At 46.3% G+C, this 57,671-nt stretch carries 42 protein-coding genes, 3 pseudogenes and 1 other annotated feature (1 of these 46 running past the window's edge); of the genes and pseudogenes, 7 read left to right on the top strand and 38 right to left on the bottom strand.

What is annotated here, in order from left to right; genetic code table 11:
- From C6P11_RS02325 to C6P11_RS02295, 7 genes are all read right to left on the bottom strand, one after another.
- Positions 1–318 carry the 5' portion of a CAP domain-containing protein gene (locus C6P11_RS02325; RefSeq protein ID WP_167849510.1) on the bottom strand. 489 nt of this gene lie to the left of the window's left edge, so the window shows 318 of its 807 coding nt (coding positions 1–318); its start codon is at positions 316–318; its stop codon lies beyond the left edge, outside the window.
- 156 nt (positions 319–474) lie between these two features.
- Positions 475–1,317: a KxYKxGKxW signal peptide domain-containing protein gene (locus C6P11_RS02320; protein WP_135518271.1), complete on the bottom strand. Its 843-nt coding sequence runs from the start codon at positions 1,315–1,317 to the stop codon at positions 475–477.
- A gap of 981 nt (positions 1,318–2,298) precedes the next feature.
- On the bottom strand, positions 2,299–3,276 hold the full coding sequence (locus tag C6P11_RS02315) for an ROK family glucokinase (protein WP_003609264.1): 978 nt from the start codon (positions 3,274–3,276) through the stop codon (positions 2,299–2,301).
- 121 nt (positions 3,277–3,397) lie between these two features.
- Positions 3,398–3,607: a YqgQ family protein gene (locus tag C6P11_RS02310; RefSeq protein ID WP_003609265.1), complete on the bottom strand. Its 210-nt coding sequence runs from the start codon at positions 3,605–3,607 to the stop codon at positions 3,398–3,400.
- 9 nt (positions 3,608–3,616) lie between these two features.
- Positions 3,617–4,318, bottom strand: coding sequence for a rhomboid family intramembrane serine protease (locus C6P11_RS02305; protein ID WP_135518270.1), 702 nt, complete (start codon positions 4,316–4,318; stop codon positions 3,617–3,619).
- Positions 4,319–4,329: 11 nt separating this feature from the next.
- A complete protein-coding gene (locus tag C6P11_RS02300; protein ID WP_245299735.1) occupies positions 4,330–4,881 on the bottom strand; it encodes a 5-formyltetrahydrofolate cyclo-ligase in 552 nt (183 codons plus the stop codon).
- A 61-nt stretch (positions 4,882–4,942) separates the two neighbouring features.
- The gene (locus C6P11_RS02295) at positions 4,943–6,991 is read right to left on the bottom strand and encodes a peptidoglycan D,D-transpeptidase FtsI family protein (protein ID WP_135518269.1); all 2,049 of its coding nucleotides are present in this window, start codon (positions 6,989–6,991) and stop codon (positions 4,943–4,945) included.
- A 158-nt stretch (positions 6,992–7,149) separates the two neighbouring features.
- Here C6P11_RS02295 and C6P11_RS02290 point away from each other — a divergent pair, with 158 nt between their 5' ends.
- Entirely contained in the window at positions 7,150–9,795 is a 2,646-nt protein-coding gene (locus tag C6P11_RS02290) for a YfhO family protein (protein ID WP_135518268.1), read from the top strand.
- Positions 9,796–9,912: 117 nt separating this feature from the next.
- The gene (gene greA, locus C6P11_RS02285; RefSeq protein WP_056973122.1) at positions 9,913–10,398 is read left to right on the top strand and encodes a transcription elongation factor GreA; all 486 of its coding nucleotides are present in this window, start codon (positions 9,913–9,915) and stop codon (positions 10,396–10,398) included.
- A gap of 64 nt (positions 10,399–10,462) precedes the next feature.
- On the opposite strand, the gene recQ is transcribed toward greA, so the two are convergent.
- The 6 genes and pseudogenes from recQ to C6P11_RS02255 all read right to left on the bottom strand — a co-directional run bounded on the left by recQ (position 10,463) and on the right by C6P11_RS02255 (position 26,226).
- The gene (gene recQ / locus C6P11_RS02280) at positions 10,463–12,283 is read right to left on the bottom strand and encodes a DNA helicase RecQ (protein ID WP_135518267.1); all 1,821 of its coding nucleotides are present in this window, start codon (positions 12,281–12,283) and stop codon (positions 10,463–10,465) included.
- Positions 12,284–12,428: 145 nt separating this feature from the next.
- Positions 12,429–20,495, bottom strand: a pseudogene (locus C6P11_RS02275) (KxYKxGKxW signal peptide domain-containing protein); the annotation flags it as partial.
- Between the two features lie 274 nt (positions 20,496–20,769).
- Complete coding sequence (mltG, locus tag C6P11_RS02270) at positions 20,770–21,960, bottom strand: endolytic transglycosylase MltG (RefSeq protein WP_135518265.1); 1,191 nt, start codon at positions 21,958–21,960, stop codon at positions 20,770–20,772.
- A gap of 99 nt (positions 21,961–22,059) precedes the next feature.
- Positions 22,060–24,483, bottom strand: a complete 2,424-nt coding sequence (pheT, locus tag C6P11_RS02265) for a phenylalanine--tRNA ligase subunit beta (RefSeq protein ID WP_135518264.1) — start codon at positions 24,481–24,483, stop codon at positions 22,060–22,062.
- Positions 24,484–24,492: 9 nt separating this feature from the next.
- Entirely contained in the window at positions 24,493–25,533 is a 1,041-nt protein-coding gene (pheS, locus tag C6P11_RS02260; RefSeq protein ID WP_135518263.1) for a phenylalanine--tRNA ligase subunit alpha, read from the bottom strand.
- A 58-nt stretch (positions 25,534–25,591) separates the two neighbouring features.
- Positions 25,592–25,797 (bottom strand) — a binding site (T-box leader).
- Positions 25,798–25,893: 96 nt separating this feature from the next.
- Positions 25,894–26,226 (bottom strand): winged helix-turn-helix transcriptional regulator, encoded by a 333-nt coding sequence (locus C6P11_RS02255; protein WP_135518262.1) that lies wholly within the window; start codon positions 26,224–26,226, stop codon positions 25,894–25,896.
- A 374-nt stretch (positions 26,227–26,600) separates the two neighbouring features.
- On the opposite strand from C6P11_RS02255, the gene C6P11_RS02250 reads away from it, so the two are divergent.
- Positions 26,601–27,797, top strand: a complete 1,197-nt coding sequence (locus C6P11_RS02250; RefSeq protein WP_280950180.1) for an MFS transporter — start codon at positions 26,601–26,603, stop codon at positions 27,795–27,797.
- A gap of 39 nt (positions 27,798–27,836) precedes the next feature.
- Here C6P11_RS02250 and C6P11_RS02245 read toward each other — a convergent pair whose 3' ends face one another.
- Both C6P11_RS02245 and C6P11_RS02240 read right to left on the bottom strand, forming a co-directional pair.
- Positions 27,837–28,316 (bottom strand): HD domain-containing protein, encoded by a 480-nt coding sequence (locus C6P11_RS02245; RefSeq protein ID WP_003609299.1) that lies wholly within the window; start codon positions 28,314–28,316, stop codon positions 27,837–27,839.
- A 55-nt stretch (positions 28,317–28,371) separates the two neighbouring features.
- Complete coding sequence (locus C6P11_RS02240) at positions 28,372–29,142, bottom strand: TrmH family RNA methyltransferase (RefSeq protein ID WP_135518261.1); 771 nt, start codon at positions 29,140–29,142, stop codon at positions 28,372–28,374.
- A gap of 95 nt (positions 29,143–29,237) precedes the next feature.
- Here C6P11_RS02240 and femX point away from each other — a divergent pair, with 95 nt between their 5' ends.
- Entirely contained in the window at positions 29,238–30,254 is a 1,017-nt protein-coding gene (gene femX, locus C6P11_RS02235) for a UDP-N-acetylmuramoylpentapeptide-lysine N(6)-alanyltransferase (RefSeq protein WP_135518260.1), read from the top strand.
- Positions 30,255–30,297: 43 nt separating this feature from the next.
- Here the strand turns inward: femX and C6P11_RS02230 are convergent, their stop codons facing one another.
- The 20 genes and pseudogenes from C6P11_RS02230 to C6P11_RS02135 all read right to left on the bottom strand — a co-directional run bounded on the left by C6P11_RS02230 (position 30,298) and on the right by C6P11_RS02135 (position 52,978).
- Positions 30,298–32,019, bottom strand: coding sequence for a hypothetical protein (locus tag C6P11_RS02230; RefSeq protein WP_135518259.1), 1,722 nt, complete (start codon positions 32,017–32,019; stop codon positions 30,298–30,300).
- Positions 32,020–32,197: 178 nt separating this feature from the next.
- On the bottom strand, positions 32,198–32,713 hold the full coding sequence (locus C6P11_RS02225) for a DoxX family membrane protein (protein ID WP_135518256.1): 516 nt from the start codon (positions 32,711–32,713) through the stop codon (positions 32,198–32,200).
- Between the two features lie 253 nt (positions 32,714–32,966).
- Positions 32,967–33,561: pseudogene (locus C6P11_RS02220) on the bottom strand (5' nucleotidase, NT5C type).
- Positions 33,562–33,584: 23 nt separating this feature from the next.
- Positions 33,585–34,474 (bottom strand): annotated as a pseudogene (gene fba, locus C6P11_RS02215) (class II fructose-1,6-bisphosphate aldolase).
- A gap of 251 nt (positions 34,475–34,725) precedes the next feature.
- On the bottom strand, positions 34,726–35,841 hold the full coding sequence (prfB, locus tag C6P11_RS02210; protein WP_003608644.1) for a peptide chain release factor 2: 1,116 nt from the start codon (positions 35,839–35,841) through the stop codon (positions 34,726–34,728).
- Between the two features lie 75 nt (positions 35,842–35,916).
- Positions 35,917–38,283, bottom strand: a complete 2,367-nt coding sequence (gene secA, locus C6P11_RS02205; protein ID WP_135518254.1) for a preprotein translocase subunit SecA — start codon at positions 38,281–38,283, stop codon at positions 35,917–35,919.
- Positions 38,284–38,473: 190 nt separating this feature from the next.
- Positions 38,474–39,970, bottom strand: coding sequence for a glutamate--tRNA ligase (gene gltX, locus C6P11_RS02200; protein ID WP_135518252.1), 1,497 nt, complete (start codon positions 39,968–39,970; stop codon positions 38,474–38,476).
- A gap of 79 nt (positions 39,971–40,049) precedes the next feature.
- Positions 40,050–41,153 (bottom strand): PIN/TRAM domain-containing protein, encoded by a 1,104-nt coding sequence (locus tag C6P11_RS02195; RefSeq protein ID WP_135518250.1) that lies wholly within the window; start codon positions 41,151–41,153, stop codon positions 40,050–40,052.
- A gap of 11 nt (positions 41,154–41,164) precedes the next feature.
- The gene (gene radA / locus C6P11_RS02190; protein WP_039968258.1) at positions 41,165–42,538 is read right to left on the bottom strand and encodes a DNA repair protein RadA; all 1,374 of its coding nucleotides are present in this window, start codon (positions 42,536–42,538) and stop codon (positions 41,165–41,167) included.
- 13 nt (positions 42,539–42,551) lie between these two features.
- Complete coding sequence (locus tag C6P11_RS02185; RefSeq protein ID WP_135518248.1) at positions 42,552–43,094, bottom strand: dUTP diphosphatase; 543 nt, start codon at positions 43,092–43,094, stop codon at positions 42,552–42,554.
- 100 nt (positions 43,095–43,194) lie between these two features.
- A complete protein-coding gene (locus C6P11_RS02180; protein WP_056973134.1) occupies positions 43,195–43,473 on the bottom strand; it encodes a GNAT family N-acetyltransferase in 279 nt (92 codons plus the stop codon).
- Between the two features lie 14 nt (positions 43,474–43,487).
- On the bottom strand, positions 43,488–44,030 hold the full coding sequence (locus C6P11_RS02175) for an NlpC/P60 family protein (RefSeq protein WP_135518246.1): 543 nt from the start codon (positions 44,028–44,030) through the stop codon (positions 43,488–43,490).
- Positions 44,031–44,084: 54 nt separating this feature from the next.
- Positions 44,085–45,161, bottom strand: a complete 1,077-nt coding sequence (locus C6P11_RS02170; protein ID WP_135518245.1) for a LysM peptidoglycan-binding domain-containing protein — start codon at positions 45,159–45,161, stop codon at positions 44,085–44,087.
- A gap of 352 nt (positions 45,162–45,513) precedes the next feature.
- Positions 45,514–46,542, bottom strand: coding sequence for a zinc-binding alcohol dehydrogenase family protein (locus tag C6P11_RS02165; protein ID WP_245299731.1), 1,029 nt, complete (start codon positions 46,540–46,542; stop codon positions 45,514–45,516).
- Positions 46,543–46,641: 99 nt separating this feature from the next.
- Positions 46,642–47,358 carry an acetolactate decarboxylase gene (gene budA, locus C6P11_RS02160; RefSeq protein ID WP_135518243.1) on the bottom strand — a complete coding sequence of 239 codons (717 nt, stop codon included), beginning with the start codon at positions 47,356–47,358 and terminating at the stop codon, positions 46,642–46,644.
- A 53-nt stretch (positions 47,359–47,411) separates the two neighbouring features.
- Positions 47,412–49,100 carry an acetolactate synthase AlsS gene (gene alsS, locus C6P11_RS02155; RefSeq protein WP_135518241.1) on the bottom strand — a complete coding sequence of 563 codons (1,689 nt, stop codon included), beginning with the start codon at positions 49,098–49,100 and terminating at the stop codon, positions 47,412–47,414.
- Between the two features lie 228 nt (positions 49,101–49,328).
- Positions 49,329–50,282 carry an L-lactate dehydrogenase gene (locus C6P11_RS02150; protein ID WP_210114213.1) on the bottom strand — a complete coding sequence of 318 codons (954 nt, stop codon included), beginning with the start codon at positions 50,280–50,282 and terminating at the stop codon, positions 49,329–49,331.
- A gap of 199 nt (positions 50,283–50,481) precedes the next feature.
- Positions 50,482–51,003 (bottom strand): hypothetical protein, encoded by a 522-nt coding sequence (locus C6P11_RS02145; RefSeq protein ID WP_135518237.1) that lies wholly within the window; start codon positions 51,001–51,003, stop codon positions 50,482–50,484.
- Positions 50,997–51,662 (bottom strand): hypothetical protein, encoded by a 666-nt coding sequence (locus C6P11_RS02140; RefSeq protein WP_135518235.1) that lies wholly within the window; start codon positions 51,660–51,662, stop codon positions 50,997–50,999. The genes C6P11_RS02145 and C6P11_RS02140 overlap by 7 nt, the downstream gene beginning before the upstream one ends.
- The gene (locus C6P11_RS02135; protein WP_167849509.1) at positions 51,662–52,978 is read right to left on the bottom strand and encodes a glycosyltransferase family 2 protein; all 1,317 of its coding nucleotides are present in this window, start codon (positions 52,976–52,978) and stop codon (positions 51,662–51,664) included. Before C6P11_RS02135 ends, C6P11_RS02140 begins: the two co-directional genes overlap by 1 nt.
- A 192-nt stretch (positions 52,979–53,170) precedes the next feature.
- Between C6P11_RS02135 and C6P11_RS02130 the strand changes: the two genes are divergently transcribed.
- Positions 53,171–53,656, top strand: coding sequence for a VIT1/CCC1 transporter family protein (locus tag C6P11_RS02130; RefSeq protein ID WP_135518231.1), 486 nt, complete (start codon positions 53,171–53,173; stop codon positions 53,654–53,656).
- A 384-nt stretch (positions 53,657–54,040) separates the two neighbouring features.
- Here C6P11_RS02130 and C6P11_RS02125 read toward each other — a convergent pair whose 3' ends face one another.
- A complete protein-coding gene (locus C6P11_RS02125; protein WP_135518229.1) occupies positions 54,041–54,451 on the bottom strand; it encodes an ArpU family phage packaging/lysis transcriptional regulator in 411 nt (136 codons plus the stop codon).
- A 219-nt stretch (positions 54,452–54,670) separates the two neighbouring features.
- Complete coding sequence (locus C6P11_RS02120) at positions 54,671–55,024, bottom strand: primase-like DNA-binding domain-containing protein (protein WP_280950178.1); 354 nt, start codon at positions 55,022–55,024, stop codon at positions 54,671–54,673.
- A gap of 420 nt (positions 55,025–55,444) precedes the next feature.
- Between C6P11_RS02120 and C6P11_RS02115 the strand changes: the two genes are divergently transcribed.
- Both C6P11_RS02115 and C6P11_RS02110 read left to right on the top strand, forming a co-directional pair.
- The gene (locus C6P11_RS02115) at positions 55,445–55,867 is read left to right on the top strand and encodes a YybH family protein (RefSeq protein ID WP_135518225.1); all 423 of its coding nucleotides are present in this window, start codon (positions 55,445–55,447) and stop codon (positions 55,865–55,867) included.
- Between the two features lie 779 nt (positions 55,868–56,646).
- Positions 56,647–57,156: a transposase gene (locus C6P11_RS02110; protein ID WP_135518223.1), complete on the top strand. Its 510-nt coding sequence runs from the start codon at positions 56,647–56,649 to the stop codon at positions 57,154–57,156.
- 213 nt (positions 57,157–57,369) lie between these two features.
- Here C6P11_RS02110 and C6P11_RS02105 read toward each other — a convergent pair.
- On the bottom strand, positions 57,370–57,671 hold a 302-nt coding region (locus C6P11_RS02105), incomplete at its 5' end, for an integrase core domain-containing protein (RefSeq protein WP_161690895.1).

Raw genomic sequence — 57,671 nt, 5'->3', positions numbered from 1 at the left:
TTCACCAACGATGATCAAGTTAGGGTTCGTGATGTTGTTCATCTTTACGATGTCATCAACCTTCAAGCCAGTTGCTTGTGCGATTGTGTCAATCGTATCACCTTCTTGAATCTTGTAAGTCGTACCAGCAGTCTTAACGGCTTCCTTAACGTCGTCAACCGTCTTTGCACGCCATGAAGCAGCGTCCGTAGCTGGCTTTGCGTTATCGTCGGCTGATACAGCAGTGTTTGAGTTCGTCATTGGCAAAATCGCAGCAGCGGCAACCAAAGCGGCAGCTCCCATTCCCTTAGCCATAGCATTCATCTTAGAGTTAATCATATTGTTTATATTCCCTTTTTGTACGTTTTTGGCCAGTCCAACGACTGAGCCTCGTATGCTTTCTATAATAGCAAGTACGTATATCAAGTAAGTTACATCACGATAACAAAAAAACGGGACATTGATGACAATGTCCCGTATGCAATACATTTCAAATTAGTGGATGAACAAAACACCTGCTGCAGGGATAGTACGTGATGAAACCACGAATTCACCCTTAGCGTTCATTTCTGAGATTGTGATCATGTCACCGTTAACACCCGTAACAACAGCCACGTGTCCGTATGATGAAGCGTAAGCGACACCTGGCATCATAACAGCAACCGTACCAACAGCTGGGTTCGTGTCAACTACACGGCCAGCGTAAGTTGCGTTGTTAGCCCATTCTGCGGCGTTACCCCAGAAGTTACCAACCCATGGCAATTGGTTCTTAACGTACCACGTGCATTGTCCAGCGTAGTATGAGTTACCTGGTACAGCAGTGTAGTCAGCGTTGTATGAAGGCGCTGCTGGTTGTGCTTCTTGGGCAACTGGTGCCTCTTCAACGGCAACTTCTTCAGTAGCAACAGGTGCTGCTTCTTCAACAACTGGCGCTACTTCAACTGCAGCTTCTTCGGCAACTGGTGCTTCTGAAGCAACAACTTCTTCAGCAACTTCCTTCGTCAAGTTGATTTCTTGACCGATAACAATGAAGTTAGCGTCGTTGATGTTGTTTGCTGCAGCGATTTCTTCTGCAGTCAATTCAGTAGCTGAAGCAATCATTGACAACGTATCACCAGCTTGAACCGTGTACTTTTGACCTGCGGCTTGAACGGCTTCAACCACTTGATCAACCGTCTTTGCACGCCATGATGAAGTCGTTTGTGCCACTTCTTCGTTAGCGTATGCTGATTCAGTTGAAATCATTGGTACGATGGCAGCAGCTGCAGCAACAACCGTTGCGGCTACCCAGTTCTTACCTGACTTGTACATCTTCTTGCGTGAATTTACGTTTTGCATGATTAACTCCCCAATTATCTGTCGCTCATATAAGCGTTTGTTTCTTTGTTTTAATAAGATTTAATTTGTATTAGTTATGCGTTGCCCTAGCAACATGATTAATAATACCGACGGGGCGTAACAGTTATATAACAGCGACTAAACAACGTGTAACGCACAAATTGGTCATATTTGATTTGCATATAAACAGCGTCATTTCGGCACAACTGTTCCGGTGTTCACATTTACTTCAAAAACAGTCCCCACTCTGAAAATAACTTTTTTCGTGTTTTCATTACTTTTCAGGCTGTTTGTTACAACTATTACATCGTTTTCTGGGAAGTTTGTTACAGATCAGCTTAGTTTGTGGTTAGTGTCCGTCCTGACGGCCGGAGTGCTTGGCCCCTTCTAGGGCACGCTAACACGTCCAGACCATGACCTGCAGGGAGCGGAGTCCACGCCGTTGGCGCGTGCTCCTTTACCTCCCGTTGCTCTAAGCGGAAACCCGCTAAGAACCCACACCTGCGGGTCAAGGTCTGCACGTGTCTATACGCGTGGCGGGGCCAAGCACAGCAGCCAAGTAATACTCTGATTGTTTGAGTTACATCCACCACTTTACCGCAGGTTGAACTGTTCGCCCATTTGGTTTCTGGTGCATGATTATCTTAGACAGGATAGAACATCTTAGCTGCTGGCATGGGATTTGGTTGGGGTGGTGGTGCGGAGCTCCTGCGATATTAGCCGGTGACCAAGCGAGGACAGGAGCACCAATTATCACTTAGCAGCAGTGGATTTCGAGCCGACAGGCGCGGAAATACGCTGAGGCTTAGTGAGAATGGGACTCCGTCGCCACCAGCTTATATTGCAGGACGGAGCACCGCCACCCCAACCAAATCCCATGCCTCGGCGCAACGCGTCGACACACACACGGCCACTCCAAAACCACGACAAAAAAAGACGAGAACCATCGCTGATTCTCGTCTATATTTTTGCTCTATTTAATTAGGCAATAACGCGGTCTGAGTTACGGGCCAATGAAGCAGCACCGTAAGCACCAGCATCGTTACCCAACTCAGCCAACTTAACTTCAGTCACGTCACGCGTTGACTTGAAGGCAAATTGCTTAAAGTTCTTCTCAACACGATCCAACAAGAACTTTCCTGCGGCTGAAACACCACCACCGATAACAACAGAAGATGGGTTCAAGATGTTTGAGATGTTAGCTGAAGCCAATCCAAGGTAGTAAGCAACCTTGTCTACAACTTCGTTTGCCAAGTAGTCACCTTCCTTGGCCAAGTCAAAGACAATCTTTGACGTTACTTCTTCACCGTTGTCGACCATAGCCTTCAACTTTGAGTTACCAACGTAGGCTTCTGCAAAGTCTTGAGCCAAGTGAACAACACCAGTAGCTGAAGCGTATTGCTCCAAGCAACCATAGTTACCGCATGTGCACAAGTATCCACCTGGCTCGACGATCATGTGACCGACCTCACCACCGGCTCCAGCAACACCGTGGATCAACTTACCATCGTTAATCAATCCACCACCAACACCAGTTCCCAACGTAATGAAGGCAACGTCTGGTTGGTTGTTTCCGGCACCACGCCATTGCTCACCCAATGCGGCAGCGTTGGCGTCGTTGTCCATCGTCAATGGCAAACCAGTTCCAGCTTCGATTTGCTCACGAACGTTTTGTGTTTCCTTCCAGTTCAAGTTGAAGGCACCCTTAACAGTACCGTTCTCAAGATCAACCGTTCCTGGTGTACCCATTCCGATACCAATGATGCGATCCTTGTCCAATTGGTACAAGTCCAAGTGGTGGTTAATTGAATCAATGATATCAGGTACGATGTGTGACCCTTCATCCAAAATGTTTGTACGGATTGACCACTTTTGTTGGATTTCTCCTTCAGCAGTCAAAATGGCGAACTTGATAGTCGTACCACCAAGGTCAACACCAATTAGCTTATCTTTAGCCATGATTTTTCCTCGTCATTCTCACAAAAATATTTTGTAATCGCTTTCTTATCTTTCAACATTATTTATTATAACGAATTTCTGAATTAAAACAAGTGTTTTATTGAAAACGTTTTCAATACTATTATAGCAGTCTTTCTTGCTTCTCTTCTAACTCGTGCTCATGCCTTAATACCAACTTGATTTGCGCATATTCCTTCGCATCAAGTAGGCCAGCTTTATACATATTGTCGATTTCAATTGCTGCTAACTCAATATCCCATAGGCGTTTTCCAACGTGAATGTAGATATCATATTTCTTCAACAAGTTTAGGACGTCTAAAAATGTTTGCATATCTATCCCCTACTTTCGTAACAGTGCAATACCGACCAATACGGCAATCAACACCAAGTACACCAACAATGCTAGTGCTCGTCGGCCACCACCGATCTTGAACAGGCCTGAATAGTGAAAACCTGAAATAAGTACCGGCACAATTAAGAATCCACCAACTAGTCCGCCGATGTGGGCTGCCAGATCAATCCCTGGCGTAAATAGCGCTGAGATGACTGACAACAACACAAAGGTGGTCATCAGTTTCGCCTGACTACGCCAATAGGCTCGTCGTTTGTCCATCAAGCCCAGTCTAACAATGGCGCCAAATAAGCCAAACACACCACCAGATGCACCAGCTGAAATAACATTCATCGCACCAAACGCTAAGCTCATCAAGTTTCCACTAATGACCGTTGCGAGGAAAAGAATTAGAAAACGCCAATGACCGATTTCCAATTCCAATAAGCGTCCGATGAAGTACAACGTAATCATATTGAAGATTAAGTGCGAAGCGGTTACGTGTAAAAAGCCTGCCGTCAGCAACCGCCACCATTCACCATAATGAAGAACGATTGGTCCGAACTGCGCACCTGTTTCATATAAAACACGGGAGCTAATGGTAAAACTCTGCGAAATCAAAGCTTCCCAGAGGTACACCACGACCATAAATGCCACCAAGGCACTGGTTGCGGGTGTCGCATTAAAAGCGCGTTTAAATTCTGCTATCATACTTTTCTTCCTTAAGCAGGTGGCAAAACAATCACTTCATCCACCTGTTGATCTGTTTTTTCAATGTCCCAAGTTGGGGTTGGTACGTAATTATCTGGAATCGTCACCGCAATTTTTGCGCCGGTCGTTTTTGGAATCCAACGGTCATAGTAACCACCGCCGAACCCAAGTCGATCGCCAGCTGCTGAAAAAGCCAAACCGGGGACCAAGATAAAATCGAGCGTCGAAACATCCCCAAGCGGTTCCCCAATTGGTTCTAGCATACCAAATCTGTGGCGTTCATACTCGGTTGACTCATCGATTTGAATAAATGTGAGTTGTCGCTGTGGTGCGACCTTTGGCAAATACACCGTTTTACCTTGTAATAAGGCGGTCTGAATCAAGAGTTGCGTTGGCAATTCAACATCTTGCGACAAGGTTAAAGCGACCGATGACGCTTCCTGCCAAGCCGGCAACGCAGTCACTGCACGCGTTAACTGTTGCATCACCGCTGCTCGTTGCATGTCAGACAACTTCGCCAAATTGGCCTTAGCCATCTCACGCGCTTCATTCTTATCAATCATTTTGCCACCCTCTTCCCTAACAAAAAACTGACACCTATTAATAGGTATCAGTTTAGCATAGTTACTTTGTTGCTGAACCAGAATCTTGAACGTCCTTCCAGAACGCTTCATAGATTTGGATAGCAATTTGTTGGTTAACGTTTTCGTCTGATTCGTAAACCGATGGCACAACGATGGCCACGGCAACATCAGAGTTAGGTACGAATGAAATCAATGAACTGGTATAAGTTGATACACCATTCGTTGTCGTTTCGGCCGTTCCAGTCTTGGCATAAATACCAGGTTGCACATTCTTCATACGCGTACCAGTGGCATAACCAGAACTACTGTGAACAACTTCTTCCATACCCTTCCAAATCAAGTTACGCTCAGCTTCAGTCCAGCCAACCGTTCCCAACACTTCTGTTGGCACAGTCGTCTGCGTCTTAACGCGGTTCGATTCGTCACGTTGTTCAATAGAAGCAACGATGTGCGGACGAACGCGGTAACCACCGTTTGCAACGGTTGCAGCGTATTGCGCAAGTTGCATTGTCGTAAACGTGTCGTACTGTCCAAATGATTCGTCCAGCGCCTTACCAATATCTTCACGGGCCGTTGAACCCTTCACACCAGTAATTTCACCTGGCAAATCAATACCAGTCTTAACACCCAAACCGAAGCGGGCAAGTCCATCACGCATTGTTTGGAACACGCTAGTTGGCAAAGCCCCCAAACTCATACCTGGATAGTAATTCAAACCACCCATCTTCAACATCAATTGCATAACGTATGAGTTAGATGACACCATCAAGGCCGTGTCAGCCGTCAACGGCATGCTACCGCTTCCGTTACGGTTAAACCATGATGACTTCGTTGCCGTACCGGCAACCGTGATTGGTTGGTCGACAATGGTATTGTTTTCAGCTGTGATTGTGCCGTTCAAGAAGCCAGTTGTAATCATCGCTGGCTTAACTACAGATCCCACAACGTTCGCTTGGTTAACAGTCGAAAGGGCATCCGGCGTCGTCTTACCCGTTTCGTTATCGCGGTTAACACCGGCCGTGGCGTAAACACCACCCGTCTTTGGATTGATAACAACCGCATACGCACCTGTCGTCATACCACCTGGAATGTTGTTTTCCAAAATGCTTTGCACATCATTTTGGAACTTTGAGTTAATGGTCAACGTCAAACTGTCACCAGCTTGACCGGCGTAAGTCGTCTTTTCAGTCGTCTTACCGTCCTTGTCGGTGCGAACTTCGACTTGACCCTTCGTACCCTTTAGTGTGTCTTCATATTGCTTTTCTAGGTATGACGTTCCAACAATATCGTCACGTGAATACCCTTCCGTCAGCAACTTATTAACACTATCTTCTGGCAAACCAGACTTAGAAGTTGACGTTGAACCAACCAGCGCCTTAATCGAATCACCTTGTGGATAGTCACGTGTGTAGTAAATACCGACACGCACACCAGGCATCTTTGACTGACGCTCACCAATGTTGGCGATTTCTTCTTGCGTGACACCAGTCTCTTTAATGTAGACCGTTGACAAAGAATACGCATTAGCCATCTTTTGGAAAATCATGGCGGCATTCTTTTGCTTATCGCTCAATGGGAACTTAGCCTCATGCTTTTGCACGTAAGACTTCAAAGCATCAACATAATCATCTGTCCCTGGAACCGTCTTCGTACCACTTGCCTTAACGACCTTCGCAGCTCGCTTCGCGTCTTGAATGTAGTACGTTGCATAATTTCCGGATGACAATTGATCAGTATCAATTGAAATATACTTGGCAACTTCATTGGCAATATCGTACATCTCAGCTTCGGTAACACCCTTTGGCTTCGTATACGTAATCGCTTGTGATCCCTTGTTTGCAACTAACACTTGACCAGTACTGTCGTATATCATGCCTCGTTGCACGTTTACTTTTTCAGTACTTGATTCAGCATTATTAACGGCTGCCTTATACGTTTCACTATCTGTAACTTGTAGGGTAACCAATCGCCAGCCCAATAATCCGAGCATCAAAACCACGATACCCATCAGCACATTCAAACGTGCTGGAATTCGAGCTAATGATCCATTCTTTGACCGACGATTGCCACGTCGCTTTGGTGACTGCATAACTTGACCCTTTCTTCCATAATCTAATTGTTTAATTGTAGCATAAAACCGGACCAACAAACCTTAACCCTTGTCGGATTTTAACCAAAAGCAACCCTAATAAACGACTGCAGAATATGGTTTAATAGAACTATCTGAATTTCGGGGAGAAAACAATCATGTTCGCACGTTTTAATCCATTGAAATGGCGGTCATCAACACAAGCATTGTGGGTTAGTTTCTTACTACCACTCTTGATTATGACTAGCTATTTCGGCTTTCGTCACATGGCACCGTTCGGTTCAAGTTCAATCTTAACCGTCGATTTAGGCCAACAATATATTGATTTTTTTGAAAATTTCCGTCAAACCATTCTCCACAACCCAACCAATATTTTCTATAGCTTCGCCAAGGGGCTGGGTGGTGAAACATATGGTGACTGGACTTACTATTTATTCAGCCCAACAAATCTGCTTCTCCTACCATTTCCGAATACAATGTTGCCAACCGCAATTTTGTTGATTACGGTTCTAAAATACGGCTTGGCCGGTTGGAGTTTTAGCTATGCGCTGCGCGTGATGCGCTGGCAAAACGGTTGGCGTTTACCACTTTTTGGTGTCACATACGCCATGATGGGCTGGTTTGTCGCGAATGATTTAAACCTGCTTTGGTTGGACGCAGCGATTTTGCTACCGTTAATCATCGCCGGCTTTGAACGCTACTTGGATGGTAAATCATCGTGGCTATTTATCGCCCCACTCACAGCCATCTTTATTATTAACTACTATATGGCCTACATGATCGGCCTATTCCTAGTGTTGTACGTATTCTGGCGTTTATTCTGGCAACCATACACGTTGCGTGAACGTTGGACCATCGCTAGCAAGTTCATTTTTGGCAGCATCATTAGCATTGGCCTCTCAACCATTGTTTGGTTACCCACTGGTTATACTTTGCTCAACAGTAAGGGCCAACACATGCTGGATAATCTGAGCTGGAAGTTCGAATATCAAGCGCCCGATATTCTTGGAAAGCTGTTCTTGGGGACATTTAATTTCGAACAAATGCCTTCAGGACTGCCAAATATTTTTATCGGTAGTTTGCCAATTATCATTCTCTGGTTCTTCTTTACGTACCGTTTGATTCGCTGGCAAACGCGACTCACTGCTCTGCTTGTGACTGCTTTCCTAGTTGTTTCAATGATGTACGCACCGTTGGATTTGATGTGGCACGGGTTCCAATTCCCAGTTTGGTATCCATACCGTTTCTCATACGTCTTTAGTTTTTGGGTGCTATGGTTAGCAGCCTCGGTCTGGTCACCAACCCTACGCTTCTCGTGGACACAAATCGGCACACTCGTTATCTTGGCAATCGCCACCGATGTGTACCTTTACTACCGTCTCGACAGTCTAAACTTTTTGACATTTAACCAACTCTTAGTTGGTAATGCGTTCTTTATCATGATTTTGGCATTGCATGCCTTATCACGTCGTTCGCGTTGGTGGTTAGCAATCTTGAGTCTACTTGTGATTGGTGAAATGACCGTCAGCACCGTTTGGACGTTGAATAATTTCAGCTACCTGACAAATACTGAGTATCAAACTTACATCAAGAGCTTAAACAAGATTACCAAGCACTTGCCTAGCGAGCAGGATAATTTCTATCGTGTTGCCCAATCATTCCAACGCACCAAGGGTGATCCGCTACAAGGACATTACAATGGCGCCTCAACTTTCAGTTCTGCCTTGGAACACCAACAAAGTGATTTCATGGCAGCGATTGGCCAGCCAGAAGGCGATAATTACATTGCCTACAGCAGTGGTACCTTGTTGACTGATAGTTTGCTGGACATGCGTTACCTATTGCAGCCATCTGGCGTAGAACCAAATACGCCAGGTACGCCTACTAATATGCAAACCTACCAGCGTACCGACACCAACGGTACTTATCAAATGACTAAGTACACTGGGACGGCGATTTTGTCTGAGAACCCATACGCGCTACCGATTGCATTTGCTGCGAACACAAATGCACTTAACGTGACGTTCAAAGACAACGATCCCCTTCGCAATCAAAACGATTTTTGGAACGCCTTAATCGGTTACCAACACGACGATATCTTTAAAAGCGAAAACTTCGATAGCTCAACCGCTGCTAATGTGCCTGCGCCAGCAACGATTACCGGCGCCTATCTGAAGAAGGAAAACAAAAAACAAGTTGCGTCACTGACCCTAACTTACACGCCAACGACTGATAATCCTTACTATCTAACGCTTGGTGATGCCGTGAATAATGACAATGTCGAAATTCAATTGAACGGTAAGGCATTGCCGACGATGCCAAGTCATCGCCACACAATTATTGTGCCGCTTCCGGCTTATCAAAAGGGTCAAAAGCAAACCCTAACGTTCGTTCTAAAGAAGGATGATTTGTGGTTACAAAATGTCTCACTCTACAGCGCTGACAAGGATTTGATCAAGTCACAAGCGCAATCACTTCAGGAACACGGTCTGCAAGTTAAGAAAGAGTCTGAAACTGAAATCAGCGGTAAAATCAATATGCCAAAGGGACAAGGTTTGCTAATGACCACCATTCCTAATGCCGATGGTTGGCATGTTATGGTGGACGGCAAAGAAACCGAAACCGTAACGGTCGGAAAGTTCTTTATTGGTGTACCATTGAAACCAGGTGAGCATACAGTCACGTTTAAGTTTGCCGCCCCATACTTCAAGATAAGCGCAATCGTTAGCTTAGGCTTCTTGCTCTTTATGCTTGGATTGGGTTGGTCAGAGAAAGAAAAGCGACGTCACTCATTGCATTACTAACTCTTAGCGTTGTGAACCTTTACACACGCGTATACCCGTGGTAATGTAGCATTTGAAACCTTCGGGTATACACACTTATTAAACTAATAAAATTTACTTGCATAGGAGGCCAGAAACATGGCTGAAGAAAAGACATTTCCAATGACGGTCGAAGGAAAGGCCAAGATTGAAGAAGAACTAAACACGTTGATTACTGAGACGCGTGCTGAGATTACTGGACGTATTCAAATCGCCCGTAGCTTCGGTGACTTGTCAGAAAACTCAGAATACCAATCAGCTAAGGACGAACAAGCCTTCGTTGAAGGACGTATCAACACGTTGCAAAACATGCTTGATAACGCCATCATCATCGACTCATCAGAAATTGCTGACGATGAAGTTTCAGTTGGTAAGAAGGTTACGTTTAAGGAATTGCCTGACGAAGAGCCTGAAACTTACGCGATTGTTGGTGCCGTTGAAGCTAACCCACTTGAGGGTAAGATTTCTAACGAATCACCTATCGCAGTTGCTTTGATGGGTAAGAAGGTCGGCGACCAAGTTGAAGTACCACTTCCAAACGGTGCTTCAATGGAAGTTGAAATCATCGCTGTTGAAGTTGCTTAATCATTAAAAATAAAGGGTCGCCTAGACTTGCGTGTTGCAAAGTCTAGGCGACCCTTTTTATTTTCTATTTGCTTTCAGCAATGACACGCAATACATCAGTGCCATAGCGCTCTGCTTTTGCTTCACCAATTCCTGAAACAGCCATCAGTTCCGCATCGTTAAGCGGTTGTTGTTTGGCTAATTCCACCAAAGTACGATCATTAAAAATGATGAACGGCGGAATTTCCGTCACACGCGCCAACTCCAAACGCCATTGACGCAACGCTTCGAAGACGCCGCGTTGTTGCTCGTCCAAATCATCACGTGTACTTGGTGAGCCAGCTCGCACACGATCACCAATTGAGCGGATGTCTTGACGACGCATCACCTTACGTTCGCCCTTCAAAACAGCCATTGCATCAGGCGCTAACGTCAACCCTGCATATTGGCCAGTGACACGTAGGTACCCTTCTGCAATCAAATAATCAATCAAACTAATGATGTGCACGCGTGGGGTTCCACGCAAAATGCCAAACGTTGGCAATTGATCCAGGTTCGCCCACGCAAAGTTATCAGGCACCTTACCACGAAGCGTTTCAGCTGTAACCGTCTTACCAAAGCCATTCTCACCGCCACGTGACTTCAACATGCGAACAACGTGACTCAAAACCTTTTGTGCATCAGTTGTGATATCCACCGCTTCACGCGTATCCAAGCAGTTTGAGCAACGACCGCAATCCGGCGTATCTTCACCAAAATAACGGGTAATATAACGTTGCAAACACATTTGTGTGGCACCGTAGTTAGCCATTTCCTGAAATTTTACACGCTGCAAGTTTTGATATTCTGGCGTTTGATTATCACTATTATCAATAAAGAAACGTTGCGTCTGCAAATCAGCCGCAGCATATAGCAAAATCGCTTCAGACGGCAAGCCATCACGACCCGCACGACCAATTTCTTGATAATACGCTTCAACTGAACCCGGAATACCATAGTGAATGACATAGCGTACATTCGACTTGTTGATCCCCATACCAAACGCATTAGTTGCAACCACGACATCGGTGCGATCGTAGATGAAATCGTCCTGAGCTTGCGCACGCTTTTCATCCGACATCCCTGCGTGATAACCAACTGCATTGATGCCAACAGCCGTTAGCGATTCAGTAAGTGCATCAACCGTTTTACGCGTTGGGGCATAAATAATCCCCGATTCGCCACGGTGCTCCTTGATATAAGTCTTAATGAAGTCTTCTTTGCCCTTCTTATTCAACCCTTTTTCCATACGAATGGTTAGGTTATCACGCACCACGCTTGTTCGGACGGTGTGCTGAATGTGAAGCATCTCTTCCAAGTCGGCCTGAACACGCTCAGTCGCCGTGGCCGTTAACGCCATCACACGTGGCGCTGACTCCAGATTGTTAATCAAGCCAACTGCTGCCAGATAACTTGGTCGAAAATCATGACCCCATTGCGAAAGTACGTGTACTTCATCAATCACAACCAGTGAAATCGGCAAGCGGTTCAACAAGTTGTACGTTCCTTCGCTGCCGAGACGTTCAGGTGCCATGTACAGCAACTTTGCATCTTCATTCAACAAGCTGTTCATTGCGGCGCGGTACTCGTCGTCATTTTGTGTCGAATTCAACGTCACCGCTGGCACACCAGCCTCGTGAAGCTCATCAACCTGATTTTTCATCAATGATAGCAACGGTGAAATGACAATTGTTATCCCTGGTAGCATCAAAGCTGGAATTTGGTAAGTCAGTGACTTTCCGCCACCCGTCGGCATAATTCCCAGTGTTCGTTCGCCGTTCATTACGGCATTAATGATTTCTTCTTGACCATCACGAAAGGACTCATAGCCAAACGTTTGTTTCAAGGTTTCTAGCGCTGTCGCCACTCAGGTTGCCTCCTTTAAATCTCTTCGAAAACAATTTTCTCTATCTGCCATTATGGTCAGCTTTACCTTACTTTGTAAAGCACGAAAAAAGGATGAATCTCACTTAGTTACTAGTGGATTCACCCCTTTCATTTACATCATGCGATTAATCATTCTTCTTACGTAGACCAAACCAAGCACCCAAGGCCAAGGCGAGCAAGCTTGCTGAGATTTCGGCAGCCATTGCAGCCTTAGAAAAATCAGCTTCGTTGTTGTCACCCGTACCTGTTGTTGGGTTATCTTCATCGATACCAACTGGCACTGACTGCAAATCTACAATGCGTTGACCGGCATATGGCAAAGACAATGGTGTTGTTTGTCCGCTGGTTGAGCCAAGCGTTGTGTCAGCACCCGTCACCATACCAGCGCCTGTTATCGCACCGGTTACATCGTAGGCTGTTGACGTGACTGTTCCACCATCTTGACCATCGGATACCACAACGGTTCTAACCACCGTATTTGCACCAGTTGTTTCTGCTGGAGCAACCGTGTTAGTTGTTGTTGTATTCGTCTGACAGGTTGCATTATCAGCTGCCGTCGCAGCTGAAGCCATTGCGGCCTTATCAGCAGCGCTGGCAGCTTCACTTGCAACCTCGGCGGCGCTTGTGGCAGCGGTCATCGCTTGGTCGGCTGCCGTGCTTGCTGATGTAGCGGCGGCGCTGGCCTGCTCAGCTATCTTGGCAGCACTGGCAGCCTTAGCAGCGAGTTGGTCAGCGACAGCCGTGGCACTTGACGCAACGGCAGCTAACGAATCGGCTGCTGTTTGAGCCTCACTGGCTGTCGTCGCATATGATGCAGCCGTTGCTGCAGCTGACGTTGCTTGATCACCTAAGCTCTTAGCAGCGGCGGCATATGAAGCGGCGGCACTTTGGTCACCACTTGCAGCCGCACTTGAAGCAGCGCTTGAAGCAGCCGTCTTAGCTGTTTCAGCTGCCTTAGAAACGACAGCTGTTAATGCAGCAACTGATGACGCCTTATCGGCAGCTGACTTCGTTGCTGAATTTGCCTTGGCAGCATCACTGGCACCACTCGCAGCCGTTGAAGAACCAGCAGCTGCACTTGAATTCGTTTGGGTTGCAACAGCATCATTAACTGCACTGGCAGCGCTTGATGCGGCTGAACTAGCAGCTGCAACTGTATCAGCAGCGGAGCTAACAACTGCAGCTGCACTACTTGCTGTTGCGTTAGCCTGCGTCGCGTTGCTGTTCGCAGTTGCGGCGGCAGCGGCCGCCGAACTTGCCAACTTCGCATACGAGGCGGCAGCAGCTTGATTACCTGCTGACATAGCTGACTGCGCAGCTTCAGCCAATGACGATGCAGTTGCTGAATCGCTTGCAGCAGCACTCGCATATGAACTTGCTGCTACAGCGGCGCTTGAAGCAACCGTATTTGCTGAAGAAGCAACCGAAGCGGCTGAATTAGCAGCCGCAACTGCTGATGACGCCACAGCGCTGGCAGATTGAGCCGTTACGTTAGCGCTTGAAGCAACCTTAGCGGCACTTTGCGCAATCGCAGCTTCTGATGATGCAATGGCATTTTGCTTAGCAGCCTCTGATGCACCACTTTGAGCCACTTGGTTGTCAGGGTACAACTCACTCGCCGCCTTAGCAGCTGAAGTAGCGGCTGACGCTGTCTTAGCAGCACTCGTCGCTTCTGATGCAGAAGACGATGCAGCTGAAGCGTAACTTGCTGTATTAGTTGCGCCCTCACTTGCAGTGGCCGCATCAGACTGCGTGCCGGCTTGATCAGCAGTAGCTTGTTCATTCTTCGCGTTTGCAGAATCCGCCGTCTCACCTGCTTCACTTGCTTGTGTTGCGGCGTTAGACGTTGCGTCTGCTGCATTACTTGTCGCAGCAGTAACCATGTCACCGGCTTGTCCAGCAACTGCGGCATTCACAGCATCAGTAGCTGTAGCAGCGGCGGCGGCGGCTGAAGAGGCAATCGCCGCATATGATGCAGCGGTACTTTGATCTCCGGCAGCAGCAGCACTACTTGCAGATGTTTCGGCACTGGCAGCCTTAGCTGCTTCTGATGCCGCAGTGTTTGCAGCTTCTGATGCGGTGGCATTATCTGCGTATTCAGCGGCTGCGCTTCGAGCTTCGGCTGCATCCGCGGCAGCCTGTGTTGCTGTTGTTGCAGCACTAGCAGCGGTGCTTGCAGCCGTTGCTGAATCGGCAGCGGCGTTCGCTGCTGAGTTAGCAGCTGAAACAGTCGCGTTCATTTCACTGGCAGCGCTAGCCACAGAACTAGCAACCGTCGCGGCGCTACTTGCCGTTGCGGCTTGTGAACTTGCCATTGATGCAGCGGATTGAACCGCACTGTCATCTGGATACTGCGATGCTAGTGAGGCAGCCTTTGTGGCATTTTCAGTAGCATTGGCTGCAGCAGTTGAAGCGACATCAGCTTGACTGTTGATGTTTGTTACCGCTTCAGCAGCTTGACTAGATGCGGCTGTCGTTGTTGCCAAAGCAGCATTTGTATCAATCTCATCTGCAGCGGCTTGTGCAGCTTCTTGTGCAAGTGTTGCCGTTGATGCTGCTGAGCTAGCTGTATCAGCGGCAGTTGAAGCCGTTGATGCTGCTGTCGAAGCATTCTCACTAGCAGTCGTTGCAGCGGCGCTTTGCTGAGCAGCGGCAACTGAAGCGGTTGATGCTAATGCGGCATATGATGAGGCAGCACTGGCATCACCAGCCGATGCAGCACTCGCAGTTTCTGATGCGTATGAAGCTGCTAAGCTTGCCACAGCAGTCGCGTTTGAAGCGGCAGTCGATGCAGCAGTCGCATAACTAGCCGCATCGCTAGCAGCGCTAACAGCCGTCGACTTAGCATCTGACGCAACCGTTGCTAAACTTGCCACAGCACTAGCAGCACTCTTAATTATTGCATCTGATGCATATGACGCATCAGATGCCAACTTATCAATATTTGTCTTAGTTTGATCAACTGACTCACTTGCTGTTGTGGCCCGTTCGACGGCGTCATTAGCATCTGACGCTGCTGTTTGGGCGCCTGCAGCATCACTTGATGCACCAGCTGCATCACTAGCAGCATTTTCGGCATCTTGACCAGCTTGGTCACCAGTTGCGGCAGTTGACGCTGCACTCATCGCAGTTGACGCTGCTTGAGAAGCTGAACTTGCCGTTTCATTAGCCGTTGAAGCCGTTGATGCTGCGTCGCTGGCAGCCTTGGCGGCATTGCTTGCGGCCTCACCCGCTGCGGTTGCAGCGGCGGCAGCTGAACTAGCGGCAGCGAAGGCACTCGCCGCGGCAGCTGAATCTCCAGCGGCAGCAGCGCTACTTGCTGCGGCAGCGGCCGATTGGGCAGCTGATGCTGCGTCGCTGGCAGCCTTAGCTTGCGTAGCAGCATCTGATGAATCCGACTGAGCGACGGCGTTAGCTGAACTAGCAACTGCAGCAGCCGAACTAGCAACTGCGGCTTCACTAGCGGCAGTACTTGCGGCCTCAGAAACCTTAGCATTATCAGCATACTGAGAAACTAATGACGCAGCCGTGCTTGCAGCCTCACTGGCGGCACTGGCATCTTGCGCAGCAGCAGCACTGTCGGCTGAAGCTGCTTCCTTATTCGCAACGGCCGTCAATGAAGTTGCTTGATCAGCTTGCGATTGTGCAGTTGCGGCGGCGGTTGACGCAGTTGCGGCAGCCTTGGCAGCACTTTGGGCAGCAGCATCAGCGGCAACTGCTGCTTCACTAGCAGCCTTGGCAGCTGACGAAACAGTCGCAGAATCCGCACCAGATGAGGCGGCCAATTCTGCAGCAAGACTTGCGGCTTCTGATGCCGTTGACGCTGCATTAGCAGCATCATTAGCCAATGATGCTGCGGCTTCGCTTTGTGCCTTCGCAACTTCAGCAGCACTACTTGCAGCTGATGAGGCGCTTGCAGCGGCTGTGGCAGCTGATTGGGCGGCACTCGCAGCTGATTGGACATCAGCGTTATCTGCATATGGTGAATCACTAACAGCCAATGAATTTGCTGTTGATGCAGCCACTGCCGCATTTGAAGCAGCATCTGACGCGTCAGTCGTTGCTTGGTTGGCGGCTGTAACGGCATCTGCAGCTGATTGGCTGGCCTCATTAGCTTCATTTACTGAAGCATTTGCAGCCATTGAATCTACTGTTGCTTTAGCTGCATCATTAACGATTTGCGCTGTTGATGCAGCGTTCGAAGCGACCGTTGCTGCCGACGTCGCAACGTCAGCAGCTGACTTAGCCAATTCTGCAGCCGTTGAAGCTGCTGAATTTTGTGCATCCGCAGCACTAGCAGCTGATGACGCCTTGGCCGCAAGATCAGCGGCTGATGATGTCAAACCGGCTGCAGCGGCACTACTTGCGGCGGCTGCGTATTCGGCAGCATCACTCGCGTAACTTGATGCCAAGTCAGCAGCATTTGAGGCAGCAGTGCTTTGCGCATTTGCTTCACTGGCGGCTGATTGTGCCGCCGTATTAGCTGATGATGTTTCACTTGCCAATGAATTTGCAGCAGCTGCGGTTGATTCAAGAACCGCATTACTTGCGTATTGTGAATCACTCGTCAAAGAAGCCAAGGCGTCAGCAATGCTTGTCGCCGTTGTATTGGCTGATGACGTTACTGCAGCCGCTGACGTTGCAGTCTTAGCAGCTGATGATGCTTCGCTAGCATAACTTGAAGCTGACGTTGCAGCACTACCTGCATTCTCAGCATCTTGGCCCGCTTGATCAGCACCGGCTGCATTTGACGCTTGTTCGGCCGCTTCACTGGCGGCGGTTGACGCTGTTTGAGCAGCAGTTGACGCTACTGCAGCATCGCTAGCTGCGTTTGAAGCTGTTGTGGCGGCATTACTTGCGGCAACTGAGCCACCGGCAGCCGCAGCACTACTTGCAATGGCAAGTTCGCTGGCAGCCGTGCTTGCAGCACTGGCTGCAGCGGCTGATTGATCTGCGGCTTCCTTAGCAGCACTGGCTGCGGTTGAAGCTTGTTCAGAAGCAACAGTTGCTTGACTTGCAGCAACACTGGCCGCACTTGATGCAGCACTAGCAGCAGATGCAACGGCTGCATTGTCAGGATACTTAGCCGCTTGGTCAGCGGCAACTTGCGCTGCGGTTGAGGCGTTATCAGCCGTTTCCTGAGCGCTTGATGCAGCATCCGATGCGTCAGTATTAGCTGTTTGTGCTGAAGTAACTGCGGTACTTGTTGTACCCGCAACAGCGTTTGCAGTTGATGTTGCAACTGCTGCAGCAGCCACTGAGGCAGCCATATCGGCTTGTGACGCCAAACTAGTTGCTGAAGTCAACGCATTTGAAGCAGCCGTTGAGGCGCTCGACGCATTCGTCAACGCTGTTGCTGCGGCCGTTGATTCAGCGGCTGCTGTACTCTTGAAGTTTGCAGCTGCGGTTGCAGCTTCAGAGGCCGTCGTCAAGGCAGCTGACGCTGAGTCATACAACCCGGCTGCGGCCAATGAACTTGCGGCTGCAGCGGCACTTGATGCAAGACTAGCTTGCGTTGCCGCTTGTGAGGCAGCTGAACTTGCTGCGGCTGAAGCACTTGATGCATCAGCGGCGTAACTACTTGCATTTGAAGCATCTGTTGCAGCTGTTGAAGCCAAATCATTTGCAGCACTAGCGGCACTGCTTGCCGTGGTTGCGGCTGAAACAGCTGTCGCATCCCCACTAGCAGCTAATGAACTTGCTTTGGCAGCGGCTGCTGTTGCACTCTCGGCTGTGGTTGCAACTGCGGCTGCACTTGATCCAGCTGTATCAGCCATTGTGGCCGCAGATGTCGCTGCGCTACTTGCGCCGTTCGCTGCTGTCTTAGCATCGGCTGCTGCGCTTGAAGCAACAGCTGAGTATGAAGTTGCGTCTGATTGATCAGCCGCGGTTTGTGTGGCAGCTGATGACGCAGTTGATAATTGTGATTGTGCATCAGCTAGTGCACTAGCGGCCGTCGTTTGAGCAGCAGAGGCTTGCGCCAATGCACTTGCTGCGGCCGTTGACTGTACTAACGCACCAGCGCCAGCAGAACTAGCCAAACTAGCGGCGGTTGATGCACTAGCGGCAGCGGTCGATGCGGCGACGGCTGCATTATATGCAGCTGAAGCATCCCCAGCGCTGGCGACACTTGATGCAACCGCAGCATATGAGGCAGCCAAGCTACTTTGCTTTGCAGCATCGGCATTAGCAGTCGATGCAACACCTGCTAGTGACGTGGCGTTTGTCTTAGCCGTCGTCGCAGCGACAACGGCAGCTGATGCAGCTTCTGATGCTGACTTAGCCTTAGTTAAATCACCTGCAGCGGCTGCAACCGCTGAACTAATCACCGCATTTGAAGCGTTGGCAGATGACAAAGCAGACAAACTGTTCACAACCACTTGCGCTTGGGCAACGGCTGAAGAAACAGCTGAGCTGCTTGCTGCCACACTACTCAAAACCGTTGCAGTTGAACTTGCAACTGATGTGGCTACGCTACTTGCTGAACTAGCACTTGAAACCGCCGTTGATGTACTACTTGCGGTACTTGCAGCTGATGTTGCAGCTGAGCTAGCTGCACTTGAAGTTGCCTTATTGAAATCAGCAGTGGCCGTGCTCAAATTAGCCGTAGCGACCGACGCAGCACTAGCCGCTGTCGATGCTGCTGTCGAAGCAGCAAACGCAGCTGAAGTGTATGAAGCGGCGGCGGTTGCATCCCCAGCCTTAGCAGCTGATGCGGCATTTGAAGCGGCAACGGCTGCAGCTGTCGATGCTGACAAGATAGCCGCACTAGCTGAATTGATAATTGTTGTTGCTGACGTCGTGGCCGTCTGATATGACGTCACGGCTGATGAATATGACCCATTCGATCCGACTGCAGTTGCCGCAATTGACGCTGCAATCGAAGCAGCTGTTGAAGCAGTGGCAGACTCTGGTGCCACACTCGTTGCGTTCGTGCCAATGCCTGATGACAATACAGCAGCATCGGCCGTGTAGATAAGCGTCATCGACGTTGCCGTGGCATTCAAACGGGTAGTTGGTGCGTTAGCTACGTAACTTGAAACTGCTGGTGCAGCCATATTAATCGCAGCGGTCGTATCGTTCACACCAAATGAATCACCAACGTTTCCAGTCAATACCGTGCTAGCCATTGATGATGGCATACCCGTATAGTTAACCGTCATGGTTTGCTGAGCGGCCGTGAAACTACCAGCTTGCACACCGGCCTTCGTGGTTGACCATGCCCAACCAGTCTTTTCGTTCAGTCCCAACGCTTGATTACGTGGTAGGGTTTGCGTCGTTGACACAGTTCCCAACTTCGTACCATCTGCCGCAACCATTGTGTACGTCATCGTACCAGTTGCTGATGTTGATGTCGTTGTAGTTGGTGTCCACGCCATCGTCCATGTAATCGCATTACCAGCCAATGATTGTCCCGCTGTTGTCGCATAGTTTCCGGCACCCAGGTAACTCAACGACATTGGTGTAACAGAAGTTGTCGTCAGGTTACTTCCGGCTGCATCAGTTGTTTGGACGGCCATTGACTTTGTCGCGTAACCATCACGTTGATCACCAGTAGTGATTTTGCCATCACAGTCCCACATCCACCAACCCATCCAGGTTGCTTGTACACCAAGGCCGGCAGCCGTTCCATTCAACTGTGCCAAACTTGCTGGGTCGGCAGCCGCAAACGTAATTCCAAGTGCGTTACCGGCAGCTTGCACAGCTCCCGAATCCGTCGTATTACCACCGGCCCCGTTACTTTGGGTAGCGACACCAATCGTAACGGTTCCAGTCATCGAAATCGGGTGTGTCATATTAAATTGCTTATTCATCGCAATCGTTCCATTCGTACCCGGTCCTGGAATCAAAGTCGTTGCACCACTAGTAGTTGGTCCAACTTCGGCACCATTTTGGTAAACTGTAAAGTTGCTGTCAATCTGATCTGTTGTTGTAAGATTCATATTTGGATCAGCAACCGTCGCTGCAGAACCGGCGACCAATTGATAAGCACTTGTCGCAGCCGTATCAGCCGATGCTGAGCCGAGATGCACCATATTACTAACGGCCTCCATTGCATCGTCTGCAAACTCAGCAACACCCGTCTTAAGATCACCGGTGTCAGTGGCAACTGCGGCACTACCAGCAATCATCGAGACCATTGTCAAACCGGCAAACATCCACTTTTTACCGGCCTTATACATCTTGTAGTGCGTCTTTGCACTATTTTATTCGTTATCTTTAGCCATGTTAGTTGCCCTTTCTTTCCCGTGTTTCCGCGTTTTTTATTCGGAATAATTGGGATTCACCCAACTCTCTTAATCTCGCAAATCTATCTTTTGTCCGATATTTCCTACTCTAAGTAAAGTATAAAGATATTACTCAGAAAAAACTCATTTCGCGACTTGGAATTGCAACGTTTATGTCATAAAGAAGCAATAAAAAAGACACCCTAAGCAAACGCTTAAGATGTCTTGATATCTGTAATTACTTTGATGATGAAGATGCTGATGAATTTGATGCATTCTTAGCATCTGCTTCATTTCCAACTGATTGGTTTGTTGCTTCCAAATCACCTGACTTGCCCAAGTGCTCGTCATAGTCCTTTGAGTAGTAAACCTTACCAGTCTTCAAGTTAGCTACGAAGTACAAGTAACCCTTATCACGGTCAGAAGGGTTCAAAACCGCATCAACTGATTGTGATGATGGGTTGTTGAATGGTCCAGGACCGTAACCTGAGAACTTATACAAATTGTATGGATTGTCTGATGAAACATCATCGTTCGTCAAGTTCGTCTTGTTCGTATCCAACGCGTACTTCGTTGCAATATCTGATTGCAATGGCATGTTAATAGCCAAACGGTTTTCAAAGACACCTGCAATTGTCTTACGACTTGCTTCGTCAATTCCTTCACGCTCAACCAATGACGCCAACGTCAACACTTGGTGCACGGTCATGCCTGACTTCTTAATGGCGTCAAACTTGTCCTTCATTTGCACGTAGTCTTGGTAAACCATTTGGTTGATCAACTCGTTAACAGTCTTAGCCGTCTTCCAGTCATAAGTTGCTGGGTACAAGTATCCCTCCAACTTGTAACGGATGTCACCTGCTTGTTGGCTATCCACTTCAGAATCCAACAAACCAGGGTAAGCTTCCTTCAAGCGGTTGAAGAAGTCTTGGTCGTTAACGGCCTTCAAGAACTCATCCTTCGTGAAGTTTGTCTTCTCACCAACCTCAGTCGCAATGTTTTCAATCGTCTCACCTTCGCGAACGGTAATCGTATCCTTACCGTTCAATGGGTAAGCAGCTCCACCTTGACGCAATGACTTTACAATTGTCTTCACATCATCAGCTGGGCTAAACAAGTAGTACCCTGCCTTCAAATCTGAGACATTGTTCACCGTCACATAGTTCATGAAAGCACGTTCTGAACGCAAAACCTTTGCCTTGCTCAATTCAGATGTAATTTCTGATGCTGTGGCACCAGACTTAACTTGCACTTGAACATCCTTCTTATTCTTAACATTCAATGCTGAATAATCCGTCTTATCCTTTTGAATGGTGTAGTATTGGTACCCACCAACACCAGCGCCGATAAGCAGAATCACAATCACAACCAACGAAATCCAAAGTCCTTTGCGAGACTTTTTGCCGTTGATGCGGGCTAAATCTTCCATTTCTATCGTTCTCCTTAAAATGCAATGACAGCAAAAAGCCATCCGTTACTAGTTAGTATACCAGTAACGGATGGCTTTTAAATAATTGATTGACAATTTTTAACGAATTTCGGCGCTAAATTGGTCAGCCAACGCAGCGGTAATGTTTTCAACAGCTGCGTTAATGTCTTCATCAACTAACGTCTTTTCAACGTCAACGAATGTCAATGCGTAAGCCAATGACTTCTTGTCATCAGCCACGTTTTCACCTGTGTAAACGTCAAATAGTTCAACATCGTGCAACAACTCACCACCAGCGGCGACGATGGCAGCGCGCAATTCAGCGGCTGGCACATCGCGATCAACCAAGATGGCCAAGTCACGAGAAACGGCTGGGAAGCGTGATACCACTTCATAACCGTCCTTCACCTTTGGCAAGTCGAAGATGGCATCCAAGTTCAACTCAAAGGCGTACGTTTCGTTAACCTTGTAAGCCTTAGCCGTCAATGGGTGTACTTGACCGATAAATCCGATCAACGTCTCGCCAACGTAGATGTCAGCCGTACGACCTGGGTGCATTTCAGCACGCTCAGTCGTTGGCACAAAGCGCACCTCTTCAGCCAAAGCGTAGTTAGCCAATAGACGCTCAACAATGCCCTTCAAAGCGAAGAAGTCAGCCTTTTGTGCACCTTCTGCCCAAGTACGTAGCAAGACGTTACCTGTGATAACACCGGCAACGTGCTCGATTTCAGCTGGCAATTGGTTGGCATCCCCATTAGAAACGAAGACACGACCTTGCTCATACAAAGCCACATCAGCTTGCTTACGAGCAACGTTGTACGCAACGTCATCAAGCAAACCAGTCAACAAGCTACCACGCGTTTGTTGGCGGTCTTGTGACATTGGGTAGTCCAATTGAATTGGTTGCCCATCATGCAATTGGAAGTTGTTAGCCTTCTCAGGTGTCGTCAACACGTATGAAATCGCTTGGTTCAATCCCAAACCTTCCAAGTCGTGGCGCGTTGCACGAATCAAGGCTTGCTTTGGCGTCAACTTACCTGGTGTCGTTTCACCAGTTGGCAATGTTGCTGGCAAGTTGTCGTAACCGTACAAACGGGCGATTTCTTCTACCAAGTCAGATTCAATCGTGATGTCCCAACGACGGGCTGGCACAGTCACAGTGAATTCACCATCGTTCAACTCGTAGTCGAAGAACAAGCGATCAAAGATAGCTGAGATTTCAGCATCCGTGATTTCCGTTCCCAATACGTGGTTAACGTGGGCAGTCGTCACCTTAACAACTGGTGCTTCGTAATCAAAGTCTTGTGCAACAACACGACCTTCAGTCACATCACCACCAGCGATTTCAGCAATCAAAGCTGCCGCGTGATCCAATGCCGTAAACGTATCTTCAACGTTCACACCACGTTCGAAACGCGTTGATGCTTCTGAGTGCAAGTTTTGGTCACGAGCAGCGTGACGGATGGCCTTAGGCTCAAAGATAGCCCCTTCCAAAACGATGTTGGTCGTCTTAGCAGTAACTTCAGTTGACTCACCACCCATAACACCAGCAAACATCAATGCTTCATCACCAGCGGCAATCACAATGTCACCTTCTGATGCTTCACGCTCAACGCCGTCCAATGTCTTAATCTTTTCAGCAGGCTTAGCCGTACGAACCGTAATATCCTTGCTTGGCAAGGTATCCAAGTCAAAGGCGTGCAATGGTTGACCGTACGTCAACAACATCAAGTTCGTCACGTCGACAACGTTAGAAATTGGACGAATTCCCATCGTCCACAAACGGCGTTGCAACCACAATGGTGAATCCTTGACTTCAACGTTCTTAACCACACGCAAGGCGTACTTAGGGGCCAAGTCAGCTGGTGCCGTAGCTGAAATCAAGTCTGCCGTCTTCTCTGACGTTTCCGTCAATTCGAACGTTGGCAACGTTGGCTCTTCTGACAAGATGGCTGCAACTTCCCAAGCTGTACCGTTCATTGAGAACAAGTCAGCACGGTTAGGCGTAATACCCGTCTCAAGCACGTCATCATCCATACCCAAAACATGCAAGGCATTCTCACCGGGTGTCAATTCAGCTGCATCAACGTCGTTAAAGACCCAGATACCTTCTTCAAAGTCCTTAGGGGCAACCTTGTCGTCAAAGCCAAGCTCTTGCAAAGCCGTCAACATACCGTTTGAGACTTCACCACGTAGCTTACCCTTCTTAATCTTTTGGCCACCGCCAACGATTGAGTTGTGCTTAGCCAAAATAACCGTTTGACCCTCGGCAACGTTTGGGGCACCCGTCACGATTTGGATAGGCTCATCCTCACCAGCATCCACTTGGGTAATCACCATGTGGTCTGAATCTGGGTGAGGCACAACTGACAATACCTTGGCAATCACGATATTCTTCATGTTTGCTTGTGGTTGGTATTGTCCTTCAATTTCAACAGTCGTACGTGAAATCTTCTCGGCCAACTCGTCAGCTGGCAACTCGATTGGCAAGTAATCACGCAACCAATTTACAGAAACCTTCATTTTGTTTGCTTATCCTTTCTGGTCAAATTGCGTCAAGAAACGCACGTCGTTCAAGTAGAAGTTACGGATGTCTTCGACACCATACTTCAACATTGCAAAACGGTCAGGTCCCAAGCCAAAGGCGAATCCGCCGTAAACTTCCGGGTCAACACCGGCCATGCGCAAAACGTTAGGGTGCACCATACCAGCACCAAGCACTTCGATCCACTCGATGTCTTCAGGGGCCATGTCTGGTGTCACAGCGTTCCATGACACGTCAACTTCAACTGAAGGCTCCGTGAATGGGAAGTATGAAGGACGCAAACGAATTTCGTGGTCCTCACCGAACAACTTACGGGCAACTGCCAAAAGCGTTCCCTTCAAGTCACCCATCGTGATGTGCTTGTCGATAACCAATCCTTCCATTTGGTGGAATTGGTGTGAGTGCGTGGCATCGTCTGTGTCACGACGGTAAACGCGACCTGGTGAAACCATCTTCAAAGGTCCAGCATTAAAGTCGTGTGACTCCAATGTACGAGCTTGCACAGGAGACGTTTGCGTACGCATCAAGATTTCAGGCGTGACGTAGAACGTATCTTGCATATCACGGGCTGGGTGATCCTTTGGCAAGTTCATCATCTCAAAGTTGTACTTATCTTGCTCAACTTCAGGACCTTCAATGACTTGGTAACCCATGCCAAGGAATTGATCTTCCAATGACTCAATGATTTGTTGCAACACGTGTGGTTGACCTTGTACAGTCGCACGACCTGGCAACGTAACATCCAACGTTTCAGCTGCCAATTGGGTATTCAAAGCTGCCTCTTCCAATGACGTTTGACGTGTCGCAATGGCCTCAGTCAAGGCATCGCGTACCTCGTTAGCCAAAGCTCCCACAACAGGGCGCTCTTCTGGCGTCAAATCCTTCATACCGCGCAACACTTCAGTCAACGGTCCCTTTTTACCAAGCCAGTTAACACGCACTTGGTTCAAAGCCTTCAAGTCAGTCGTTGCTTCAATCTCGCCCAATGCTTGATCGCGCAATTGCGTGAGCTCGTCTTGTAAACTCATGGTTTGTCTCCTTAGAAAATAAAATCAAAATAAAAAGTCCCTGCGACAAATAACTTGTCACAGGGACGCTCATTAACGTGGTACCACCCTACTTTAGTCGTCACTTAAGACGGCCCTCGGACATCCGTTAACGGTGATGAACCGCAAAGGCCTTGCAACCAATGAACTCCTGACTGAAATTCAGTTTTAATGTCGATGGGATTTTCACCAGCGCCCACTCTCTAAAACGACATACCAACTTACTAGGTCATTCAAAGTTTCTTATATTATTGTACAACATTATCAGTCATTCGCAACCGGTATGCAAAAAACCAGCGAACGCGTTCCCCCTTGTTCACTGGTTTTAATGTCACTGATTAATTAGGCGTTCCAGTTGTCTGACCATTCGTGAATGGCAGCCATCATAGGACGCATTGACTCACCATGCTCAGTCAAAGCGTATTCAATCAATGATGAGTCTTCATATGTACGACGCTCAACGATTCCAGCTGCTTCCAATTCCTTCAAACGCTCAACCAAAACACGGTCTGAGCACTTCGCCACAGCTTGCGCCAAATCCTTGAAACGACGTGGGCCGTTGTTCAACAATACTTCGATGATCAAGCCATTCCACTTACGTCCCAAGATATCAAACGTTGCGATAAACTTGTCGCACAATGTGTTTGCTACTACTTCATGTGATGCTACTGCCATAATTACTGTCTCCTAATACTCTAGTTCTAATCGGATTTTTATTTATATTTTATAAGTTATTTAATTGTAACGCTCTTCACAAATTAAGTCACGTTTCCGTACTCGGAAAAAGGACAACTTGTGCGACACGTTTCTGTTTTTTTCTCACTTTTGATACTTACATTATAAAACCAGAATTGTGATTTTTTTACGAATAAACTCTGCACGAAATAAAGACAAACTATGCACGAGCCTTGATTTACATAGGGTTAAACGTTTTAAACGGTTGTCGAATTGACGTTTTTCAATACAAAAATTGTCCTTCTAAAACGATTAACTATGAAGACGATTTTTTTGAGGTGTATACTAAAAATTTGTTTTTTATAGAAAGTTAGGTGTTTATTACGTCTCAAAAATCAGATTCCCGTATCTTTAATGCAACGTTTATCCAGCTCTTTGTTATTCAAATTTTGGGCATGGTAACGTTCTATAGTCTTTTTGTCATTATCGGCCCCTACACTGTGGCAACGTATCATGTCAGCAATGCCATGGCTGGTCTGGTGACCGGTATGACAATTATTGGTACGATGATTGCTCGCTTTTCAGCTGGTATCTTAACCACCAAGTTCAGTGCGCGCCAATTGACCATCATTAGTATGGCAATTTTGGTTCCTGTGCTACTGGCCTATCAGCTACAAGGCAGTTTGATTTATTTGCTTGTTGTCCGTTTCATCCAAGGATTGTCAGTCGGGATTACCGGTACTGTGACAAACACAGCTGTCATCAACGTCATTCCAACCGAGCGACGCGCTGAAGGAATTGCCTATTTCTCTTTGGCCACAATCCTTGGTACGGCGTTCGGTCCTTTCTTGGCTTTGTTGATCACGCAACACGCTTCATATAGTACGCTATTCTGGCTTGAGTTCTTGACTGGTTTGGTCGCTTTAATCGCATCCCTATTCGTCAAGTCAGACAAGGTTTACATTGAAACCAAGCCGGTCGCTAAGCAAGCCAACCAACGTTTCGACATTCGTACCTTGATGGAACCACGTGTATTGCCAATTTCATTGACCCTTGGTTTCGTGACAATTGGTTACGCTGCTTTGCAAGCCGACTTGGACTTCTTCGCAAGTCAATTACACTTGGTGACGTTCGCGTCATACTTCTTCTTGGTTTACGCTTTCGTCATCTTGCTATCTCGTCCGCTCGTCGGTCGCTTGATGGATCGCAAGAACGAAAACTACGTCATTTATCCGTCATTGGTTATTCTAGCGATTGGATTGCTACTATTGGCCACAATGGTAAACGGTTGGATGATGTTGCTAGCTGCCATCTTCATCGGTGTCGGTTTCGGTAACTTCCAGTCTGCGGTCCAATCAACCACCTCACAAATGATTCCGGCTGATCGTTTGACGCAGGCCACAGCAACCTACTTCATCGCCTATGAAGCATCACTTGGTTTCGGTCCTTCAATTATCGGACTTTTCGAACCTTACCTTGGTTATCGTCACCTCTTTATGGTCATGGTCGCCATTACGGTAATCGGCTTGGTTGTTTACCACTTGGTACACGGCCGCCGTGTGAAAGCATAATAAAAGAGCGCATCGTTGGATGCGCTCTTTTATTATGCTTTAATGTGCATGGAACAGTCGCTTGACGCGGGCTGATGCCGGTGAGAAAAACTCAGCGACCGCCATATAATCATCGACCAAATCCAGCAAAAAGCTTTCGCGATAATGTGGTAGCGCAGCCGTTGCGCCCCACATATGCTTCAGGATAATATCCTTTTCCATCGGTGATAGCTGCGTAATCTTCTCAGCGTTTCTTAGTGAAACACGGGGATGAATAAACGCATGCGTTCCTAGCTCGAACTTCGTGGTACGCCAATCATAAAAGAAGAGATCGTGCAAAATACCAGCTCGTGCGACCGCAGTTGCATTCAAGCCAAGACGTAATGCCCACTTGTAGCTTACATATGAAACCGCAATTGAATGGGTTAGCCGATCCGAGTGGTGGTGTTGGGTGTAATTAGCCAACTCTTGCACTTGGGGATGGGCCAACAAATCTTTCACGATATTATAATACGCGGTATCGCGTTGCCAATCTTGCATATAAAAGCCCCCTCTTTGCATGATTAACAGTACCTTATCAACCTCAAACTAGGCTTTAGCGTGCCTTCAACGCGAACATCGCAATACCAGCTGCCACACCAACGTTTAGTGATTCAGCTTGGCCAGAAATTGGGATGTAAAGATTCTTCGTTGTCATCTTGGCCAATTCAGGATTCATACCTTGACCTTCGTTTCCCATAATCAACGCAAATTGTGTTTGCGCTGGAATAGTGAACAAGTCGGCGGCTTCTGGATCCAATTGTGTACCATAGACGTTCATGTCGTTTTGCGTAAATGCTGCCGTCCACTCTTGCAAGTTTCCAGTCGTCAACGTCATGTGGAATTGTGATCCTTGCATAGCACGCAATGCCTTTGGTGAATAAGGATCAACTGATCCATCCCCAAACACAACACCGGCAAAGCCAGCTGCGTCTGCCGTACGAATCATTGTCCCAACATTACCCGGATCTTGAATCGCATCTAAGAACAACCAAGCCCCGTCGTGAATAAATTGTGGCTCACGCGTTGCTGTTGGCAATGAGACTTCCGCAAAGATACCTTGTGGCGTTACCAAGTCTGATAGCTTCTTAGCGATATCGGCCGTAATTTCAAATACCGGTACCCCAATTGGCAAGTCATCTTGGTGTTCTGCCAATTGTTCTGGTGTTGCCATAATTGCGTGCAACTTACCATCGTGTTGAATGGCCTCTTGGACCAAATGCCAGCCATCAAGCAAATATGTCTTACTTGCTTGGCGACCCTTCTTCGTTTGCAACTTTTGCCATGACTTAACACGGCCATTTTGTACTGATGTAATAGTTTCCATAAGAGTTATTATACTCTGAAACTGGTAAACTTGCCTATGTTATAATTTACTCAGATTGAATGAGACTGTTTTTCAGTTAGAAAGAAGGAAAAACAATGCCAGTTTTGGATATGAATGATGCAGCTGCTGTTGAACGTTTTACGACGTTTGTCCGCAACTCAAAGTTCGGCCAAGTGACACAAGACTTGGGCTGGGCACACGTTAAGAACAATTGGGAGCCACGCCACGCGTACGTTGAAGACGCTGACGGCAACATCATCGCTGCCATTTCACTATTGTTGACACAAACGCCAACCGGTAAGAAGTTTGCCTACGCATCAAAGGGACCAGTGATGGACGTTACTGACCTTGATTTGTTGGATAAGTTGGTTGCAGAAGCTAAGCTCGCTGTAGCCGATGATGATGTGTACGTCATTCGTATGGATCCTGAGGTGCCTTACTCAGATGAATTTAACGACGCTTTGCGTGCCCGCGGTTACGAAACACGTAACCGTAACGTGGCTGACCAAGGGATGCACGCCACAATCCAACCACGTTTGAACATGGTGATTGATTTGACGGCTAAGCCAGATGCCAAGGAAACGTTGGATTTGTACCCTTCTAAGACGAAGTCAAAGTTGAAGCGTCCCGTACGCGATGGCGTGACTGTTCGTTGGGCCAACGACGAAGCTGCCGTTGATGCCTTCTTCGAGACATACGCCGGTATGGCCCAACGTCACGGTATCTCACACCGCCCAAAGGAATACTTTGAGCGTATGCGTGAAGCCTTTGCTGATGATGATATCATGCGTATCTACATTGCCGAACGTGAAGGCGAATTGCTTTCAACTGGCATGGGCTTTAAGTATGGTGACAAGATTTGGTACATGTATGCCGGTTCATTCGACGGTAACATCTACTACGCACCATACGCTGTTCAAACGGCTATGATTCAATGGGCCATGGATTCAGGTGTTCCATTGTACGACATGGGTGGTATTGAAGAAGCGTCAGATCAAGATGGTTTGTTCGTCTTCAAGCGTACATTCGTTAAGGATGACCCACGTGAATACATCGGTGAAATCGACGTCGTTGTTGACGAAGACGCCTACACAGAATTAGTTCGCAAATAAACAAAATGCAGTCTGCCAAAATCGGTAGACTGCATTTTTTGTTTTATAGCGCATCCATTGCGATACGAATAATTTTCGTCATCCCCGCGTTTGGTGTCACTTGAATATTTTGTCCGGCTCGTTGCGCTTCCCACGCAGCCTTAACCGTATGGTGATGTGAGCCGTTAATCAAGACGATGCCGACATCATATCGGTTCGCTTGAATTTCATCAATCACCTTACTCTCCGTGTACTTAGAACCATCTAGCCAGGTTGCTTGTCCGCCAACTTCATTAATCTTGTTGGCGGCATTCTTGGCACTGGCACCAAACCAAGACACAATCAACACACGCTGACCAAACAGACTTCGCTCGAGCTCACTGTCAGTGGTACTCTTTTCATCTTCGGTAACCTTTATTTCTGGCAACTTACCAAGACTGCGCAACAGTTGTACAGCATGCATGTCTGTTCGAACTCGTGCTGAATACGTCTCTTCCGCATTCAAGCTCGCTTCATCAAGGCCGTTGGTATCAATTTGATCCATGCCAGCCAAGTGACCTTGCGTATCAATAAAGTAGCGATCATCATCTTCAACATAGAAGCGTCCCTGAACCGGCATCCACAAAGCAACATCATCGTTCGTCAAATCGTTATATGTTTGGACAAGCAACGGCAACTTGCGGTAGGCCGCTAAATTATCACGGGTTAAGTGCGCAATCAGCTGTGATAGGGCTTCTGAATCCGTCACTGGTACAGTCTTGGTCATCACAACCGGTTCAGCTTGTTTCGTGACAATTCGTACCGGTTGCGGTGTCTCAACCGGCGTTTCCTGTACCGGCATTGCAGGCTGTTGCTCCAATTCAGCAATACGCACCGCCAATGTTCGAATCACAGTATCCTTGTAATCCGTATTGACTGGCACTGTTTGTGCCTTTGCCTGTTGCGTGGCATGTATTTGCGCCAATGATTCATTCGCTTCATGCAACGCTTCTTCAAGCTCAGTAATCCGACCACTTTCATTGCGATGCAAATTTTCGTATTCCGCAACCTGATTCTTCAGCTCTTCAAGTCGGGTTGCTTGATGTTCCAAATCCAATTGACGTTGGTGAGAAAGCTGTTGCGTCGCTTGTTGCGTTGCTTGTGCAGTCTCCAGTTGATTTGATAATGCAGCCGTCTCTTGGGTCGTGACTGCATTCGCCTGCTTTAGTTCACGCTCAAGTTCTTGGACGCGTTCACTTGCCGCAACATTTTTGGCCTTCAACGTTTTATTTGCCTTTTCCAATCGGTCAATTTGGCTCTTCAATGCTGCGACATCCTCACTTGGATCTTGTGGTTCAGCTGACTTAGCTTGCGGTGTCGCAGTCATTCTAGTTCGTGGCACTCTAGCCTCGGTGAGCGCATCCCGAAACAGCTGGAGTCCATCCCCTTCATCGCGAACCTGATAGGCAAAGCCATAGACACGGCGGGATGACACAACATTTTTTGAATTCTCCCAAACATAAACCAGTTCTGGTTTTGAGGTTAATGTCAGCCGAATGGTTATCTCAGCCAACAACTCGTTTACATCATCCTCAGAGGCACGCAAAGCTTCTGCCAATGGTGATGCCAGTGTCTTTTTAACTTCATTTTGGTCAGCCGCCGGTATGGCATAATGATATCTTTTTATCAGTTTATCTGTTTCTTTGGCCAACTCTAAATTATCGACAAAAAATTTTTCACCACTTGATAAACCAGGATTGCGGTTCATTTGTTTGCGTATCTTTTTTGCTAGCTTATTTCTGTCCATTTTCGTCACCCCATTTAGAACGCGTTTGCCCTCTTTATACCATAAACTGCATTGTAAAAGGTTGTACGCTGTCTCAGGTGGCCAAAACTTAAAATTCACGGCCAAATTAGCCCCTAGGTTCATGAAAAAAAGGATTCGGAAAATGTCTTCCCGAATCCTTTAGTCTTTAATCATTAAATTAGCGAACTTCGATATCGTTGTTCAAGAATGGCAACTTTGAACGCAAGAATGGCGTTACCCAGTGGTCCAAACCGATACGTGCTGAGTTGAAGCCACCCATCAAGATGAACATCTCGATGAAGATGAACGTTGGGTTAACTGACACAACGCCGGCACCCAAGTATGAGAAGTTCATGATCATTCCGAAGAAGGCAGCTACCAAAGTCAACGTACCAAAGATCAATCCCAAACCAACAAACAACTCACCCCATGCAACGGCGAATGAGAAGAAACCAGTTGCGTGACCGTGGTTCGTTGCTAGGTTCAAGAACCAGTCGTACCATGGGAAAGCCTTCGTTTGTGCTGGTGTCATAACTGGCTTAGCAATTGCCATGTTAATCATACCTGAAGCATCGAAGCCACCCTTAGTAGTAACCTTCTCAAAACCATCCATTACCCATTGGAATCCCAAGTAAACACGAGCAATCGTCAATACCCACATTGCAACCTTGCTGTTACGTAGCCATGAAATCATAATAATATCTCCTAAAAAATAAATAATCTTATTTAAAATATGTGAATCAATTAACATATATTACCTTAATCTACTTACATAAGTTTAGCAACACAATATTCACAATTTATTCACACTCGATGTTCCGTATTTGAAACAAAAAAAGACGAACGCCTAATTTTAGGCGTTCGTCTTATAGTTAACAATGTGAACAATGACACATTTTAAAACGCAGTCATCAGTCTCAACGTCTGCTTTTTATGCTAATTGTGCTTTATTCCCATGCGGCTTTAACGAATTTCTCCGTATCGCCGTGCACAGCAATATGATGTTCATTCATAACCGTATCAACAGCATTTCGAATACCGTCGCCGTTCTGTAACACTTCGGCCACCTCAATCAAGAGATCAGCCAAACCGGTTTGCCAAGTCATCTTGGGTTCATAATCGTATTGAACCCATTGGCTGTCCATCGTCGCATCATCCCAACCGCTGGCCCCGTGGTATGGTCGATCATCAACCAAAATAGCCCCCCGGTGTGCGTGCTAAGCTTTTATCGTGCGCCATAATCACCCGCTTGTAAAACGGGCTCTTCTCATCTTCACCGAAATGATGTTGCAACCAAATCAACTTATCTTGCCAAGCACTCGCATTTTGCCAAGGTGCTGTCGACAAAATGTATAGCTCATAATAGTCGTTCAACTTATTGACCGCGTCAATCGCCCCTGGCACCGGTGGTAAATATCGAAAAATGCCTGGAATCTGATCTGGCTTAGCGACCGTCTCACCAGCCATATCAATCGCGTTCAAAATAAGTAACGTATCAACAAGGACATTGTCCATGTCCAAAAACAATTTAGGCTTATTCATCTTTCCCCTCACAGAAATCGGCATTACGCCTTTGTTAGTGTTACTTGTGCCTTGTTAGCTGACCCAAGCATTTGAATCATTTCTTCGGCAGCTTGTTGGGCAGCGTCGACACCCGAACGAAGCAACTTACGTGGATCATAGTTAGTGCCTTCCAAATCACGGTCTGACACAATGAAATCACGCAATGCGTTGTGGAACGCCCATTGCAATTGAGAATTAATGTTAATCTTTGCAACACCAAGTGTAATGGCCGTCTGAATTTCGTCCTCAGGCAAACCAGAAGCGCCGTGCAAGACAAACGGCATCTCATGGCGAGTAGCAGCTTCAAACTCTGTCAACGCGCCCAAATCTAAGCCAGCAAAGTCTTCTGGATAGGCGCCGTGAATGTTACCAATGCCAGCAGCTAGCATATCGATTCCCGTGTTGGCCATCTCAACAACTTGCTGCTTGTCAGCAATCTCACCCAGTCCAACAATACCGTCTTCAACACCGCCAATTGACCCAACTTCTGCTTCAACGCTGACGCCCAATTCAGCAGCCTTCGCCACCAAAGCCTTGGTCTCACGCAAGTTTTCTTCAAATGGCAAATCAGAACCGTCAAACATAACTGATGTGAAACCATCGTTCATGGCTTGGTACGCCATCTCTAAATTACCGTGATCCAAGTGAATCGCTACGGCACCGTAATCGCCATACTCTCATATAAATCGCGGACCATGTCGGCGACCATCTTCGTGCCACCCATGTACTTAATAGCACCCATTGATGCTGCGATAATCACCGGCGCCTTTTGGCTTTCAGCCGCACGCAAGATTGCTTGCGTCCATTCCAAATTGTTCGTGTTGAAATGCGCAACTGCATATCCTTGTGCGTGTGCTTGTACAATCATTTCTGATGCATTTACAATTCCCATTTTTTATCCCCCCATGGTTAAAAATGTCATTTTCAAGTAATAAGTTGACTTAATCCAGCCGTTCCCCCGAACATTCTCGATTAAATGCTAAACAATGTACGAATAATACCACGATGAGCGTCGCTTTGCCACCAACTTCATGAATCCATGTTAAACAACTCGTAAATTCGCCACAAACATTTCGACAAATTCCAAATTTCGTCATTTCTACAGAAAAGGACCGCCAAACACGAGTTTGGCGGTCCTTTTGTTTAATCTGGGTTTTGTTCAGCTAGCTTCCAACGTAGGTATGAATTAATGAATGGATCCAAATCACCATCCATTACACCTTGTGGGTTACCTGATTCAAAGTTCGTACGGTGATCCTTAACCATGCGGTATGGTTGGAAAACGTACGAGCGGATTTGTGATCCCCAACCATTTTCCAATTGCTCGCCGGCAATCGATGCACGTTCCTTTTCTTTCTTATCCATTTCCAATTGATACAACTTGGCACGCAACATAGCGTAGGCCGTATCCTTGTTTTGGAACTGTGAACGCTGTTGTTGTGAGGCAACAACGATACCCGTTGGAATGTGTGTCAAACGCACAGCTGATGACGTCTTATTGATGTGCTGTCCACCAGCACCAGAGGCGCGGTACACGTCCATCTTCACGTCAGCTGGGTTAATATCAACTTCAACCGAGTCATCCAGTTCCGGCATCACGTCGATTGAAACGAATGACGTGTGACGACGGCCAGCTGAATCAAATGGTGAAATACGGACAAAACGGTGTACCCCACGCTCTGAACGTAGGTAACCATAAGCGTTGTGCCCCGTAATCATCAATGTTGCTGAATCGATACCGGCCACATCACCAGGGTGATAATCCATGATTTCGACCTTAAAGCCGTGACGCTCAGCCCAACGTGTGTACATACGTTGCAAGTTGGCACCCCAGTCGGCAGACTCTGTTCCACCAGAACCTGGGTGAATTTCCAAGATAGCATTGTTCTTGTCATACGGCTCGTTCAATAATTGCGCCAAACGGTAACTTTCCAAATCATCTGACAACTTTTGCAAGTCCGCTTCCATCTCGGCTTGCATGTCTTCATCAGGCAATTCAGCCAATAGTTCAAGCGCCGTCTCAACATTCTCTACGCCAGCCGTCAAGTTCAAGTAGTCATCACGGCGGCCCTTCAAGATATTGTTGGCATCAATCACCTTTTGCGCCGCAACGTTGTCATTCCAGAAATCTGGGTGGACCATTTCATCTTCATTGGCCGCGATTTCATCGTTCAAAGCATCCAAGTCCAGAGACTCACCAAACTTCGTAATCTCTTCTGACATCTCAGCTAATGAGCGACGTGCTTCTGATAGCTCCATTTTCTCTATAACCTCAACTCTCTAATGCGAAAAAGGAAAGCCAGTCGCAACTAACTTTCCCCTCCAATAACATTTTTAGGCACGTAGGTTTTGACGGATTTCTGACTTCATGAATAGACGCGTTGCATCATACTCAATACCAGCAATCATTTCTTCAAACATACGGAAACCTTCGTTTTGATACTCAATCAATGGGTTCAATTGACCATAACCACGCAATTGGATAGCATCACGCAATTGGTTCATGGCGTCCATGTGGTCCGTCCATTGTGAGTCAACCACACGCAAGATAACAACACGCGTGAATTGTAGCATTTGCTCATCATCAACCAAAGCAGAACGCTTGTCTTCGTAGACTTCCTTGGCACGGCCATACAAGTAATCCTTGATTTCTTGTTGGCTCTTGCCTTCAAGGTCAGCAACCGTAATTGAATCCTCGGGAATCAAAACAGCACCGGCGAAGTCGACGATTGATTGCAAGTCCCATTCTTCAGTCTTACCCAAAGCATGACGATCAACAACACGTCCGATAGTACGCTCAACCATTGGCAAAATAACATTGCGCAATGACTTGTCTTCATCGATAACTTGGTTACGGTTTGCATAGAACGTGTTACGTTGTTGCGACATAACATCATCGTATTGCAAAACGTTCTTACGTGAATCGTAGTTGTTACCTTCGACACGCTTTTGTGCTGACTCAACAGAGCGTGTAATCAAGCGGTTCTTGATCACAGCGTCTTCATCAGCCAAATTCATGCGTTCCATCATCGTCTTGATACGCTCACCACCGAAACGAATCATCAAATCATCTTCCAATGACAAGAAGAATTGTGAGTATCCCTTGTCACCTTGACGACCAGCACGTCCACGCAACTGGTTGTCGATACGACGAGATTCGTGACGCTCAGTTCCGATAACGGCCAAACCGCCCAAATCAGAAACACCAGGGCCAAGCTTGATGTCAGTTCCACGACCGGCCATGTTAGTGGCGATTGTAACGGCACCACGTTGACCAGCGTTGGCAACAATTTCAGCTTCCTTGGCGTGGTTCTTGGCGTTCAACACGTTGTGTGGAATGCCTTCACGGTCCAACAATTGTGACAACAATTCTGATGTCTCAACGGCAACTGTACCAATCAAAATTGGTTGACCCTTGGCGTGCAATTCCTTAACCAATTCAACAACGGCCAAGAACTTTGAGCGCAAGTTAGGGTACAACAAATCTGGTTCGTCGACACGTTGAATTGGACGGTTCGTTGGGATTTCAACAATTTCCATGTTGTAGATCTCACGGAACTCTTCCGCTTCAGTCTTGGCCGTTCCAGTCATACCTGACAACTTCTTGTAACGACGGAACAAGTTTTGGTACGTGATTGAAGCCATCGCACGGTTATCTTCTTGGATTTGAACTTGTTCCTTGGCTTCCAAGGCTTGGTGCAATCCGTCAGAGAATCGACGACCTTCTTGAATACGTCCTGAGAACGCATCAACCAACACGACTTCACCATCACGGACAACGTAGTCCTTGTTGTTAAACATCGTGTAGTTGGCACGCAATGATTGATCAATGTGGTGAGTCAAAGCCGTGTTGCCTGAATCGTACAAGTTTTCAAGGTTGAAGTAACGCTCAGCCTTCTTGATACCTTCGTCTTGCAACAACACCGTCTTTGATTCTTCGTCGACCGTAAAGTCTTCTTCCTTCGTCAATGACTTAACGAAGCGGTCCGCACGAATGTACAATTGCGTGCTTTCTTGTGCTGGTGCACCAGAAATAATCAATGGCGTACGAGCTTCGTCAATCAAGATTGAGTCGGTTTCGTCGACCAATGCGAAGTTCAATGGACGTTGTACACGATCTTCCTTACGGGCAACCATGTTGTCACGCAAGTAGTCAAACCCGATTTCTGAGTTAGTCGTGTACGTAATATCTGCGTTGTACGCGGCACGCTTCTCATCTGGTGACATCTCTGAACCGTTGATACCAACCGTCAAACCAAGCCACTTGTACAATTCACCCATTTCCTCACCGTCACGAGCAGACAAGTACTCGTTAACCGTGACAACGTGAACACCTTCTTGTAGCAACGCGTTCAAATAAACCGCCATTGTGGCCGTCAACGTCTTACCTTCACCGGTACGCATTTCGGCGATGTTTCCACCGTGCAACACAGCAGATCCCATGATTTGCACACGGAATGGGTACAATCCCAAGACACGGCGTGCACCTTCACGGACAACCGCGAATGCTTCTGGCAAAATATCGTCCAACGTCTTACCTTGCTTCAACAAGTCACGCAAGTAAGGCGTCTTTGCTTGTAGTTCTTCATCAGAAAGGGCTGCCATCTCATCGGCATGTGCTTCAACTTGATCCGCAAGGCGGTTCAAGCGACGCATTGTCCCCTTATCACTCTCAATAATTTTACGTAATGGATTAGCCATCTTTTACCTATTCCCTCTTGTCTTCACTAGCTGCTACAGCTAATGGTACTAATAAATATTTTAACACACTCGTAACGCCGATTGTGTGCATTATTTTTGAATATGTGGTAAGTGGCACCAGTTCGGACACACACCAACAACAAAAAATCCAGCACCCAAACGGGTACTGGACTTAATTTGTTGTTTGATTTTACAAGAATTCGCGGATGTTTGCGATCGTTTGCTCACGTCCTAGCAACTCTAGCAATTCACCAAGGTTTGGACCTTGCTCCTCACGCGTCGTTGCAATACGCAATGGGTTCCACAAAGCACGGGCCTTGACGTCCATTTCGTTTTGAATCTCGCGGATTGCGTTCAAGATTGCAGCAGCCGTGAACAATGGCATTGCTTCCAACTTCTCGATGAACAAGTTCAACATAGCTGGTACGTTTTCAGCAGCCATCCATTCCTTAGCTGAATCAGTAATCTCATCAGCTGCAGGCATTTCGAAGAAGACAGGCTTTACCAAAGGCACAATTTGTGACGTGTATGATACACCATCCATGTAAACGTTCATCACTGAACGCAACCATTGCATCTTCTCAGCCGTCAATTCAGCTGGGTTAACCAAGTCAGCCTTAACAAGTTGTTGCATCATCTTGTCGAAGACCATGTTTTGGTCAGCCGTCTTAATCCATTGGTTGTTGATCCATTCAAGCTTCTTGTTATCGAACTTGGCTGGTGACTTTGACAAGCGATCCTCGTCAAACATCTTAACCAATTGGTTCTTGTTGAAGATTTCCTTCTCACCAACTGGAGACCATCCCAACAATACGATGAAGTTCAACATTGCCTCTGGCAAGTATCCCAACTCACGGTATTGCTCGATAAATTGCAAGATTGACTCGTCACGCTTTGACAACTTCTTACCCGTCTCAGCGTTGATGATCAACGTCATGTGACCAAAGATTGGGGCTTCCCAACCAAAGGCTTCGTAAATCATCAATTGCTTTGGCGTGTTTGACACGTGGTCATCCCCACGCAAAACGTGTGAGATTTCCATCATGTGGTCGTCAACAACAACGGCGAAGTTATACGTTGGCATGCCATCAGCCTTTTGGATAACCCAGTCACCACCGATAGTGTTTGAGTTAATCTCAACGTGACCCTTAACGATGTCATCCCATGCGTATGGCTTGTCTTCAGGCACATGGAAACGAACAACGGCTGGCAAGCCCTTAGCTTCTGCTTCAGCTTGGGCAGCGGCGATTTCCTCGTCGTTCATGCCTTCGTATTCGTAAACGTAGTGTGGAGCTTGCTTAGCAGCAATTTGTGCCTCACGCTCTGCTTCCAATTCTTCAGATGTCTTGTATGACTTGTATGCCAAACCACGATCCAACAAATCTTGAATCAATGGCTTGTAGATGTCCAAACGTTCTGATTGACGGTATGGACCATACTTTCCTGGGTTTGCTGGAGACTCGTCCCAGTCCAATCCCAACCATGCCAAGTTATCCAACTGTGACTTCTCTCCATCCGCAATGTTACGTGCTTGGTCAGTGTCCTCAATACGGATAACAAATTCACCCTTGTGGTGACGTGCGTACAACCAGTTAAACAATGCCGTACGTGCGTTTCCGATGTGTAGGTGCCCAGTTGGAGATGGAGCGTATCGAACACGAATCTTCTTCTCAGTAGTCTCAGCCATTCTGTCTATTCCTTCTTTTCTGTTTATAATACCGCTTACTAATATACCGCGGTTTTTCATGGGTTTCAATGTTAATTACTTAATCCACCACAATACCGAAGATCATACGTCCAGCATCGGTTTGCAGAGCGGACGTTACTTCAACAGTAACCGTTTCTTGTAAGTGGTCGCGACCTTCTTCAGCGACAACCATCGTCCCGTCATCTAGGTAACCAACCGCTTGTTGGCGCTCAGTTCCATTCTTAACCAATGTCACCGTCAAACGATCACCAACCGCCACACGTGGACGCAAAGCCCCCGCCAACTCATTAATGTTCAAGACTTCAACGTTTTGGAACTTCGTTACCTTGTTCAAGTTGTAATCGTTCGTTACCAAGATACCGTTAACATCTTGTGCAAGGCGAATCAGCTTTTCATCAACTTCTTTGATGTCTTCGTAATCACCTTCCCACATTTCAAGTGGAATGGCGTCCGTTTCACGCAATTCATTCAAAATGTCCAAACCACGACGGCCACGGACACGCTTGATTGATTCACCAGCATCAGCAATGTATTGCAACTCATACAAGACAAAGTTCGGTACCAACAAGGTTCCCTCGATAAAGCCAGTTTGCACCAAATCAGCAATGCGGCCATCAATCAAGATGTTGGTGTCCAAGATCTTGTAGTGGTGATAGTTCGTCTCTTCATCAGACAACACATCGCTTTGATTTGCTGATCGACGTGGACGAACACGCTTTGTCATATTGTTGAAGTTAGGAACCAACGTACGCCACTCATCAATACGCGTTGTTCCAAGACGGAAACCAAGGTACCCAAATAGCAACATCACAAAAACTGGAATAACTGCACTTAAAAAGAAATTACCTGTGCGTTGCAATGGGACAGTTACCAAAACAGCCAACGCCAATCCAATCAAGGTTGACACTGAACCAATCAACAAAACAACTGGCGACTGTTGATTCAAGTAGGCTTCAATCTTGCGAATGCCTTGATCAACTGGACGCCATAGTGCCAAACTCAATAACCAAAAAATAACGGCACCAATAATAAAGTTCACGATGGCATTGTTTAGCCAAATTTGATCATGTTGATTCATAATCCGCCAAACAATCGGCATTAACGTCACCGCCAAGCTACCACCAGCAACAAAGAATGCTGCTTGAATAATTCGTTTTCGCATAAGCTTCCTCACTAATCCAGTGCCAAACGTAGCGCATCCGTTAACGTTGCGACACCGATAACTTGAATACCAGAAATTTCTTTCATCGTATCAACTGCATGCTTTGGGACAAATACGCGCTTAAAGCCCAATTTCTTAGCTTCAAGAATACGGTCAACAACATTAGGCACGCGACGAATCTCACCAGTCAATCCAATTTCACCCACAAAGGCATCCGTTGGACGAGTACCCTTGTCACGGTAACTTGAGGCAATTGCAATGGCAATCGCCAAATCAATGGCCGGCTCATCTAATTTTACGCCTCCAGCAGCACGAACGTACGCATCTTGATTTTGCAATAGCAAATTGGCACGCTTTTCCAAGACTGCCATCAACAATGAAATACGATTACGATCAATACCTGAAGCGGTACGTTGTGCGTTACCAAAGACCGTTGGCGTCACCAATGCTTGAACTTCAACCAAAATTGGACGTGATCCTTCCATCGCAATCACAACCGCTGAACCACTAGCATCATCTAGACGTTCTTCCAAGAAAAGACCAGATGGGTTGGTCACTTCAGCCAAACCACTCTCGTTCATTTCAAAGACACCCAACTCATTCGTTGAACCGAAACGATTCTTGACGGCACGCAACAAACGGAAACTACGTTGGTTATCACCTTCGAAGTACAACACGGTATCAACCATGTGTTCCAAAATCTTAGGACCAGCGATAGCGCCGTCCTTCGTCACGTGCCCGACAATGAAGATGGTAATCCCATTCGTCTTGGCAATTTGTAGCAACTCAGCCGTCGTTTCACGTATTTGGGCAACCGATCCAACCGCTGAAGACACATCAGGTTGTTGCATCGTTTGAATTGAGTCAATGATGACGTAATCTGGCTTCGTCTCGTCAATCGCCTTGCGAATCTGCGTCATATCCGTTTCAGGATAAAGGAAGAAATCAGCATCCCCCTTCACGCCCAAACGTTCAGCTCGCAGCTTGATTTGTGACGCACTTTCTTCACCAGCGACGTACAAAATCGTGCCACCATGGTTTGCCAATTGACTTGAAACTTGTAGAAGCAATGTTGACTTACCAATTCCAGGATCACCACCGATTAGCACCATTGAACCAGGTACAACACCACCACCTAAGACACGGTTGAATTCATCAATCGACGTGTCGACACGTGGCGTTTCTTCGATGCTAACCTCGCCCAAACGTTCAACGCGAGCGATTTGACCAGCCAAGTTAACGCGTGACTTACGGTCTGCCTTTTCTGGTTGTACAACTTCTTCAACGAACGTGCCCCAGGCCCCACAGTTAGCACATCGTCCCATATAGCGTTGTGATACATATCCACAATTCGAACATACAAATTGTGTTTTCGTTTTAGCCATAGCCTACACCTCTCTAATTAACGCCGGAGCTACCAAAACCTCCCGTGCGTTCTTTTTTCTCTTGCAACTTATCATTATCTGTTACTAGGAATGGCATAAAGATACCTTGACCGATGCGTTCGCCCTTTTTAATGTGAACATCGCGCAATCCCCAGTTAGTCATTTGGATAAAAATTTCACCTTCATTTTTATCATTATCAACGTAATCGGCATCAATAATGCCCACACCGTTTGGCAAAATCATGCCACGCTTTAGTGGGTTTGATGAACGATTCGCAATCATTAAGTACTCATTTTCGCCCATGTAGGCTTTAATACCCGTCGGTACTAGGAGGGGCTTTAGAACCGCGTTTGCTTCCTCATAGTCGGTCGCCGTCAATTCTTGCTTCGTCGTCAAATGCACCAAAATTTTGACAAATGGTAACTTCCAAATTGATGGTAAAACAAAATCCTCTGCCGCTTCAAAATCATAACCGGCTGCACGGCGTGTTGCACGCTGTGGCAAATTCAAATTGGCATCAGCATATTTTTTAACTACTGCAAATCCACGTTCCATATAGTTTGCCCCCATTTTATTAAAACTATCTCAAGTATAACGAAAAATGACTCAAATTAAAAAGCACACCGGCCTAAAACCGCGTGCTTTCAAATAAGTCTTAACCTTTTGCCTGAATTTTCTGATACTCAGGATTCATAAAGAACGCCTTTCGGGCATATGAACAAACCGGGCGCAATGTCACCCCGGCTTCTTCAGCCATCGAAACAACCTCCGCTAACATTTGTCCCGCAATTCCCTGGCCGCGTAAACTTGGATTCACATACGTGTGATCAATCGACCATGTTTGGCCATCGTTAATTTCGGGAAACAAGATTTCAGCATCTAGCTCCCCATCAGTCTCGTGAAATAGTCGACCTGGTTCCTTCGTAAATTCCATTGTAATCCCCCATATTAACGTACTGACAACACCATATCAGGTTGCCAATTATAATCAATCGTGCGCTGTACAACTTTCCCCGTCATCAAGTCAGCCGTGATATAGCGGCCACCTCCAATGTAAATGCCTACACTGGTTGGCATCATTTTACCACCCCAGACTAACATATCCCCTAGAATTGCTTGATCAGCCGGTACTTCATTGAAAATATCGATTTGCTTGGTGATGTCGCCAGGCAAAGACAAGCCATACACATGATTATAGAAATAAATGTTTAACCCCGTCGCATCAAAACCAGTCGCCAGATTAATCCCCCCATTTTGGTATGGCACACCGGCAACGCGGTTAATCACTGGCCAGAAGTTTTGGCGCAACTTATCCATAATCATTTCCATCAATGTCTGCTGAACGCGTGCCCCCTGCATACGTTGTGCAAAGAAAGAATTTGTGATGCGGAACAACGTTTCCTCGCCCGGCATGGCAAATTGCAATTCAGCATCCACTTTACCCATATCATTTAGGTGTCTAACGTTTGTCTCTGAAATTTCGTATGGCATAACTAACCTCTCGTTTTACAAAAAAAGAGCCCCCAAAGAGCTCTTTTAACCTGTTTACTTGTGGATGAACAAGTGACCAGCAGGTGAAATCGTACGTTGGTGGTACAACATTCCTGGGGCGTAGTTACCTTCAGAAATCGTAATTGTACCATCGGCGTTAACTGATTCTACGACACCAACGTGACCGTAAACTGAAACACCACCAACACCTGGTGTAAACCAGATAACAGATCCTGCGCTTGGCGTTGAATCAACGTGGTGACCGGCGTTAACAGCTGACGTTGTCCAGTCAGCTGCGTTACCCCACCAGTTACCAACCCAGTCCAAGTGACCCTTGGCGTACCACGTGCATTGTCCGTATGGGTATGTGTTGTTTGTCGTTGAAACAGAACCTGAGTTTGTGTAGTCGTTGTTGTTCGCTTCATCATTGTTTTGTGAAGCTGATGCGTTGTTATCAGTGTTTGCTGATGAAGCATCACCTGACACACGCAAAATGTCGCCTGGGTGAATCATTGACGTTGCTTGCAAACCGTTCAAGTTCAACAAATCAGTCAAAGACATACCGTGGCTGTTTGCGATGGCCCACAATGAATCCCCTGCCTTAACCGTGTATTGGCCGTTTGATGCAGGTGCTTGCGTGTTTGCTGAAGAATCAGCTTGGCTATCGTTTGCCGTTTGGTTGTTGTTATCAGTAGCTGGTTGACCAGACAACTTCAACGTATCACCTGGGTGAATTGTTGATGACATTTGCAAACCATTCAATGAAAGCAATTCTGAAAGATTCATACCGTGGTTGTTCGCAATGACCCACAATGAGTCCCCTGCCTTAACCGTGTACGTTCCCGTTGCTGCTGGGTTCGCTGCGTTGTTGTTGGCATTGTTTGATGCTGCGTTGTTATTGTTTGAGCCAGGCAATTGCAATTGTTGACCAACAAAGATCATGTTGGCATTTGACAAGCCGTTAGCTGAAACCAAATCTGCAACCGTCGTGTTGTGAGCCGCAGCTAGTGCGTACAACGTATCCCCCGCCTTAACCGTGATTGAGTCAGCTGATACAGCAACCGCTGATCCAGCCAACGTCGCTGCGGCACCGGCCGTAACTAGTAATGTATTCTTTACAGATGCATTCATTCGTTCATACTCCCTTGCATTAAGTACTATTCGTCTTTTTAGACTTTTAATAATTTCTTTACTTTTAGTACATCAATTATTGTACGTGAAAGAAGTTACATTCAAATGCATTTATTGTTGTCTTATTATGACTTTTGTTACATTTTCTTTACATGTTCACAATTAGAATCAAAGCCTTATATAAAGGGCTTAACAACTTCTTAGTCAACTTAAAAATTTCTAATTTCGCGAAAAAACTGTTAGGTGTGACACCTTTGATACATAAATGAAATATATAGTCCGGACGCCTTGTTCTCAACGGTTTCATAATTCCGTTTTGCCTGTTACACATATAACAAAAAAGGCTCGGTTTTCACCAAGCCTTTTTTGTTATTAAAATACAATCGCTAGCTTTCCATTTACGGCCCCAGCAGCAACCCTTTTCTTGCGCAGCGAGAATATTTTCTGCTGTCATACCATTCATCGTTTCCGTCAACGTTGAACGGAGCGTTCCCTTGTCTGCCAATTGCGCAGCTAGTGCCAACGCATCACCTTGTGACGCCATATCAACATTGTAGCTAGCCTTTGCGAACATGAACTCCCAGTCCAATGAAGCTGCTTTGTTCTTAATCAACCCAACTGGCATTGGGTCAACTGACTCAACAATCGCCCCGATGTGTCCAAATGCCCCGATAAGCTCAGCTGCTTGTTCAAAGTGTGGCTCTGGTGCGTGCAAAATGGCAATGTAAGGCACTGTATCAAAGCCCAACATGTGCATTTCAGCGACATAATCATCGCGGTGGTTAACTACATAATCTGCACCAAGGGACTTTACCCATGTCACCGTTTCTTCGCGTGACGCTGAGGCAATCACAGTCATGCCCATCCACTTGGCCAATTGAATCATGATTGATCCAACACCACCAGCACCGTTAATCACAAGCAACGCCTTACCTGAGGCAGCGTTCTCAGCTACCTCAAGGCCAAACTTATCTGCAAGTAGCTCGTATGCGGTTAGGAAAGTCAAAGGCAATGCAGCAGCTTCTGCATCAGCCATCTTTTCAGGTGCCAATGCCGCCAAATCCTCATTAACCGCTTGGAACGTCGCATTAGACCCAACACGACCCAATTGTCCGGCGTAGAAAATGCGGTCACCCACCTTAAACTTCGTTGCCTTTTCACCCACAGCAACCACTTCACCAACTGCATCGAAACCAAGTACACGTGTTGCATTGCTTGCAACGGCAGCATCACGTTGCTTAGCGTCAACTGGGTTAACCGCAACCGCAGCCACCTTGACCAGTACATCCTTCTCGGCCAATTCTGGCACTGGAATATTCATTACAGCCAATGGCGCGTTTTCATTAGCTGTCGTAACGACAGCGTCCATAAATTCAGTCATGATTTCTCTCTTTGCTCCCAATATAAAATTCACTCAACGTCTATTTTACGCTACAAAACAGAAAAAGACAGATGCTAGTCGCATATGTCTACCATTCGATTAATCCTTCTTGTTACCCTCAGCTGCGTGAATCGCATCATCTAGGCCATTCATATCAAGGTTGTGTTCACGAAAGGCTTGGTCTTCAATTGGCAAATGCAATTCGTAATCAGCGAAGATCGTGAGCTCACCTGACAATTCCTTGGCGTTAAATTCCAAGACGTGGCCACCAAACTCGCGATCATCACTTAGGAAGTGCACGTGCCATCCAGCGGCAACCACACCATGATACAACTCTGGTGAGTAGTAGCCGACAAGCGTACCAGACACATTGTCACGGTCAAACACCGGTTGATTTTCTGATAGCTCAAGCAATGATGGGAACGGCTCAGATGCCTTTGGTGCCACACGAACCTTCACGTGTTCAAAATCACCACGCAAGACAATGGCCGAAAAGTTATTGGCCAATTTACGCTCATCAATCACGTCAATGTGATCCATATCGACGTTTTGCAACGTCACGGTTTCAGTTGCATCGTTATTGTTGTGCACCGTTGCAAATGGAATCATCGCATCCATATCTGTGATGTGATTAACCTTTCCCGTTTGGTCAGCTTGATACACTTCACCATCGAGGATGATGACTTCACCATCGACACCGTGCAACGTACCAATTCCCGTATCACCATGCTCAAGCAAATCCCCAGCACGCATCGTACCGCCCAAAAGACCGGCCATAAGTGCTGCTAATGTACTGCGTTGAAAAACGACTGCCATTGTATCCTCCTTATTTTGCAAAAAAGGTGCCCAAGCGGACACCTTTTCGACGATTAAATTTCTGATTCAATCAATTGTGACATCAACTCGTAGTTGTGTGAGTAATCAACAGGAACTTCCACAACAACTGGTCCTTCAGCCGCAAATGATTCATCCAAAACAGCATCCAATTGGTCAGGCGTGTCAACACGCAATCCCTTGGCACCAGCTGCTTCAGCAAACTTCACGATGTCGATATCCGCAATCTTAATACCAGCTGACTTACCGTCGTACTTCATTTCTTCTTGGAACTTAACCATGTCATAGTGGTGGTTATCTTGCCAAACAATGTGAACCGTGTTCAAGTTCATTTGTACGGCCGTAGCCAACTCAACACCAGAGAAGAAGAATCCACCGTCTCCAGAAACAGACACAGCCTTAGCGTTAGGACGAACCATTGCGGCAACCATGGCCCATGGCAATCCAACACCAAGCGTTTGCATACCGTTTGAAATCAAGAAGTGACGTGGCACGTATGACTTAAAGTGACGTCCCAACCACAAGTAGTGTGATCCAATATCTGACGTCAACGTCATTTCATCCGTCATGTGGTTTTGCAATGACTTGATAACGTTCAATGGGTGGTTCAAACCGGCATCGGCTGGCGTGTACTTTGGCTCGTCCGCGGCACGCAAAGCAGCCTTCAATTCAGCCAACTTGTTTTGTGAGGCAACTGGCAACTCGTAACCAGCAACCTTATCCTTCAAAACTGACAACGTATCAGCCAAGGCACCAACCAATTGACGCTCTGGCGTGAAGTTGTTATCAATTTGAACAGCCGCCGTATCCAAAGCAACGATGCGCAAGTTAGCATCCTTGTTCCAGTTACGTGGCTCGTATTCAATGGCATCATAACCAACCGTCACAACCAAGTCTGATTGTGCCAACAATTGGTCACCCACTTGGTTACGGAAGAATCCGATACGTCCAAAGAACGTCTTCTCTTCCAAATCACGTGAGATAACACCAGCACCTTGATACGTCTCAACAACTGGCAAAGTCGTTTGCGTTAACAAGTCGTGCAAAGCATCCGTCGTTGCATCGTCAAAACCATGGGCACCGACCAACAAAACAGGCATTTCGGCTTGCTTGATTTGCTCAGCCAACCAAGCAATGTCATCAATCGCAGCTGAACCCATACGGGCAGGAGCTACTTGTGGCAATGCCTTGGCGTCAACAACCGCATCATCAACGTCTTGTGGCAATGAAACGAAAGCTGCTCCTGGCTTTGGACCATTAGCTTGTGCAATCGCATTAGACAAGATTTCTGAAATGTTGTTTGGGTCTTGAATTTCAACAGAGTAATTCGTAATTGGCTCAAACAAAGCAGCTGCTGGCGTGCTTTGGTGCGTCAAACGGTACAAATCCTTACGTGGCACTTGACCACCAATGGCCAAAACGGGATCGTTTTCAGCACTGGCCGTCATCAAACCTGATGCCAAGTTTCCAACTCCAGGACCTGACGTTGCGATAACAACACCAGTCTTACCAGTAATACGGGCAAAACCTTGAGCCATAAAGGCAGCGCTTTGTTCGTGACGCGTAACAACCAACTTTGGTGAAACTGCGCCTTCAGCTGGGTGCTCCAAAGTCTCAAACAAACGGTCAATCTTGGCACCTGGAATACCAAATACCAAATCAACGCCGTGGTTGTTCAAACTGTCGACAACTAAGTCGGCACCGTACTTCTTAATCTCAGACATGCGTTTTTGTACCTCTTCAAATAATTGCTTACATACTTAATAATTTGTATTGTACGCTTTCTTTTTGGAAATGAGTAGTCATAAACCTTCTTGTGAAATTAAGCATAAGAAACTAGCCCCAGTTTAATAACGATAAGCATTTTAGAGTTTTTGAGTTTGTGAAATTTCGGCAAGCGGTACAAAAAAATGGCGAGCCCAAGCGGATTCACCATTTCTAATGTTTACTTATTAAGCTTCCAAACGTGCGAAGCCACCTTCAGCGACTTCCTTCAACGTCTTAGCTGAAGCAGCCATCTTAGCAGCTTCTTCTTCTGACAACGTTGCTTCAACAACAGCTTCAACACCGTTTGCACCGATAACGGCTGGCGTTCCGATGTAGATGTCGTTCAAACCGTATTGACCGTCCATCCAAGCACCAACAGGCAATACCATCTTCTCATCACGGAAGATAGCACGCGTGATGCGAGCCAATGACGTTCCGATTCCGTAGAACGTTGCACCCTTACGGTTGATGATTTCGTATGCCTTGTGGGCAGTCTCGTACAAGATTTGGTCCAAATCTTCGTCTGAGATACCTGCTTCTGCAGCCCAAACCTTCAAAGGACGTCCACCGATTTGCGCTTCGTCAAAGTTAGCGAACTCTGAGTCACCGTGCTCACCCAAGATGTAAGCATCAACGGCTTCTGGAGAAACGTTGAACTTCTTAGCCAATGCCATACGCAAACGTGCAGTGTCCAATGACGTACCTGATCCGAATACACGGTTCTTTGGGAAACCAGAGAACTTTTGTACGGCCATCGTCAAGATGTCAACTGGGTTAGCGGCAACCAAGAAGATACCGTTAAATCCTGATTCAACGATTGGTGACACGATTGACTTGATGATCTTCAAGTTCTTGTCAACCAAGTCCAAACGCGTCTCACCTGGCTTTTGTGGGGCACCGGCCGTAATAACAACCAAATCGGCGTCCTTAGCATCGTCGTATGAACCTGAGTAAACGTTCTTGTTGAACGTCCAAGGAGCAGCATCCTCCAAGTCCAATGCGTCACCTTCAGTGCGCTCCTTCATAATGTCAACGATAACCAATTCCTCGGCGATACCTTGTTGCATCAAAGCAAATGCGTATGATGATCCAACCGCACCGTCTCCGACAAGAACAACCTTTTGGTGGTGTTGTGCCATGATTATATTCCTCCACGTACCTGATATAAGTTTTAATTCTTATTAAGTTTATCACAAACAACAAAGGTTGTGAATGTTTTGTGAAAACTAGGTGTCCCGTAAATGGTGCGGTCCAAAATCGTGATAAAAAAGCGCTTGTGAAACAATTATTCACAAGCGCTTTCAAGCATTAAATTGTATTTGGACTGTATTCCTTGGCTTAGTTATCCTCAGATGCCCAAACCTTGTCGATTTCATCGTAGTAGAGATTATCCGTTGGCTTAACCACAATGTGTTGTGCCTTGGTATCACCATTCACTTGGAAAGTTTCTTCTACAAAGAGACGCTTCTCGTAAACGTCGTGCAAGTGTGCCACGCACTCTTGCTCTTCGTTATCATACGTGAACATGTTGGCATTAATTTGATTGCGAACAATGAAGCTAACACCAATTGTCAACGCAAGCATCGACAAAATGACCGTTGCTAAATTAGCGATCAACACTGGCCAGTAGCCACTCACTGCCAAGAAGTGATACTTAGAATTTGGCGTCAATACCAAGTAAACTTGGAACAGCAAAATCAAAAATGGCACTGCCGTAATCGTCCAAGCTAGAACCATCATCAATGTTTGGCGCACACGCAACCACGTGCGACGCTTCTTTTCCAAACTAGTCTCTTTTGTATCTTTATCTAGGTAAGCGTCGTAAACCAACGTCTTATCAAAGTTGTTCTTCTCTACCATATTCTCCCCCTCGCCGTGCGGCTGATGTCATCACGGATAACATCAACCGTCTCATTCGGCTTAAATCGATAACGGTTCACAATCTTATAAAATTGGAAAACCGGTGTATCGATAATTAAATCTTCGCGATCATCAACTGACTGCATGAAATCTACGATATCTTGCGTTGTCTTAAATGCCCCAACACGAACGTTCATCAATACTGCATCAATAATTTTTTCAGAAGTAATTGCACGCATTGGCAATCCTTCACTTGCGTATATCGCTTGAATTTCCATGATGTAATCGTTAGACAACTTAATATCATCGATCAACGCATTCAATTCATTGGCACGCTTCGCAAGAGCATGCCCCGAGTAAATTCGGGCAATTGGGCGACCAATCAGATAAAGGCCCAACCCGAATCCCATGACACCAATAGCTAGCATGATGACCATGTTATCTTGTTTACCAAGCAAAGCATGCATCAGAGTAGTCCCCCAATACAGGTACATTGCGACAATGGCAATCACCAACGCCAAGCTATCAGCCAATCGATTAGCGACTTGGCTAATGCGATGAACGCGGCCGTCCAACACATCACGCATTTCTTGCGTCGTTTGGGTGATGGTCTTATTCATCGTCAAAATCTGATTAAATTTTTCAATCCACTGATCCATCACTTGCCATCCTCCGTCCCGTCAAGATTCGTTCTTTCAGGTGAAGTCCAAGTACCACTACGTCCAACAATCAAACGATTGATGAAACGTGGAATGGCCAGTACTGTCGTAACTGGTGACAAAATCCAATAGGCCCAGACGTACCAACCAGCAAATCTGAAGTACTTATTGGTGTCATCCCCAAGTTCCGACCCATAGTTAAGCGACAACCTCAATTGCAGCATTCCAAAGATAAATTGGAAAATAACCAAAGCTGAAGCCACCGTCGTGAAGACGTATAACTTCTCCCACGAGAAATCTACGAAAATATAGAAGAATGTGATAATCATCGAGGCCACCCAGAATAGTGACCAGATGGTTGAAATGATGTTATCCAACAACAAGAAAATCATTGGGAACGTCTTGCGTGGATGCGTCAAAATCTTCAACCAGTATGCCGTCACAACGTCCATCGAACCAATGGCCCAACGGATACGTTGATTAACTAATTGCTTAACCGTCGTTGGCACATCCATATATGAGAACGTGCTTGGACTATAAGCGATACGCCAACCGCGTGATTGGATGTCCCACGACATGGCGATATCTTCAGCGGCCATGATCGTGTCCCAATAACCGGCATCAACAACCGCGTCACGACGGTACAAAGCCGCCACACCAGAAACGGTAAACAAACGACCAATCGTTGATTGCGCACGCTTGATAAGCTCGATGATTGAGTTATATTCAACTAATTGCAGCTTCGCCAACATTGATGAACGATTCATCGGCGTTGGCGCACCAGTAACGGCACCAACACGGTTAGCTGGTGAAAAGTCTGTATCCACCAACATGTAAGCCATCATATCTTTGAGGCCATCCCCAATGATGAAACTGTCAGCATCAATTCCCAAGAAAAATTCAGCATCGCTATAAAACGCTGCTTGCGTAATCGCGTGTGCCTTACCCATGTTTTCTTGAATTTCAACCAGGCGCACACGCGGATCTTTCTTCGTCCATTCCAACACAATTTCATTGGTTCGGTCAGTGGACCCGTCCGACGCAATGATTAAGTCATAATTTGGATAGTTCAAGTCGTAAAGCATACGACGGATTGTATTATCAATTTGTAGTTCTTCGTTGTGTGCCGCAACCAAAATCGAAACCTTTGGCAAAACCATCCCTTCTGGAATGACCGGCGTATTGGTTTTAATCATGCTACGATATTTAATCGCGCCCACAATCCAAACAATACTTCCGAAAATCGGGTAGAAAACAAGTAGCGAAACCAACAAAACAGTCAGCGAGCTATCACTAAATGTATTTTGTATAAACATAGACTCTCTCTTTGTCCCGTTTTTAAGAGTATACAACATTTTACTCATTTTTTGTTCGTAAAGCTCTAATAGTCGTGCATATTTTTTTATTTTTTAAAAAATAAATTCAACAATACGTAAAATGTGTGCTAAATAATCACTTTTGCCTTGTACACTATCATTACAACTCGTGACTAGATTCGGAGAACTGGTATGAAAAAGTATGTTTCAGCAATCGTTTATGGTGGGTTAGATGGCATCATTACCACTTTTGCAGTTGTCGCTGGATCTGTCGGCGGTAGCGTTTCAAATATTGTCATCATCATCTTAGGTTTTTCCAACCTGTTAGCTGACGGTTTTTCAATGGGGGCCGGTGCCTACCTGTCGGCCACCTCCGATAATAATCAGTCCAAACGAGAAGCTTTGGCGGACGGTGTTGCAACATTCATTTCGTTTAACGTATTCGGCTTAATTCCATTGGGCGCTTACCTCATTACGAACGCGCTCATTCACGATAAAGCGATTGCCTTTCCAATTGCCTTCGTCATCGTCGGTGTATCCTTGGCGTTGCTAGGCTGGGTTAAGGCTAATCTATCAGAGCAGAAAGTCCGAACAGAAATTCTACGGACGCTTTCTGTCGGTTACGTCGCAGCTATCGTGGCTTACGGTGTTGGTAGCTTGTTGAATTATTATTTGTAGACAAAGAAAAACGCTACTATGCAGGGTGAATTCCCTCGCATAGTAGCGTTTTTAATGTGTATTTAACTGGGCATACTGGGTCTAAACCAAATATCCTAAAAACGCCTGTGTAATAGCTTTTTGAACTTGTTAAATTAGCAAGTGTCCACACAAGTGTCCACACTCAACATAAAAAAACACTAAAAATTGAACGCTCAACTCTTCATGTCTGACTACTTAGCTAATTGTTAGGTGGTCAGTTTTTTTGTGCCTAATCGGGGATGAACTTGCTGACAGCGCCGTACCGTTCAACCTAAAAAAATAATAATAACTGCAGCGTGTTAAAGAGACGGCACTATTTGATATTCGGTTACTTCCTAAGCGACGTGGGCGGGGGTATAAACCTCAATCAGCTGCATCTAGTAAGCGCAACGTTTCATCATACGCTAAGCCAAAATCATTCAACGCCTTCTGCATAATCTCTTGTAACCTTCTCACACTCAAATGCAGGCGGTCACTAACAGCAAACCACTGTAACCCTTGTATGTACTTCAATACAATCACTTTGCGTTCTATGTCAGGCAGTACACTTAAAGCCTCCACCATATCCTCAATATACATTTGCGCTTGGACTTGCCGTGTCATCTTATCCATTGCCGTATTTTCGTTACTATGATGCGCTGGCAGTGCGTCCAAACTCACACTAGACAATCTAACGTGTGCAAGTAATTGTAGTTTGGGTAGATCATCCGTAAAGAATGCACGTACTCGCTTAACCGTTACCTTATCATCAATAGATAATGCTGTACTTACCATATACCCACCTCATCCTTTTTACGTCTGCAAACTATATCTATATTATTGTACAACGTGTTCAACAACTCCAAATTGTCCACTCGTGGGGAAAACTAACCAACACCACACACGGTATTTACGCGCGCTACTTCAAAAAAAGTGTATAAAGTGTATAAAGTGTAGAAATATACAACATCTCTACAAAAAAGCGGCTAACCTAAGTCAACCGCCCTAAAATCATCAATTTAACAGCTCCCAATGCTTATAAATATCATCTGGCTTTGTCATCACCTGCTGGTCATTAGTCTTGATGCCTTTACCCTTGATTCGGTTACGTGACGGCTTGGCATAATCATCAACTAGTTCAGCGTCTGCTTTATTAGCCGGTGCTGCTGTCTTGGTATATGTAACGTTATGACCAACTAGCGATTTGCGAAACTCTGACACACCCATAACCTTGTTTGCTGGTACACCTTCGCTCATCAGAAACGCTTTAAACATGTCGTAAGCGTATTTAACCGTAACACCATTAGTACCTTGGGTGTCCACAAAATACTCTTTCATGAACTGGCTTAGTAGATCATCACTAGTCAACCAGTCTGCCGTTCGTTGCTTAGCTGCGTCTGTAATGGTCAGCTTACGGCGCTCAATGGCTTGCTTAGCCTGTGTAATGGCGTAATAGATGAACTTGGGTAACTCTGCTACTAACTTATCTTGGCGCTGATGTCAAGATTATGGACAGGTTGTTTCGGCACCGAGAGGTGCCGGGCCCCGAAAATCCTTCAAAACCCGGATTTCAGCTTAAAACGGCGTGATTTCTGGGTGAGAGGATGGGGTTTTATTAAGATTGGGGACGGTCAAGTTAGGTCATCCTTTCCACCAGAAGTACCAAAACTTTTTAATTTACATGAGTACAATACATGCGTGAGCAAATTTCTCATAGGGAACATAAGGTTGCGCAATAGATTGAATTAGTGTACTGTGATAACCATTAAATTAAAGGAGGTCATCATAATGACTAACTATGACGTGGATGTTTCGAAAATCGAAAAGGAAGTTAAAAACATTATAGATGTTTGTGATGATCTAATTCAACAGGAAAATTTTTCGGAATTAAAAAAATATTATGCTGAAGATGCCGTATTGGTAGTTAAACCAGACATGTTTGTACAAGGGCGCGAAAATATTGCAGTAGCTTTTAAAAAAATTGCATCTTATTTTAAAAATTCATTGAAACCAGTTGAGGGGGAAATGCGATTTTTAATTGCAGGTGATACTGTGTTGGTTCTCGCTCAAACTTTTATTCAGGCAAGTACTGAGGCTCTCGAAACGTCTGAATATTCTAGTGAGAGAAGAGCTACCTATGTTTTTAAAAAGATTGATGATAGTTGGGTGTGTGCAATTGATAATTCTTACGGTACAAGTTTATTAGACTAAGTAAGTCGCTTTTTTAATTATTTAGTTTAAGAGGGTGGCCTCAAATTGATTGACTTGTGAAGCTTTAAAAGTGTTGTGATGAAATAGGCGTTTTAAAGACTTTGTGAAAATTTTTAAAAATGACCTGTTTTTTTGTGCTTTGAAACGTTGATATACAGTTACTTATGATAACAAGGATTATGAAATCGGCGATTGGTATACTGTAAGCTGGTAAACACCGCACGCGTATAGTGCGCAAACAAATAGGCCACCAGGTAAACTGAAAGATCAGTTGCCCGGTGGCCATTATTATTTATCGGCAATTTTGTGGTTCTACAATTTTTGGTACTGATAGACATTTCATTTTGAAACGTCATATCGGTGCCTTTTTTAATTATTCTGGTACAAAATAAAAGGCAGTTCAGCTTGAGCCCTGAACTGCCAAAGACATTTCCCCCTAGAAAGGAAAAGAATATCCATGGATAAGAGTATCAAAAAAACTGCTTGGAATAACAGACTTAAATATCGAATTCGGCGATACACAGCCAGAACAATTTCACGAAGAGGTTATTAAAGGACAGACCGTTACCGTTTGGCACTTTAAACTCACCTATCATCGTCGTTGTGATCAATGCGGGTTCACATTGAATAACAACGGCACAAAACTGGTTCGGCACGTTGGCCCTCGCAGTGGCTTCCACTTCAATTACTTCGAAATCCGAAAGCAGAAGTATATCTGTGCGAACTGTGGGCACACAGCCATCGCAGAGTTTAACGACGTTAAACCCGGCGACCATATTATGCGTAAAGTGAAGCAGACTGCAGCGATGGAACTCAGTGAAAACGTCAGTCAAAAACATATCGCAATGGATAATAACATCTCAACTCACACCGTTATGCGCCAAGCTGATGGTTTATTTAGCTACAACAAAACTAATTTCCACTACCTGCCAAAGCATATTGCATTCGACGATTTCAAATCAGGTAAATTCTCAGAAAGTGGTATGAGTATGATTCTCATCGACTCGACCATGCATCGAGTACTAGATGTCATGCGGAATCGTGGTGACGGTGCATTAGCTGCGTACTTCGAACAATACAGTGTGGAAGCTCGCCGTGGTGTACAAACCATCACGATTGACCTGTTCACGCCATATCGAAAGATGATTAAGGCATTATTCCCTAACGCAAAAATGATCGTAGACCGGTTCGGCGCTGATGTCAAGATTATGGACAGTTTTTTCGGCACCGCAAGGTGCCGCTACCCCGAAAAATTTTCAAAACCCGGATTTCAGCCTAAAATGGCGTGATTTCTGGGTGTTTTTGTAGGCGGAACAGGGCTCAGCCCTGTCGTTGAGAGAAAACGAGTGGTATAGATTGTGAACCGGCCGGATTTCACAAGTTGTATCGTGCAACAAATAAGCCTTCACAAGGCGAATTTTTGAAATTCACAAGTGACGGCTTATAAACTGTGTCGTACCGGCTGGTACCGATAATCGAGATTAAGTAAACCAGACATTGGTCTAGGCGGTCTGAAGCCAATCAGTCCGTGAGTTGATGCGACTGTTGTTGTACCAGTTCACGTACCACTCGACAGACACCCGGACATCATCAATGGTCCTGTATTCTTCGTGATAAATCATTTCGCGCTTGATGAGCGAATGGAAGCTCTCGATACGAGCGTTATCGTAAGGATGACCCTTACGGGAGTAAGAGTGATTTATTCCAGAGTTTTGTAATGTTCCTTCGAACAGGCTAGAAGTGTATTGGCTTCCCATGTCGCTGTGAATCATCTTTGGCTTACCGTTGGCTCTTAGAGCCTTAA

This window comes from Weissella confusa (assembly GCF_004766315.1).
Lineage (GTDB): Bacteria > Bacillota > Bacilli > Lactobacillales > Lactobacillaceae > Weissella > Weissella confusa_A.
This window is presented reverse-complemented; position numbering and strand designations above follow the sequence as displayed.

Coding starts and splice junctions, on each gene's coding strand:
- C6P11_RS02135 (WP_167849509.1), bottom strand. CDS start 52,978: ATGTTTATACAAAATACATTTAGTGATAGCTCGCTGACTGTTTTGTTG.
- C6P11_RS02170 (WP_135518245.1), bottom strand. CDS start 45,161: ATGAATGCATCTGTAAAGAATACATTACTAGTTACGGCCGGTGCCGCA.
- C6P11_RS02130 (WP_135518231.1), top strand. CDS start 53,171: ATGAAAAAGTATGTTTCAGCAATCGTTTATGGTGGGTTAGATGGCATC.
- C6P11_RS02110 (WP_135518223.1), top strand. CDS start 56,647: ATGCGTAAAGTGAAGCAGACTGCAGCGATGGAACTCAGTGAAAACGTC.
- greA (WP_056973122.1), top strand. CDS start 9,913: ATGGCTGAAGAAAAGACATTTCCAATGACGGTCGAAGGAAAGGCCAAG.
- C6P11_RS02185 (WP_135518248.1), bottom strand. CDS start 43,094: ATGGAACGTGGATTTGCAGTAGTTAAAAAATATGCTGATGCCAATTTG.
- C6P11_RS02175 (WP_135518246.1), bottom strand. CDS start 44,030: ATGCCATACGAAATTTCAGAGACAAACGTTAGACACCTAAATGATATG.
- C6P11_RS02240 (WP_135518261.1), bottom strand. CDS start 29,142: ATGGAAACTATTACATCAGTACAAAATGGCCGTGTTAAGTCATGGCAA.
- C6P11_RS02305 (WP_135518270.1), bottom strand. CDS start 4,318: ATGATAGCAGAATTTAAACGCGCTTTTAATGCGACACCCGCAACCAGT.
- C6P11_RS02320 (WP_135518271.1), bottom strand. CDS start 1,317: ATGCAAAACGTAAATTCACGCAAGAAGATGTACAAGTCAGGTAAGAAC.
- C6P11_RS02140 (WP_135518235.1), bottom strand. CDS start 51,662: ATGGATCAGTGGATTGAAAAATTTAATCAGATTTTGACGATGAATAAG.
- mltG (WP_135518265.1), bottom strand. CDS start 21,960: ATGGAAGATTTAGCCCGCATCAACGGCAAAAAGTCTCGCAAAGGACTT.
- C6P11_RS02290 (WP_135518268.1), top strand. CDS start 7,150: ATGTTCGCACGTTTTAATCCATTGAAATGGCGGTCATCAACACAAGCA.
- secA (WP_135518254.1), bottom strand. CDS start 38,283: ATGGCTAATCCATTACGTAAAATTATTGAGAGTGATAAGGGGACAATG.
- femX (WP_135518260.1), top strand. CDS start 29,238: ATGCCAGTTTTGGATATGAATGATGCAGCTGCTGTTGAACGTTTTACG.
- C6P11_RS02310 (WP_003609265.1), bottom strand. CDS start 3,607: ATGCAAACATTTTTAGACGTCCTAAACTTGTTGAAGAAATATGATATC.
- C6P11_RS02300 (WP_245299735.1), bottom strand. CDS start 4,881: ATGATTGATAAGAATGAAGCGCGTGAGATGGCTAAGGCCAATTTGGCG.
- C6P11_RS02125 (WP_135518229.1), bottom strand. CDS start 54,451: ATGGTAAGTACAGCATTATCTATTGATGATAAGGTAACGGTTAAGCGA.
- C6P11_RS02165 (WP_245299731.1), bottom strand. CDS start 46,542: ATGACTGAATTTATGGACGCTGTCGTTACGACAGCTAATGAAAACGCG.
- C6P11_RS02195 (WP_135518250.1), bottom strand. CDS start 41,153: ATGCGAAAACGAATTATTCAAGCAGCATTCTTTGTTGCTGGTGGTAGC.
- C6P11_RS02145 (WP_135518237.1), bottom strand. CDS start 51,003: ATGGTAGAGAAGAACAACTTTGATAAGACGTTGGTTTACGACGCTTAC.
- C6P11_RS02115 (WP_135518225.1), top strand. CDS start 55,445: ATGACTAACTATGACGTGGATGTTTCGAAAATCGAAAAGGAAGTTAAA.
- gltX (WP_135518252.1), bottom strand. CDS start 39,970: ATGGCTGAGACTACTGAGAAGAAGATTCGTGTTCGATACGCTCCATCT.
- prfB (WP_003608644.1), bottom strand. CDS start 35,841: ATGGAGCTATCAGAAGCACGTCGCTCATTAGCTGAGATGTCAGAAGAG.
- C6P11_RS02315 (WP_003609264.1), bottom strand. CDS start 3,276: ATGGCTAAAGATAAGCTAATTGGTGTTGACCTTGGTGGTACGACTATC.
- C6P11_RS02295 (WP_135518269.1), bottom strand. CDS start 6,991: ATGCAGTCACCAAAGCGACGTGGCAATCGTCGGTCAAAGAATGGATCA.
- C6P11_RS02230 (WP_135518259.1), bottom strand. CDS start 32,019: ATGGACAGAAATAAGCTAGCAAAAAAGATACGCAAACAAATGAACCGC.
- radA (WP_039968258.1), bottom strand. CDS start 42,538: ATGGCTAAAACGAAAACACAATTTGTATGTTCGAATTGTGGATATGTA.
- pheS (WP_135518263.1), bottom strand. CDS start 25,533: ATGAGTTTACAAGACGAGCTCACGCAATTGCGCGATCAAGCATTGGGC.
- budA (WP_135518243.1), bottom strand. CDS start 47,358: ATGGCAGTCGTTTTTCAACGCAGTACATTAGCAGCACTTATGGCCGGT.
- C6P11_RS02225 (WP_135518256.1), bottom strand. CDS start 32,713: ATGATTTCATGGCTACGTAACAGCAAGGTTGCAATGTGGGTATTGACG.
- alsS (WP_135518241.1), bottom strand. CDS start 49,100: ATGTCTGAGATTAAGAAGTACGGTGCCGACTTAGTTGTCGACAGTTTG.
- C6P11_RS02245 (WP_003609299.1), bottom strand. CDS start 28,316: ATGCAAGATTGGCAACGCGATACCGCGTATTATAATATCGTGAAAGAT.
- C6P11_RS02150 (WP_210114213.1), bottom strand. CDS start 50,282: ATGGCACAACACCACCAAAAGGTTGTTCTTGTCGGAGACGGTGCGGTT.
- pheT (WP_135518264.1), bottom strand. CDS start 24,483: ATGAAGGTTTCTGTAAATTGGTTGCGTGATTACTTGCCAATCGAGTTG.
- C6P11_RS02180 (WP_056973134.1), bottom strand. CDS start 43,473: ATGGAATTTACGAAGGAACCAGGTCGACTATTTCACGAGACTGATGGG.
- C6P11_RS02255 (WP_135518262.1), bottom strand. CDS start 26,226: ATGGCAGTAGCATCACATGAAGTAGTAGCAAACACATTGTGCGACAAG.